The sequence below is a fragment of the Phyllobacterium trifolii genome (assembly GCF_014192095.1).
Classification (GTDB): Bacteria; Pseudomonadota; Alphaproteobacteria; order Rhizobiales; family Rhizobiaceae; genus Phyllobacterium; species Phyllobacterium trifolii.
The window spans coordinates 45,944-103,614 of record NZ_JACHXN010000005.1 but is presented as its reverse complement, the minus strand read 5'-3'; the positions used below and the strand labels follow the sequence as shown (position 1 = coordinate 103,614).

The 57,671-nt window shown below is 56.9% G+C and carries 50 protein-coding genes (1 of these 50 cut by a window edge); 31 read left to right on the top strand and 19 right to left on the bottom strand.

Annotated elements, in window-relative coordinates; translation table 11 throughout:
• The 6 genes from FHS21_RS09350 to trxA form a co-directional block, all read left to right on the top strand.
• Nucleotides 1-1,197, top strand: the end of a protein-coding gene (locus FHS21_RS09350; RefSeq protein ID WP_112524859.1) for a sensor histidine kinase. 1,335 nt of this gene lie to the left of the window's left edge; 1,197 of the gene's 2,532 nt are visible here — the last part of the coding sequence; the start codon falls outside the window, past its left edge; it ends in the stop codon at nucleotides 1,195-1,197.
• Between the two features lie 7 nt (nucleotides 1,198-1,204).
• Nucleotides 1,205-2,713: a tRNA (adenosine(37)-N6)-threonylcarbamoyltransferase complex ATPase subunit type 1 TsaE gene (tsaE, locus tag FHS21_RS09345; RefSeq protein ID WP_112524857.1), complete on the top strand. Its 1,509-nt coding sequence runs from the start codon at nucleotides 1,205-1,207 to the stop codon at nucleotides 2,711-2,713.
• 3 nt (nucleotides 2,714-2,716) lie between these two features.
• Complete coding sequence (locus tag FHS21_RS09340) at nucleotides 2,717-3,442, top strand: nucleotidyltransferase family protein (protein WP_246410960.1); 726 nt, start codon at nucleotides 2,717-2,719, stop codon at nucleotides 3,440-3,442.
• The gene (gene addB / locus FHS21_RS09335) at nucleotides 3,435-6,575 is read left to right on the top strand and encodes a double-strand break repair protein AddB (protein WP_183661748.1); all 3,141 of its coding nucleotides are present in this window, start codon (nucleotides 3,435-3,437) and stop codon (nucleotides 6,573-6,575) included. The genes FHS21_RS09340 and addB overlap by 8 nt, the downstream gene beginning before the upstream one ends.
• On the top strand, nucleotides 6,572-10,069 hold the full coding sequence (gene addA / locus FHS21_RS09330; protein WP_183661746.1) for a double-strand break repair helicase AddA: 3,498 nt from the start codon (nucleotides 6,572-6,574) through the stop codon (nucleotides 10,067-10,069). The genes addB and addA overlap by 4 nt, the downstream gene beginning before the upstream one ends.
• A gap of 195 nt (nucleotides 10,070-10,264) precedes the next feature.
• Entirely contained in the window at nucleotides 10,265-10,588 is a 324-nt protein-coding gene (trxA, locus tag FHS21_RS09325; RefSeq protein WP_112524851.1) for a thioredoxin, read from the top strand.
• Nucleotides 10,589-10,658: 70 nt separating this feature from the next.
• Here the strand turns inward: trxA and FHS21_RS09320 are convergent, their stop codons facing one another.
• The 10 genes from FHS21_RS09320 to FHS21_RS09275 form a co-directional block, all read right to left on the bottom strand.
• Nucleotides 10,659-11,987, bottom strand: coding sequence for a bifunctional folylpolyglutamate synthase/dihydrofolate synthase (locus FHS21_RS09320; RefSeq protein ID WP_112524849.1), 1,329 nt, complete (start codon nucleotides 11,985-11,987; stop codon nucleotides 10,659-10,661).
• Nucleotides 11,988-12,017: 30 nt separating this feature from the next.
• Nucleotides 12,018-12,938 carry an acetyl-CoA carboxylase, carboxyltransferase subunit beta gene (gene accD, locus FHS21_RS09315; protein ID WP_112524847.1) on the bottom strand — a complete coding sequence of 307 codons (921 nt, stop codon included), beginning with the start codon at nucleotides 12,936-12,938 and terminating at the stop codon, nucleotides 12,018-12,020.
• Between the two features lie 41 nt (nucleotides 12,939-12,979).
• Nucleotides 12,980-13,819: a tryptophan synthase subunit alpha gene (trpA, locus tag FHS21_RS09310; protein WP_112524845.1), complete on the bottom strand. Its 840-nt coding sequence runs from the start codon at nucleotides 13,817-13,819 to the stop codon at nucleotides 12,980-12,982.
• A gap of 2 nt (nucleotides 13,820-13,821) precedes the next feature.
• Nucleotides 13,822-15,072, bottom strand: coding sequence for a tryptophan synthase subunit beta (gene trpB / locus FHS21_RS09305; protein ID WP_112524843.1), 1,251 nt, complete (start codon nucleotides 15,070-15,072; stop codon nucleotides 13,822-13,824).
• Nucleotides 15,073-15,127: 55 nt separating this feature from the next.
• Nucleotides 15,128-15,787: a phosphoribosylanthranilate isomerase gene (locus FHS21_RS09300; RefSeq protein WP_112524841.1), complete on the bottom strand. Its 660-nt coding sequence runs from the start codon at nucleotides 15,785-15,787 to the stop codon at nucleotides 15,128-15,130.
• 58 nt (nucleotides 15,788-15,845) lie between these two features.
• The gene (locus FHS21_RS09295) at nucleotides 15,846-16,490 is read right to left on the bottom strand and encodes a YdcF family protein (protein ID WP_183661744.1); all 645 of its coding nucleotides are present in this window, start codon (nucleotides 16,488-16,490) and stop codon (nucleotides 15,846-15,848) included.
• Complete coding sequence (locus FHS21_RS09290) at nucleotides 16,490-17,248, bottom strand: M48 family metallopeptidase (RefSeq protein WP_112524837.1); 759 nt, start codon at nucleotides 17,246-17,248, stop codon at nucleotides 16,490-16,492. The genes FHS21_RS09295 and FHS21_RS09290 overlap by 1 nt, the downstream gene beginning before the upstream one ends.
• A gap of 105 nt (nucleotides 17,249-17,353) precedes the next feature.
• A complete protein-coding gene (locus FHS21_RS09285; protein ID WP_112524835.1) occupies nucleotides 17,354-17,803 on the bottom strand; it encodes a DUF2852 domain-containing protein in 450 nt (149 codons plus the stop codon).
• A gap of 107 nt (nucleotides 17,804-17,910) precedes the next feature.
• Nucleotides 17,911-19,065 carry a benzoate/H(+) symporter BenE family transporter gene (locus FHS21_RS09280; protein WP_183661742.1) on the bottom strand — a complete coding sequence of 385 codons (1,155 nt, stop codon included), beginning with the start codon at nucleotides 19,063-19,065 and terminating at the stop codon, nucleotides 17,911-17,913.
• Nucleotides 19,066-19,078: 13 nt separating this feature from the next.
• The gene (locus FHS21_RS09275; RefSeq protein ID WP_183661739.1) at nucleotides 19,079-19,870 is read right to left on the bottom strand and encodes an alpha/beta hydrolase; all 792 of its coding nucleotides are present in this window, start codon (nucleotides 19,868-19,870) and stop codon (nucleotides 19,079-19,081) included.
• Nucleotides 19,871-20,084: 214 nt separating this feature from the next.
• On the opposite strand from FHS21_RS09275, the gene infC reads away from it, so the two are divergent.
• The 6 genes from infC (at nucleotide 20,085) to pheT (ending at nucleotide 25,931) form a co-directional block, all read left to right on the top strand.
• Nucleotides 20,085-20,621, top strand: coding sequence for a translation initiation factor IF-3 (gene infC / locus FHS21_RS09270; protein WP_112524829.1), 537 nt, complete (start codon nucleotides 20,085-20,087; stop codon nucleotides 20,619-20,621).
• A gap of 82 nt (nucleotides 20,622-20,703) precedes the next feature.
• Complete coding sequence (locus tag FHS21_RS09265; protein WP_112525198.1) at nucleotides 20,704-21,321, top strand: methyltransferase family protein; 618 nt, start codon at nucleotides 20,704-20,706, stop codon at nucleotides 21,319-21,321.
• Nucleotides 21,322-21,559: 238 nt separating this feature from the next.
• Nucleotides 21,560-21,760, top strand: a complete 201-nt coding sequence (gene rpmI, locus FHS21_RS09260) for a 50S ribosomal protein L35 (RefSeq protein WP_106713409.1) — start codon at nucleotides 21,560-21,562, stop codon at nucleotides 21,758-21,760.
• 39 nt (nucleotides 21,761-21,799) lie between these two features.
• Nucleotides 21,800-22,201: a 50S ribosomal protein L20 gene (gene rplT / locus FHS21_RS09255; RefSeq protein ID WP_112524827.1), complete on the top strand. Its 402-nt coding sequence runs from the start codon at nucleotides 21,800-21,802 to the stop codon at nucleotides 22,199-22,201.
• Between the two features lie 154 nt (nucleotides 22,202-22,355).
• A complete protein-coding gene (gene pheS / locus FHS21_RS09250; protein ID WP_112524825.1) occupies nucleotides 22,356-23,438 on the top strand; it encodes a phenylalanine--tRNA ligase subunit alpha in 1,083 nt (360 codons plus the stop codon).
• Between the two features lie 78 nt (nucleotides 23,439-23,516).
• A complete protein-coding gene (pheT, locus tag FHS21_RS09245; protein WP_183661737.1) occupies nucleotides 23,517-25,931 on the top strand; it encodes a phenylalanine--tRNA ligase subunit beta in 2,415 nt (804 codons plus the stop codon).
• A 66-nt stretch (nucleotides 25,932-25,997) separates the two neighbouring features.
• Here the strand turns inward: pheT and FHS21_RS09240 are convergent, their stop codons facing one another.
• Together FHS21_RS09240 and FHS21_RS09235 are read right to left on the bottom strand one after the other, a co-directional pair.
• Nucleotides 25,998-26,810: an aspartyl/asparaginyl beta-hydroxylase domain-containing protein gene (locus FHS21_RS09240; RefSeq protein WP_183661735.1), complete on the bottom strand. Its 813-nt coding sequence runs from the start codon at nucleotides 26,808-26,810 to the stop codon at nucleotides 25,998-26,000.
• 206 nt (nucleotides 26,811-27,016) lie between these two features.
• Nucleotides 27,017-28,012: an aldo/keto reductase gene (locus FHS21_RS09235; RefSeq protein ID WP_183661733.1), complete on the bottom strand. Its 996-nt coding sequence runs from the start codon at nucleotides 28,010-28,012 to the stop codon at nucleotides 27,017-27,019.
• 98 nt (nucleotides 28,013-28,110) lie between these two features.
• Between FHS21_RS09235 and FHS21_RS09230 the strand changes: the two genes are divergently transcribed.
• Together FHS21_RS09230 and FHS21_RS09225 are read left to right on the top strand one after the other, a co-directional pair.
• Entirely contained in the window at nucleotides 28,111-29,001 is an 891-nt protein-coding gene (locus FHS21_RS09230; protein ID WP_183661731.1) for a LysR family transcriptional regulator, read from the top strand.
• A gap of 30 nt (nucleotides 29,002-29,031) precedes the next feature.
• A complete protein-coding gene (locus FHS21_RS09225; protein WP_112524813.1) occupies nucleotides 29,032-30,018 on the top strand; it encodes a Gfo/Idh/MocA family protein in 987 nt (328 codons plus the stop codon).
• A gap of 10 nt (nucleotides 30,019-30,028) precedes the next feature.
• On the opposite strand, the gene FHS21_RS09220 is transcribed toward FHS21_RS09225, so the two are convergent.
• Nucleotides 30,029-31,201 (bottom strand): zinc metalloprotease HtpX, encoded by a 1,173-nt coding sequence (locus FHS21_RS09220; protein ID WP_246410959.1) that lies wholly within the window; start codon nucleotides 31,199-31,201, stop codon nucleotides 30,029-30,031.
• Nucleotides 31,202-31,396: 195 nt separating this feature from the next.
• Here FHS21_RS09220 and dnaK point away from each other — a divergent pair, with 195 nt between their 5' ends.
• The 9 genes from dnaK (at nucleotide 31,397) to FHS21_RS09175 (ending at nucleotide 40,276) form a co-directional block, all read left to right on the top strand.
• A complete protein-coding gene (dnaK, locus tag FHS21_RS09215; protein ID WP_112524809.1) occupies nucleotides 31,397-33,322 on the top strand; it encodes a molecular chaperone DnaK in 1,926 nt (641 codons plus the stop codon).
• 209 nt (nucleotides 33,323-33,531) lie between these two features.
• Entirely contained in the window at nucleotides 33,532-34,047 is a 516-nt protein-coding gene (locus FHS21_RS09210) for a hypothetical protein (protein ID WP_112524807.1), read from the top strand.
• 187 nt (nucleotides 34,048-34,234) lie between these two features.
• Nucleotides 34,235-35,362, top strand: a complete 1,128-nt coding sequence (gene dnaJ, locus FHS21_RS09205) for a molecular chaperone DnaJ (RefSeq protein ID WP_112524805.1) — start codon at nucleotides 34,235-34,237, stop codon at nucleotides 35,360-35,362.
• 87 nt (nucleotides 35,363-35,449) lie between these two features.
• Nucleotides 35,450-36,046 (top strand): phospholipid N-methyltransferase PmtA, encoded by a 597-nt coding sequence (gene pmtA, locus FHS21_RS09200; protein ID WP_112524803.1) that lies wholly within the window; start codon nucleotides 35,450-35,452, stop codon nucleotides 36,044-36,046.
• Between the two features lie 48 nt (nucleotides 36,047-36,094).
• Nucleotides 36,095-36,679, top strand: a complete 585-nt coding sequence (locus FHS21_RS09195) for an NADPH-dependent FMN reductase (protein ID WP_112524801.1) — start codon at nucleotides 36,095-36,097, stop codon at nucleotides 36,677-36,679.
• Between the two features lie 78 nt (nucleotides 36,680-36,757).
• Nucleotides 36,758-37,456, top strand: coding sequence for an orotidine-5'-phosphate decarboxylase (pyrF, locus tag FHS21_RS09190; RefSeq protein WP_112551780.1), 699 nt, complete (start codon nucleotides 36,758-36,760; stop codon nucleotides 37,454-37,456).
• A gap of 130 nt (nucleotides 37,457-37,586) precedes the next feature.
• The gene (locus tag FHS21_RS09185; protein WP_183661726.1) at nucleotides 37,587-37,874 is read left to right on the top strand and encodes a DUF1330 domain-containing protein; all 288 of its coding nucleotides are present in this window, start codon (nucleotides 37,587-37,589) and stop codon (nucleotides 37,872-37,874) included.
• A 178-nt stretch (nucleotides 37,875-38,052) separates the two neighbouring features.
• Nucleotides 38,053-39,324, top strand: coding sequence for a polyhydroxyalkanoate depolymerase (locus tag FHS21_RS09180; protein WP_183661724.1), 1,272 nt, complete (start codon nucleotides 38,053-38,055; stop codon nucleotides 39,322-39,324).
• Between the two features lie 340 nt (nucleotides 39,325-39,664).
• Nucleotides 39,665-40,276, top strand: a complete 612-nt coding sequence (locus tag FHS21_RS09175) for a transglutaminase-like cysteine peptidase (RefSeq protein WP_112524792.1) — start codon at nucleotides 39,665-39,667, stop codon at nucleotides 40,274-40,276.
• 100 nt (nucleotides 40,277-40,376) lie between these two features.
• On the opposite strand, the gene FHS21_RS09170 is transcribed toward FHS21_RS09175, so the two are convergent.
• The 5 genes from FHS21_RS09170 to FHS21_RS09150 form a co-directional block, all read right to left on the bottom strand.
• Entirely contained in the window at nucleotides 40,377-41,906 is a 1,530-nt protein-coding gene (locus tag FHS21_RS09170) for a YifB family Mg chelatase-like AAA ATPase (protein WP_112524789.1), read from the bottom strand.
• A 116-nt stretch (nucleotides 41,907-42,022) separates the two neighbouring features.
• The gene (gene gshB, locus FHS21_RS09165) at nucleotides 42,023-42,964 is read right to left on the bottom strand and encodes a glutathione synthase (protein WP_112524786.1); all 942 of its coding nucleotides are present in this window, start codon (nucleotides 42,962-42,964) and stop codon (nucleotides 42,023-42,025) included.
• Between the two features lie 94 nt (nucleotides 42,965-43,058).
• A complete protein-coding gene (locus tag FHS21_RS09160) occupies nucleotides 43,059-43,364 on the bottom strand; it encodes a septal ring lytic transglycosylase RlpA family protein (protein WP_183661873.1) in 306 nt (101 codons plus the stop codon).
• Between the two features lie 473 nt (nucleotides 43,365-43,837).
• Nucleotides 43,838-45,028, bottom strand: coding sequence for a mannonate dehydratase (gene uxuA / locus FHS21_RS09155; protein ID WP_112524780.1), 1,191 nt, complete (start codon nucleotides 45,026-45,028; stop codon nucleotides 43,838-43,840).
• Between the two features lie 34 nt (nucleotides 45,029-45,062).
• Nucleotides 45,063-45,839 (bottom strand): GntR family transcriptional regulator, encoded by a 777-nt coding sequence (locus tag FHS21_RS09150; protein WP_112524778.1) that lies wholly within the window; start codon nucleotides 45,837-45,839, stop codon nucleotides 45,063-45,065.
• 263 nt (nucleotides 45,840-46,102) lie between these two features.
• Here FHS21_RS09150 and uxaC point away from each other — a divergent pair, with 263 nt between their 5' ends.
• From uxaC to FHS21_RS09120, 6 genes are all read left to right on the top strand, one after another.
• A complete protein-coding gene (gene uxaC, locus FHS21_RS09145) occupies nucleotides 46,103-47,500 on the top strand; it encodes a glucuronate isomerase (protein ID WP_112524775.1) in 1,398 nt (465 codons plus the stop codon).
• A gap of 27 nt (nucleotides 47,501-47,527) precedes the next feature.
• Nucleotides 47,528-49,006, top strand: a complete 1,479-nt coding sequence (locus FHS21_RS09140; protein ID WP_112524772.1) for a mannitol dehydrogenase family protein — start codon at nucleotides 47,528-47,530, stop codon at nucleotides 49,004-49,006.
• Nucleotides 49,007-49,130: 124 nt separating this feature from the next.
• The gene (locus tag FHS21_RS09135) at nucleotides 49,131-50,309 is read left to right on the top strand and encodes an ABC transporter substrate-binding protein (protein ID WP_112525196.1); all 1,179 of its coding nucleotides are present in this window, start codon (nucleotides 49,131-49,133) and stop codon (nucleotides 50,307-50,309) included.
• A gap of 62 nt (nucleotides 50,310-50,371) precedes the next feature.
• Complete coding sequence (locus FHS21_RS09130; RefSeq protein WP_112524769.1) at nucleotides 50,372-51,439, top strand: ABC transporter ATP-binding protein; 1,068 nt, start codon at nucleotides 50,372-50,374, stop codon at nucleotides 51,437-51,439.
• Between the two features lie 6 nt (nucleotides 51,440-51,445).
• Nucleotides 51,446-52,351: an ABC transporter permease gene (locus tag FHS21_RS09125; RefSeq protein ID WP_183661722.1), complete on the top strand. Its 906-nt coding sequence runs from the start codon at nucleotides 51,446-51,448 to the stop codon at nucleotides 52,349-52,351.
• A 2-nt stretch (nucleotides 52,352-52,353) separates the two neighbouring features.
• Nucleotides 52,354-53,199, top strand: coding sequence for an ABC transporter permease (locus FHS21_RS09120; protein WP_112524764.1), 846 nt, complete (start codon nucleotides 52,354-52,356; stop codon nucleotides 53,197-53,199).
• A gap of 4 nt (nucleotides 53,200-53,203) precedes the next feature.
• Here FHS21_RS09120 and FHS21_RS09115 read toward each other — a convergent pair whose 3' ends face one another.
• Nucleotides 53,204-54,730, bottom strand: coding sequence for a D-arabinonate dehydratase (locus FHS21_RS09115; RefSeq protein ID WP_112524761.1), 1,527 nt, complete (start codon nucleotides 54,728-54,730; stop codon nucleotides 53,204-53,206).
• Nucleotides 54,731-55,292: 562 nt separating this feature from the next.
• On the opposite strand from FHS21_RS09115, the gene FHS21_RS09110 reads away from it, so the two are divergent.
• A complete protein-coding gene (locus FHS21_RS09110; protein ID WP_183661720.1) occupies nucleotides 55,293-56,780 on the top strand; it encodes a calcium-binding protein in 1,488 nt (495 codons plus the stop codon).
• 12 nt (nucleotides 56,781-56,792) lie between these two features.
• On the top strand, nucleotides 56,793-57,671 hold an 879-nt coding region (locus tag FHS21_RS09105), incomplete at its 3' end, for a calcium-binding protein (protein WP_312879858.1).

Sequence of the window (57,671 nt, the reverse complement as noted above, 5' to 3'; positions counted from 1 at the left end):
GTGATCGTCAATCCGCAGCCAAAGGGCGGGGTAACCTGGGTCTTCGAAAACCTTACCGAGAAGCTGGAGCTGCAAAGCCGTTACAACACGTTGATCAAGGTGCAGGGTCAGACGTTGGACCATCTGGCGGAAGGCGTCGCCGTTTTCGGCTCAGACGGAAAGATTCGTCTATCGAATCCTGCTTTCGCTTCCCTCTGGTCGCTGAAGCGCGAGCAAATCTCTGAAGGTATGCACATTTCAGCCATTCGCCGCCTGTGCGAGCCGGTCTCGGATGCTGCGCATTGGGAAACCTTTGTCACCACTGTGACGGGTTTTGACGACGAGCGGCTGTCTCTCTCCGGACATCTCGAACTGAGCTCCGGCAAAATTCTCTACTATGCGACGGCGCCGCTACCAAACGGCCAGACGATGCTGACCTTCGTTGATGTGACGGACTCGGTACAAGTGGAACGGGCGCTGAAGGAGAAGAATGAAGCTTTGGAGCGGACGGATGAGCTGAAGAATGATTTCGTCCAGCATGTCTCCTATGAGTTGCGATCGCCTTTGACCAATATCATAGGCTTTACCGAGCTTCTGCAGACACCGATGACAGGGCCGCTCAATGACCGTCAACGCGATTATCTTGATCACATCGGCACGTCCTCTTCGGTGCTGCTGACGATCGTCAACGACATTCTCGATCTCGCTACTGTAGACGCCGGCATCATGGAACTTGATATCAGCGATGTGTCGGTCACCGATGCGATCGCCACTGCATCAGAGAAAGTGGCGCAACGATTCAGGGAGCATAATATCCTGCTCGACATCCGCATCGCACCAGGAACGGGTTCGTTTCGTGCCGATGCCAGCCGGGTCAAGCAGGTTCTATCCAATCTTCTCAGCAATGCTGCCAACTACGCGCCCGAAGGCAGCACGGTGACGCTCGCATGCTGGCGCGACCAGGCCGAAATGGTGTTCAGCGTCAAGGACAATGGCCCAGGCATGCCGGATTATGTTCTCGACAGCATCTTCAAGCGCTTCCAGCCCTATCCCAATGGCGGCCGCAAGCGTGGAGCCGGCCTCGGACTTTCCATTGTCAAGGGTTTCGTCGAATTGCATGGTGGTACGGTCGATATCGATAGCGGCGCCGGCAAAGGTACGCTCGTTACCTGCCGGTTCCCGGTGGAGGCGCGCACATTCAGCATCGCTGCCGAATAAACACTCCATGACATCAATCTTCATTCAGCTTGCAACACCCGAGGATACGACGAGGCTTGGCCAGGATCTGGCACTGGCATTGCGCAAGGGTGATCTCGTCACGTTGTCCGGAGATCTCGGCGCCGGCAAGTCGACGCTCGCACGGGGACTGATACGCACCATCGCCGATGACAATCTTTATGAGGTGCCGAGCCCGACCTTCACCATAGTGCAGTCCTATCCGGAGTTGCGACTGCCAGTAAGTCATGGCGATCTTTTTCGGCTGGCTTCTGCCGATGAGGTGGACGAGCTCGGTCTTGATGAAGCCCTGGAGGATGGTGTCGTTGTGGTAGAGTGGCCGGAACAGGCGAGGGGTGCATTATCAGCGTCCAGCTTGAAGGTGACGCTTGTGAATGACGGCGACGGCCGGAAGGCATTGATCGAGGGCGAACCGGCTGCATTGGCGCGGCTGCAACGCTCCCTAGCGATTCGCGAGTTTCTCGCCAAAGAAGGATTCGCCACGGCTGAGCGGCGCTATCTGCTTGGCGACGCTTCAGCCCGGGGTTACGAAACCATTGCAATGGGCCAGGGGCGTCCGTTTATCCTCATGAATTCACCCTACAATCCAGGTGGTCCGGTCCTTCGCAACGGCAAGACCTATATGCAAATCGCCCACCTTTCCCAATCCGTGACTGCGTTTGTCGCACTTGACAGGCTGCTCACATCACGCGGCTTCACGGTGCCGAAAATCGCCGCAGAGGACTTGGAGAACGGTTTTCTGATCCTCGAAAATCTTGGCAGCGATGGGATACTGGATGGCGAAGGCGCTCCAATCCTCGAACGATATGAAGCAACGGTTCGCTTGCTGGCAAGCCTGCACCAGCATTCCTGGTCCAAGGATATTAATTTAGGCGCAGGCATTTCCCATCATATCCACGATTTCGATCGCGATGCCATGATGATCGAGGTCGAGCTTCTGTCCGATTGGTATGTGCCGCGGATAAGTGGAGCAGCGCTCGGACTCGACCAAAAAGCAGAATTTGTGGCCGCATGGGACAAAGTATTCAGTCAACTAAGCAATACGGAGAAAAGCCTTCTCCTGCGCGATGTTCACTCACCCAACATCCTATGGCGCGAAAACGAAACGGGTATCAATCGTGTCGGACTTATTGACTTTCAGGACGCCATGATTGGACCGTCAGCCTATGACGTTGCATCATTGATCTTCGATGCGCGTGTCACTATTGCCCCGGACATACAGGATCATTTGCTGGGCGCCTATATCGACGAACGGCGCTCGGCTGATCCCGGTTTCGACGAAACTTTGTTTCGCAAGGCGTTCGCTATCATGGCGGCACAGCGCAATGCCAAGATACTCGGTATTTTCGTCCGGCTCGACGAGCGAGACGGCAAGTCTTTTTATCTGAAGCATCTGCCGCGTATCCGGTCCTACCTTAATCGCGTTATCGTTCATCCCGCACTGGCGCCGGTCAAGCAATGGTGCGAGAAGGCGGGAATACTTTCTTCGGAGATTTGATTGATGGCAGGTCTGCATACGGCAATGGTTCTGGCGGCCGGCCTTGGCAAGCGTATGGCTCCAATTACTGATACGACGCCAAAACCACTGGTAAAAGTAGCCGGCAAACCATTAATCGATTGGGGACTCGAAGCGCTTGAAAATGTGGGCGTTGAGCGAGCTATCGTCAACGTCCACTATCTTGCCGATCAGGTTGATGCACATCTGGCCAAGCGGAGAACTCCAGCGATTGTCATTTCGGACGAGCGCAATGAACTGCTCGATTCCGCCGGTGGTATCATCAACGCTCTTCCAAAGATCGGCTTCGATCCCTTCTATGTGGTCAACGCCGACACTTTTTGGGTGGATGGACCGAAGCCCAATCTTGTCCTGTTGGCCGAAGGATGGGATGATGCGCGCATGGATATTCTGCTGATGATTGCGGCAAAGGATCAGGCCACCGGCTATGATGGGCGCGGTGATTTCCACATGGACAACGATGGTCGCCTGCGCCGCCTCGGACTCGGCGAAACGTCGCCCAATATTTATGCCGGGGCAGCCATTATCCATCCACGGATTTTCGCAGGCGCTGTGGCGGGCAAGGCATCGCTCAATCGCTATTTTGATGCGGCGATCGCGACAGGCAGGCTTTATGGCCGGCGGATGGAGGGCTTGTGGCTGACGGTCGGAACACCTGATGCGATTGGCGAGGCGGAAGCCGCCATCGCCAGACAGACGGTCGATGGTTGAGCACGGGCATTCGCGCATATTCTCCATAGCACCGGGCATTCCGTTTCTGCCCGCTCTTGTTGATGCGCTGCGATCGGGCACGCTTGTACCAGGTTATCCGGCCGATGCGTCGGATCCCATGGCGCTGGCGCAGGCAACCATCTACGTGCCGACACGGCGCGCTGCACGCACCCTTCGCTCCTTGCTGGTCGAAACGAGCCCAGCCAGGTCTGCTATCCTTCCCGTCATCCGGCCGCTCGGTGATGTGGATGAAGATGCGGCAATGTTCGATATGGGATCGGATGCTTTTTTCGATCTCCTACCACCGATAGGCTCGACAGAACGCTTGCTGCTACTCGCGCGGCTGGTGAGGCCTTGGCGCGAACGCCTGCCCGATCACGTCCGCGCACTTTTCGGTAACGAAGAGATCGCGATCCCGGCTACGACGGCCGATGCAATCTGGCTGGCGCGCGATCTTGCAAGCTTGATGGATCAGGTTGAGACCGAAGCCATGGGCTGGTCGACGCTTTCCAACATTGTGTCGGAGGATCTGCCGAACTGGTGGCAGGTAACTCTCGACTTCCTGGGGATAGTCACCAGTCTTTGGCCCGATGTTCTTGCCAGCCGGCATCGATCCAATCCTGCCGCACATCGCAATCGGCTGATAGAACTCGAAGCCGAGCGTCTGTTGCGCAGCCCGCCCGCCGGGCCGGTTATCGCAGCCGGTTCCACCGGTTCCATACCCGCCACCGCACAGCTGCTCGCCACCATCGCTCGCCTGCCACAAGGTGCTCTGGTTCTGCCCGGCGTCGATCGTGATATGGACGCTGCAAGTTGGGAACTTCTGGCAAACACTATCGATAGTCCATCGATCTTCGGTCACCCGCAATATGGTTTGAGAAAGCTATTGAGCCAGCTCGGCGTTCTGCGTCAGGACGTCATCCAGTTGGGAGACGTCGCAGCGTCAAAACGTGCGCGCGAGGCTTTGCTGGCCGAGGCGATGCGCCCCGCAGACACGAGTGAAGCCTGGGCCGATATCGACCGTGGCGATGGCAAGTTCTTGGCTGCCATCGCACCAATTGCGCTTGTGGAAGCCGCGAATGAACGGGAAGAAGCTCTCGCAGTCGCTGTTGCTTTGCGTGATGCGATCAACCAGCCAGGCAAGACGGCAGCCTTGATCACTGCGGATCGCGATCTTGCGCGGCGTGTCTCGACTGAGCTTGCACGCTTCAATATCGCGGCCGATGATTCCGGCGGGCATGCTCTGCGTGAAACGCAACCAGCCACATTGATGCGGCTAGCACTGGAAATAGTCTTCAATCCGGGCGATCCGGGCGCACTGCTCGCGCTTCTCAAACATCCATTGACCCGGCTCGGTCTCGAACGTTCCGCTGTTAGGCAGGCTGCAGAAACCATTGAACTCGTGTCGCTTCGCGGAGGTACGGGTCGGGCTACACTGGCCGGGCTCCGGTCTTTCTTCGAAAAACGCCTTTCGGAGGCGAGCACAACACCATTTGAACCCGTTTGGCTCCGGCAAATTACCGTGGCGCACATCGAGGCCGCCCGCATAACCTGCGACGCACTCACGCAAAGTATGGAACCACTGGCGGTCTTTGCTTCCAGAGAAGCCCCGGTAGAGATCGCGGAGATTATCCACGCCACCGTCGCCAGTCTGGAAAATCTGGTACGGGACGACCAAGGAAATATCGCGGCGCTCTATTCAGGCGCCGCTGGTGAACAGTTCGCCGCCTTCCTGCGCAATTTGATATCGGCAGATGCAGGGTTGGAGTTCATGCCTTCCGAGTGGCCGTCGATGATCGAGGCGCTGGTCGCGGGAGAGGTCGTCAAGCCTAAGGCCGGTGCGCATCCCCGCCTCTTTATCTGGGGGGCACTCGAAGCTCGTTTGCAGACAGTCGATACGGTTGTCATCGGCGGTCTGAACGAAGGGTCATGGCCGGGCAAAACCCGCAATGATCCCTTCATGTCGCGGCCAATGAAATCAATCATCAATCTTGAACCACCGGAACGGCGCACCGGTCTTGCAGCCCACGATTTCCAGATGGCGATGGGAATGAACCGCGTCATTCTCACGCGGGCGCAGCGCGCCGCCAACGCTCCGACGGTTGCTTCGCGCTGGTTGCAGCGCCTCGAGACCGTCCTTGGCAAAACTGCAACCGCGGAATTGCGCATGCAGGGTACGAAATACCTGAACTGGGCGCGGGAGATCGACACTGGACCGGACGAAGATTTCGTCAAGCGGCCCGAACCCAAGCCACCTTTAGGCGCGCGGCCAAAGCATTTCTCGGTCACGGAAATTGAGACGCTCAGGCGCGACCCTTACGCGATCTTTGCCCGGCGCATCCTGCGCCTGCGCCCTATCGAACCGCTGATCCGCGATCCCGATGTCGCCGAGCGGGGATCGCTGTTCCACGATATCCTGGCAGATTTCACTGCACAGGGCGTCGATCCGCAGACCGACGATGCATCCGCACGTCTTCTGGAAATCGGACGGCGTTTTTTCGATGAAGTAGCCTTGCCGGAAGAAATCGATGCGGTGTGGTGGCCGCGATTTCAGTCGCTGGTTCCGGAATACCTCCAATGGGAACGGCAACGCGCGCACCTCATAGCGGTACGTCATCCGGAAATCACTTCAAGAAAGATCCCCGTCGAAACAACCGGCGTGACGCTCTCGGGCCGTGCTGACCGCGTTGACCTCCGGCGCGAGGGTTCGGCTGAGATTATCGACTACAAGACGGGTTCGACACCGTCCAAGCGGCAGGCGCATGTGCTTTTGTCCCCGCAGCTTGCACTCGAAGCAGCGCTTTTGGCGCGTGGTGCTTTCCACGAAGTCGGTGCTCGCGATGCTGCGGACCTCCTTTATGTAAGGCTTCGTCCCAACGGCAAGGTTGATCCGGAATCGATCCTGAAGATTGGTAGCGGCTCCAACGGCAGCGAGAAGTCCGCGCCAGAATTAGGCGAGCTTTCGTGGCGCCGCCTGACCGAGTTGCTGACCGCTTATCGCGACCCGCACAAAGGCTATCTTTCGCGGGCGCTGCCATTCAAGGAAAGCGATTTGACCGGGGATTACGATCATCTCGCACGTGTGCTGGAATGGTCGGCGGGCGGCACTGACGATAGCGGTGACGGCGAATGAAGACGCCGCGCAACATTCCGAGAGAAACAATTGCCAATCAAAACAAGGCGGCCGATCCGAAGGATTCCGTCTGGGTTTCGGCCAATGCCGGGTCGGGGAAGACGCATGTACTGACCGAACGCGTCATTCGACTACTGCTCGACGGAACCGATCCTTCCAAGATTCTCTGCTTGACCTATACCAAGGCAGCGGCGGCGGTCATGCAAAACCGCGTTTTTGCGCGATTGTCCGATTGGGCAACATTGGACGAAGGTGCGTTAGCCGAGACCATCGAGAAGATCGATGGCAGTCGCCCCGGGCCGAGACGGCTGGCGCAAGCGCGACGTCTGTTTGCACGGGCACTGGAAACGCCGGGCGGGCTCAAGATTCAGACTATCCACGCCTTTTGTGAAGCTATCCTCCATCAGTTCCCCCTCGAGGCCAATATTGCGGGCCATTTCGAATTGATGGACGACATGATGCAGGTGGCGTTGGTCGGCGAAGCGCGCCGCCAACTTTTGCAGGCAGCGCGCCTTGACCATAACACGGAGCTTGCCGCGGCTTTTGCCGATGTGCTCGATGCCGCCGGAGAGTTTGGTCTGCAGCAACTGCTCGATGAAGCAGTAAACAAACGGCATGATCTGACACAATTTATCGGCGAAGTCGGTTATGATGATCTGCGCCGCCAGGCTTTTTATTCGCACTTCGGCTTCCAAGGCGACGAGACCGAAGACAGTATTCTGTCAACGCTTTGGCCGGTGGACGAATTCGATCACCCGATGTTGTCCGGAATTCTGCAGATACAAAAGAGTGCAACGCGGGCGCAAGAATTTGCGTTGATTCTGCTTCATGCAAAGTTCAACGAACAAGTCGACCAGCGCGAGGAAGCACTGCGGGCGGCGTTCCTGAAAGCGACGGGTGATCCCAAAAGCGGTTCCTATATCGCAACCAAGGGGGTGACTGACCGTTATCCGGATTTTATCGATCGTTACGATCAAGCGGCACAACGCGTATTCCAGGGGTTGGACCGTCTTAAGCAATGGCGCATGCTTCGCCTTACCCTTTCCGCCTTGGTTCTGATTGACGATCTGATCGGCCGCTATCAGCACATGAAAAAGACGCATGGTCTGCTCGATTTCGACGATCTGATTGTGCGTACGGTGAGATTGCTGTCGCGTCAGGATGCTGGACCATGGGTACAATACAAGCTCGACAAGGGTATCGACCATATTCTGGTCGATGAGGCGCAGGATACGAGCCCCAATCAATGGCGTGTCATCCGTCTGCTCAGCGAGGAATTTTTTGCCGGCAAATCCGCCCGCGACATCCGGCGCACGCTGTTTGCCGTCGGTGACGAGAAGCAGTCCATTTATTCATTTCAGGGCGCTATTCCTGAGGATTTTGCCAAGCATGGCAGGGAGACCGAAAGGAACACCAGGCAATCTGAATTGAGTTTTGAGCGTGTCAATCTCAACTTCTCGTTTCGCTCGGCCCCCGATGTTTTGTCTGCCGTCGATAAAGTTTTTGCGCGGCCCGAGGCCAATCGTGGCTTCGGACGGGAACATGGCCCGACTGTCCATACGGCCATTCGCGATCATGATCCCGGCGAGGTCCAGATATGGGACATGATCACGCCTGAAAACGCGCCCCAGGAAGACGATTGGCGCAAGCCCGTGGACAGCCTGCCTGCTCCACCTGTCCGGCTCGCTGAGCAGATCGCCAAGACGATAGATAGCTGGCTAAAGAATGGCGAAGTAATCGAGGGGCAGGGCCGGCGTCTCGAAGCGCGAGACATTATGGTACTGGTGCGCAAGCGCGATCAGTTCATGCCAGCTTTGTCGCGTGAGCTGAAGAGGCGGCAGGTCCCGGTTGCCGGCGCTGACAGGTTGAAGCTCACGGACCACATTGCCATCAAGGATCTGGTGGCGCTTGGCCGGTTCATGCTGCTGCCATCTGACGACCTGTCGCTTGCAGCACTGTTGAAGAGCCCGTTGTTCAAGTGGAATGATGAACAGCTGTTTGACCTCGCATATGGCCGGGCAGAACATGAAACACTCTATCAACGGCTGAAGGCGCGTGCCGACGATGATCTGATCGTGAGTGCAACGGCGCAGCGATTGCAGAATTGGCGCAATCGGGCCGACACCGTACCGGTGTTCGAGTTCTATGCGGAGATTTTGGGGCCAGGAGGCGCCAGACGCGATCTGTTGGCAAGACTCGGCCATGAAGCCGGCGATGTCATAGACGAGTTTCAAAACTATGCGGTTGCAACGGAAAAGACCGGCCTCCCCGGACTCCAGGCATTCCTTGAAACGCTTGACGCCGCAACTCCCGAAATCAAACGCGAACTTGATCAGAGCCGCAATGAAGTTCGCATCATGACTGTGCATGCAGCCAAGGGGCTGGAGGCGGCCATTGTTTTCCTGGTCGATTCCGGCAGTGCGGCATCGGCAGGTGGGCGAACGCCAAATTTGCTTTCTTTCAAGCTGCAGGAACAACACGGCTGGCAAGGTCCAGGTTTTCTTTTCGTCCCTGGCAAAAGCTATGCAACCGCCTTTACGGGAACAATCGTCGATAATTTGAAAATTCGCGCCGAAGAAGAGTATCGCCGGCTTCTCTATGTGGGGATGACGCGCGCCGAAGATCGCTTGATCGTCTGCGGTTATCGCGGATCACGGCAGGCATCCGAAACCTGGCATGGACTGGTCGAGGCCGCCCTAGGTGAGTTGAGCGAACCATTCCAGCATCCTGTAGAAACTGTGGTCGCCAGGCGCTATCGCGTGATGGAACGCACTCACACGCCGATCGATGAGCTTGCCACGCCTTCCGAAGCGCATGCCGAACCATTTCCTGCGGCGTATCGCTCTCCCATGCCGCGAGAAGCTGGCCTGCCAAGACCGCTTGCGCCATCGGGCGTCTCGGTCTTGATCGAACCGGATGACGAAGCGCCCGTGATGACCGGCTCGCCAGTATTGACAGCAAATGGGGGTGATCCATCTTTTGCGATCCGCCGTGGAACGGTCATCCACGCCCTGTTGCAGACCCTGCCGAACTTGCCCGCCGAACAACGGGTCCCCGCTGCGGAGCGCTACCTTTCGCGCGCCGCCTTCGACTGGCCCCGGCAAGAAATCCAAGACGCTCTGCAATCGGTCCTCGGCGTTATAGATGATCCACGCTATGCGCCTGTTTTCGCATCGGGCTCGCTAGCGGAAGTGGCGATCATGGGAACACTGCATCTGCGCGGCAAGGATCACGCCGTTTCGGGTGTGATCGACAGGCTGGCAGCCGGTGAAAAGCGGGTGCTGATCGTGGATTACAAGACAAACCGCCCACCCCCCACTAACCTCGCCAAGGTTCCGGAGGCGTATGTCGCGCAGCTAGCCCTTTACCGCCAATTGCTGGAACCGCTTTATCCCGGGAAGACTGTGGAAGCTGCATTGCTCTTCACCGAAGGTCCGCACCTGATCGAGATCCCGGCGGACGCAATGCGCGACGCGCTCGTTCGGATGGTGTGAGCAAAGGTATGGATTGGAAAATGAAATAACGTGTTAAGGCTTGATTATTGATTGCTGCGGGCGGCAGGCAATGAAGCGGGACTACAGGTGCTTCTAAACTGTTTGCACTGAATCGTGACAACACCGAGCTTGACGATTGCGAGCCGACTCACCACATGATGTGCAACACATTCACAAACACACAAGGAAAAGCCCATGGCTACCGTCAAGATCGACACCAGCAATTTCCAGTCCGACGTTATTCAGGCGGGACAGCCTGTCGTCGTTGATTTTTGGGCGGAATGGTGCGGCCCGTGCAAGATGATCGCCCCTGCTCTTGAAGAGATTGCCTCCGAGATGGAAGGCAAGATCACGATTGCCAAGGTCAACATCGATGAAAATCCGGAACTGGCTGCCCAGTTCGGTGTACGTTCGATCCCGACTTTGCTGATGTTCAAGGATGGTGAACTTGCTGCCAATCTGGTCGGCGCTGCTCCGAAGAGCAAATTGTCCGACTGGATCAGGAATTCGGCTGCTTGATTGTTCAAGTCATTCGAACGAAAAAAAGCCCGGTTTACTGCCGGGCTTTTTGTTGCGCAGAAACAAAGCTCTAGCGAGGCGGCGTGCCATTATCCGAAAGAACGTCGCCAGCGAGATACAGCGATCCGCCGATAAGAATTCGTGGTGCCGGCTCGGATGGGTCCCAGCTATGCGCCAGAATCTTCAGGGCATTTTCGACTGAATGCACAGGTTCAGCTGAAAGCCCGGCTTCATTGGCAGCCAGTGCGAGCTCGTCATGTGGAATCCCGGCGCCGCTGGAACGTATCGGCACCGTATAGACGTGCCGCGCCATGCCGGTAAAAGCCTGGAAATAGCCAACAGGATCCTTGGTATTGATCATGCCGGTGATCAGAAACAGCGGCCGTTGGTTGCGATCTTCCAAGGTGGCAATAGCCTCGGCGATCACCAGCCCCGCGCCGGGGTTATGTCCGCCATCGAGCCAGATTTCCGAGCCCGGGACCGCCATCTCCACCAGCTTGCCCTTGATGAGCCGCTGCATTCGGGCAGGCCACTCGACATTTGCCATCGCCCGTTCGACGGCCTGCTCCGGCACCTTGAAGCCGGCAGTTCTGACCGCCTGGATTGCTGCAGCAGCGTTCGCCAGCTGGTGGCGGCCGAGCAGCGCCGGCAAAGGAAGATCCATCAATCCCTTATTGTCCTGATAGACCATGCGCCCGCGTTCTTCGAAGCTGAGGAAGTCCTGGCCATACACTGTATAGGGGCAATCGCGTCGTTCGGCGGTCTCGATCAGCACCATGCGGACGGCTTCCTCCTCCTGGGCGCCGATGACAACAGGGCAACGCGGCTTGATGATGCCAGCCTTTTCCGCCGCAATCAGTTCTACACGGTCGCCGAGATAGGGCTGGTGATCGAGCGAAATGGGCATGATGACACTGACGGCCGGCTCGGGAATGACATTGGTCGCATCGAACCGCCCGCCAAGACCAACTTCGAGGATGACAGCATCCGCCGGGTGTTCCGAAAACAAAACGAAAGTGACGGCGGTAAGAATCTCGAAGACGGTGATTGCCTGGCCGGCATTGGCCTCGGCAACCCGCTTGACCGCATCCGCCAGCACATCGTCCTCGACGATCTTACCCCCGCCGGACGCGCCAATCCGATAGCGTTCATGCCAGCGTACGAGATGTGGCGAGGTGTGGACGTGCACCGTGTAGCCCGCGGCTTCAAGCAGCGCCCGCGAGAAAGCGACGGCAGAGCCCTTGCCATTGGTGCCTGCGACATGGATTACCGGCGGTATCCGCAGCTGCGGATTGCCCAGCGTGTCCAATAGGCGCGTTATACGGCCGAGAGACAGATCGAAGCCCTTGGGGTGGAGCCCGAGGAGCCGGTCGATCTCTTGTTCAGCACGCGATGGCATTGCACAGCCAATTCAAAAAGCAGGTCGGCATCAAGCTTCGGTTTCGACCGGTACCGGCACCACGGCCTGTTCGTTGGGATGTTCCTCAGCAATTTCCGTGGCCGCTTCACCCATCAGCATTTTCAACAGCCGGGCAATCGTTGCTTTCAATTCTGGCCGCGGCACGACCATATCCACCATCCCATGCGTCTTCAGATATTCGGCGCGTTGGAACCCTTCGGGCAATTTTTCGCGGATGGTCTGTTCAATGACGCGCTGTCCGGCAAAGCCGATCAATGCACCGGGTTCGGCGATGTGGATATCACCAAGCATTGCGTAAGAGGCGGAGACGCCGCCTGTCGTCGGGTTCGTGAGGACGACGATATAAGGCAGACCAGCTTCCTTCAGCATTTCGACGGCAACTGTCGTGCGCGGCAACTGCATCAGGGAAAGAATTCCCTCCTGCATGCGAGCACCGCCGGACGCAGCGAAAAGCACCAGCGGTTTCTTTTGGGCGATCGCGGTTTCGAAACCCTTGATGATCGCCTCACCCGCCGCCATGCCGAGCGAACCGCCCATGAAACTGAAGTCATGGATGGTCACGACGATCGGCAGTCCCTCGATCATGCCAAGCGCGTTGATAATCGCATCATCCTGGCCGGTTTTGGTGCGATGTTCCTTCAACCGGTCGACGTAACGCTTTTCATCGCGGAATTTCAACGGATCTGTCGCAACTTTCGGCTGTTCCAGCACGTCAAAGACGCCGTCATCGAAAAAGAACTTCAACCGGTCCTTTGCGGGGATACGCATATGGTGCCCGGAAGTTGGTACGACCCACTGGTTCTTTTCCAGATCCGTATGGAAAACCATTTCGCCGGATTCTGGATCCTTGATCCAGAGATTCTCTGGCATTTCACGGCGACCAAGCATCGAATTGATCTTGGGCCGGACATAATTCGTGATCCAGTTCATGATCGGTCCTGTTCTTCTAGCAAACGGTTGATTTAGGAGCTTTACTCGGCCGCCGCAAGACTTGACGCCCGCACACCGCTGGAAAGGCCTTTGACCATCGTGGCAACGGCTTCGGCGGGATCGGCCACCAAGGAACCGTCGGGATTGATCGTGTTGGCAACAGCATTGACGATCGCTGTGCCGACGACAACGCCGTCTGCGGCGGAGCCGATTACCTTGGCCTGCTCAGCGGTCTTGACGCCGAAGCCGACGACGACCGGCAAGTCCGTATGCTTCTTGATCCGCTCGACAGCGGCCGCAACCCGGCTCGTATCGGGCAATGCCGATCCGGTAATGCCGTTCATCGATACATAGTACACAAAGCCCGATGTGTTCTGCAGGACCTTCGGCAGACGCTTGTCGTCAGTCGTCGGTGTTGCCAAACGAATGAAATTGATCCCGGCCTTGATCGCAGGAATGCAGAGCTCTTCGTCCATTTCCGGCGGTAGGTCGACAATGATCAGGCCGTCGATACCAGAGGCAACGGCATCCACAAGGAAACGGTCGACGCCGTAAATGTAAATCGGGTTGTAATATCCCATCAGCACGATCGGGGTCGTATCGTCGGTTTGCCGAAAGCGCGCGGCGAGATCGAGCGTCTTCGTCAGCGACATGCCCTTTTTCAGGGCACGCAATCCGGCGGCCTGAATAGCAGGTCCATCCGCCATGGGGTCGGAGAATGGCACACCGAGCTCAATGATGTCGGAACCTGCGCCGGGCAGACCTTTCATAATCTTCAGCGACGTGTCGAAGTCGGGATCGCCACCCATGAAATAGGTTACGAGTGCCGGACGGCCTTCGGCTTTGAGCGCTGCGAATTTTCTGTCGATACGCGTCGTCATGATCAGATGTCCATCCCTAGAAGCTGCCCGACCGTGTGCACATCCTTGTCGCCACGCCCGGAAAGATTGACGATCATAATCTTGTCCTGTGCCATCTTAGGCGCGATTTTCACCGCATGGGCGATAGCATGGGCGGATTCCAGTGCCGGAATTATGCCTTCGGTGCGGGTTGTCAGGGTGAAAGCTTCGAGCGCTTCATCGTCGAGTATCGGTACATAGGAAACGCGGCCCGTATCGCGCAACCATGAATGCTCCGGACCGACGCCCGGATAATCGAGACCGGCCGAAACAGAGTGACCGTCGAGGATCTGACCGTCCTTGTTCTGCAAAAGGTACGTGCGGTTGCCGTGCAAGACGCCGGGGCGTCCCGCGCTCATCGAAGCGCAATGTTCTTCGCCATCGAGCCCACGGCCGCCGGCTTCGATGCCGATGATCTCGACACTCTTGTCGTCAAGGAAGGGATGGAACAGACCAATTGCGTTGGACCCGCCGCCAACGGCAGCAATGATGGTGTCCGGCAGGCGTCCCTCGCGCTCGAGGATCTGCTCGCGGGCTTCCGTACCGATCACCGACTGGAAATCCCTCACCATCTCCGGATAGGGATGCGGGCCAGCGGCGGTACCGATCAGGTAATAGGTATCCTCGACATTAGAGACCCAGTCACGCAGGGCCTCGTTCATCGCGTCCTTCAGCGTGCCATGGCCAGACGATACGGGCTTGACCTCGGCGCCGAGCAATTTCATGCGAAACACATTGGGCTTCTGCCGCTCGACGTCGGTTGCGCCCATATAGACCACGCATGGCAGGCCGAAACGCGCCGAAACGGTGGCAGAGGCTACACCATGCTGGCCTGCGCCCGTCTCCGCGATGATGCGGGTCTTGCCCATACGCTTGGCCAGCAGGATCTGGCCAAGGCAATTGTTGATCTTGTGGCTGCCAGTATGGTTCAGGTCTTCGCGCTTGAAATAGATCTTGGCGCCGCCATCGAGGCCCTGATCCTTGGCCAGCTGGCGCACATGTTTTGTCAGGCCTTCGGCGTAATAGAGCTTGGATGGCCGTCCGGCGTAATGCGTCGACAGGGCCTGAAGCTCTGCTTTGAACGACGGATCGTTCTTCGCGTCTTCATAGGCCTGCTGCAGTTCAAGGATCAGCGGCATCAGGGTTTCGGCAACAAAACGTCCGCCGAAAATGCCGAACATGCCCTCCTCGTCAGGGCCTGTCTTGAATGAATTGGGTTCAACCACCGTGTTCACTGCATCACTCCGTTCTTAGGCCCTGTCGCTTTGTTGAAGCGACCGCCTCTTATATTCAGGCCGCATCAGCGCTTTTGGCAGCGCGCACAGCCCGGAAAAAATCTCTGATCAGGCCAACATCCTTCACGCCCGGTGCAGACTCGACGCCGGAAGAAATGTCGATGCCTTGTGCATTCGTTGCCCGCAGCGCGTCGCCGATATTACTCGCGTTGAGACCACCGGAAAGCATGTAATCGATAGAGGCGTCAAGCTCACTCAGCACCTGCCAGTCAAAAGAAACACCGTTTCCGCCAGGAAGCTCCGATCCCTTTGGTGGTTTGGCGTCAAAAAGGAAGCAGTCGGCCACGCCGATATACGGCTTGATCTGTTCGAGATCGCCGCGTTCGCGCAAGGCAAGTGCCTTCATGACCGGCAAGCCATAACGGGCCTTGATTTCCGCAACCCGGTTGACGCTCTCATTGCCGTGCAATTGGAGCATGTCCGGCTGCATCGCAGCAACAATAGCGTCGAGCGTGACGTCATCCGGATCGACAGTCACAGCGACTGCTATCGCGCGCCCCTTGGCAGCCTGACGCAGACGGCCAGCCTCGCCTGGATCGACATAGCGAGGGCTTTTCGGAAAGAAAATGAAGCCGATATGAGATGCGCCGCCGTCCAGCGCCGCAGCCACTGCTTCGGCGGTTTTCAACCCGCATATCTTGATATCAATGCCCATAAGCCGCCACTCGCACGAAAATGCGTCAAAGTCGAGGATTTTGCGCATCGATCAATGGTTAGAGATGGTGGTGATAGCCTTCTTTAACAAGGAAATCGAACGCATCCGCGACAGATGCAGGGATGGATTGCGCTATCTGGAAGCCTTTGGACGGATAGTCGCGTATTCGCTGCACGTCGCCGACCATTTCGTGGACGAACATTTCAAACGGATAGGCTTCGATCGGTTGTTCTTCGAAGGGCGTCATCGGTGCAGTGACAAGTGCCGATACTTCGGGCCATTGTGCCCGGACCGTCGCATAGGCGCGGCGCTGGGTCTGGGGCTTGGTGACAATGATGATGCGAGCCACCTGGTCGTTCGCCATCATTGCACGTGAAAAGCGGATGTTCTCCCCAATATTGGTGGCTTTTGGTTCGATCAGGATCGCGTCCGCAGGAACACCCCGTTCCCAGGCACGCTTGGCAAACGCTTCAGCTTCACTGCCATCGAATTGATTGTTGGTCCAATTGCCGGATTTGCCGGTAAAGAGAATTTTTTTGGCCAGGCGCTGGTGAAACAGCTCAGCGCAACGATCGGCGACGCGCAAGTCGTAGCTGCCGAGACCAATGATCACATCGACCTCAGACAGTTCGTCATAGATGAGATGAAAATTCCACAGCGTTCTTGCCGCCTGCAAAACGGCACGTGAAGAAGCGCGTTCCATCAGCTGAAATCGATAGCCTGCAAGGCGCTGCCATTGCGTTTCAGCCAGGCTCTGCAGCGCTCCGTGTCGGGGCAAAGCTCGCCGCACAATTTCCAGAATTTCGGACCGTGGTTCATCTCTTTCAAATGGGCCACTTCATGTGCGACGAGATAGTCGATAACCGGTGGCGGCGCCATCATGATGCGCCAGGAAAAAGACAACGTACCGTCCGATGTGCATGAGCCCCAGCGGCTTTTTGTATCTTTCAGGCGGACAGCCTTTGCGCGCCGCCCAACGGTGGCTGTGTGACGGGCGACGAGCATTTCCAGGTCGCGTCGCGCCTCACGTTTCAAGAAGTCGCCAACGCGCCTGGCGAGATGCGGACGATCGCCATAGACGATCAGCCTCGGCCCTTCGGCTCCATTTTCCTGCCGTACCGTTCCACGCTTTGCCGGTTCATGTACGATGAGGTGTGGCACGCCACGCACGGGGACCTTAACGCCCGGGCGTACGCTCGGTTGATCGGGCATCTTCGCAATGCGTGTCTCGATCCAGCCTTCGTGACGGACGAGAAATTTTTCGACTTCCCGCGCGGGTATGCCCGGCGGCACGGTCATGCGTAGACCCTTGCCCCCTGCGTCGATACGCAGTGTCAACCGCGTCGCCCGCGGATTTTCCATTACCAGCAGCGGCAGGACACGGCCCGCGACCTCATAACTCCGCTCGGCTTTAAGCGTCGCGGATTTTTTCGGCGGGCTGCGGAACAAGGACAGGATCATAGAGCTACTTTAATTGATTCGAGCAAAACCGGTGAGACAAAACAGAGGCGGCGCCACAAGGCGCCGCCGTAACAATCGGATTTCCAGGGAACCGACCTTAAGTTGCTATTTCTGGTCGTCATTCACACCTGGAACAGAACCCGAAGGTTTCTTTGGCGCAGCATTCCGCTCCGCCATGAAACGATCAAACTCTTCCCGGTCCTTGGCGCGCCGGAGCTCGCGAGCATAGTCTTCGAATTCGGTTCGCATCTCTTCGAGCTTGCGGCGCTCTTCGTCGAGCCGCTGCAGTTCTTTCTCGCGCCACTCGTCAAAGGCAATATTGCCAGTGCCGAATGGGCCGCGGCCGAAATGCTGAGAACGGCGGCTGCGGCGGAATGCACCGCAAACATTATCGGCCGCGTTGTTCATTTCGTGCTTGAAACCGCCGAAACGATTGCCCCAGACAATGTAGGCAAGCATGGCCAAACCGAGAGGCCAGAACAACATGAACCCGATAATCATCAGAGCGATGGTCGCCGGAGACCAGCCTGGACGGATTAAAGCAGAAGTGTTCATCTAAAGCCCTTCCCTATCAAGAAAGCCCGGCCCCTATTGGCCGATTGATATCGACATGGGAAAGACTTTGCGGCTTTTCAAGAAACTGTGATTTCAAATGCTCCAAATCATTGAAATGCGAAACGTTTCTTTGCGTAGTCGATGGCTATGACGAGAAGTCCAGCCACCAGGGCCCAAAAGGCTGCGCCGATCCCCGCAATGGTAATTCCGGAGGCCATAACAGCAAAGGTAACGATCGCCGCCAGCCGCTCGTGTTCGACGTTGAGCGACAGCGACAGGGCATTGGTAAACGCCCCGATCAGCGCGAGACCCGCGACAAGGCCGATGAGCGGCGCAGGCAAGACGGCAAACAGGGCAACCAGCGATGCCCCAAAAATCGCAAAGATCAGATAGGACAGTGCATAGAACGGGCCGGTCAGCCAGCGCTTTTCCGGGTCGGGATGCGCATCCGGGCCAGTGCAGATCGCAGCAGAAATTGCCGCCATGTTGCTTGTGTGAGCGCCAAAGGGGGCCGTGACAAGAGAGACCAGACCGGTGACCTGCAACGCCGCTGCTGTCGGCGGCTCATAACCCGCTGCACGAAGGACAGCAAAGCCCGGCAGGTTCTGCGATGCCATGGTTACCAGATAAAGCGGCAGCGCCAGGCCGATCATCGCGCGCATGTCGAAGACCGGCATGATGAGTGTCAGCGTCGAAAGCTCGACACCAGGGACGCTGTCAACGCGGCCGCTGACAAAAGCATAAATCACCCCGCCGAAAAGGACGGCCAGCACCGCCATGGCCGGGTTGAACAGGCGGATGATGAAGAAGAGCGCAATAAGAGGCAGTACAAAAAACGGGTCTATGGGTATGGTTCGTGCAGCGCCGATCAGGAATGCAAACAGCACACCGGCCAGCATGCCCGACGCTATCGATGCCGGGATCCTGGAGACAAAGGCAGAAACCGGTTTGATCAACCCGGTGAGAATGATCGCTATCGCAGTGACAATGAACGCTCCCACCGCCTGTGGCATGGTAAAGCCGATCGAGCCGCCGATGAGAGCCAATCCAGGCGTTGACCAAGCGGCAATGATCGGCATCTTGTAACGCCAGCTCAGATAGCCTGTCGCGAGGAACATCGCGAGACAGCAAGCAGTCACCCAGCTTGCAGTTTCGGCCTGTGTGGCTCCGAGTGCCTGCGCTGCCGCGATGATAAGTGCAAGCGTTCCGCCAAAACCGACGACAGCAGCGACGACAGCGGAAGCGATCACGGAAAAGCGCATGGAGCCTGGGAACCTATTGGAGCGGATGAAGGAGTTTGACTCTTTCAACCATTGAAGACACGGTTCGTGTCAGAAGATCAAGGTCTTGCGGACGAGACAGGCGATGGTCGCCATCCCGCACCAGCGTAATCGTCACATCGTCGACAGGCAGGTGATCCATTAATCGCAGCGCATGGGTATAGGGCACGTCCTTGTCCTCCATACCCTGGAGGATGTGAACAGGACAATCGGTCTGGATGACACCCTTCAAAACCTGGTTGGTTTTGCCGTCTTCGAGCAAAGCCTTTGTATAGATGTACGGCACGGACGAATAATCGGACGGCTCTTCCATATAACCGCGCTGGGCGATCTGGCGGCGCTGATCATTCGTCAGTTGCGGCTCGACGAGTTCCGAGGTGAAATCCGGCGCCGGCGCAATGAACACCAGTCCTGCGACACGCCCGCCTTCGCCAGTCCTTTGCAATTCCTCGATCATTCGCAAGGCGATCCATCCGCCCATGGACGAACCGACGAGAATCTGCGGTCCGGACGAAAACTGCCGGAATATGGCAAGGCTTTGCTCCAGCCATAACGAGATCGTGCCATCGCGGAATTCGCCGCCGGATTCGCCATGGCCGGAATAGTCGTGCCGAAGGAAGGCCACGCCGCGTTCCGATGCCCACTGATCCAGCCATTGGGCTTTGCTGCCCAGCATGTCCGAGTAATAGCCCCCCAGCCACACAATGCCAGGCGTGCGACCTTCGCGGCGGCGCAGTGCAATATCGAGGCCGTTGACGGTCAGGAACTGGGGCAGGGGTGCATTCATAAAGGTAACTCCGTGTCGTGATCGGCCCTTTTGCCACGGCAAAGTTCATCGTTGAAGCCCGCAACATTGCACAAATCTGAAATAAACCTATGTTTGATTGGCGTGATTTTTCCCAAAAATAACGATATTGGCATGCGCCCGCGCACAGAAGCATTGCGGCTCCGGCCTGACGGTGCTATTTGCGGGTCCGAAATAATTCAAGGAGATTACTGCCATTCGTCGACCCTTTAGAGCCCAGGTGGTCCAGAAAGATGGACCTCGTTCCAACCGCGATATCCGCGTACCTCAGGTACAGCTCATTGATGCCGAAGGTGAAAACCACGGCATAGTCACTATTCAAGCAGCACTGGCGATGGCCGATGAGGCTGGACTCGATCTCGTCGAGATCGTGCCCAATGCCGAGCCGCCGGTCTGCAAGATCGTCGATCTCGGGAAGCTGAAATACCAGGGCCAGAAGAAAGCGGCGGAAGCGCGCAAGAAACAGAAGACCGTCGAAATCAAAGAAATCAAGATGCGCCCGAATATCGACACGCATGATTATGATGTGAAGATGAAGGCGATCAAGCGTTTCTTTGAAGAGGGCGACAAGGTCAAGGTGACATTGCGGTTCCGTGGCCGTGAAATGGCCCACCAGGAACTCGGCATGCGGCTTCTGGATCGCGTCAAGGAAGATACGGTTGAAATTTCCAAGGTCGAGGCCGAGCCAAAGCTGGAAGGCCGCCAGATGATGATGGTTCTGGCGCCGCGCTGAAGCCAACCAACTTCCATAGAAAAGCCGCCTTCGGGCGGCTTTTTCTATGCCGATCAAAATTCGAAGGGCCATCATGGCGGAACTGAACTCTCTCAAAGACATGTCCCGGTTTCAACACCGCAGACGCATTGCCGTTGCAATCGTCATCGGCTTGATCCTGGTTGCACTTCTTACGATTCGTTCCGCGTGGAGCAATGATCGCGTGCATGAGTATATCGAGGATTTCGGTATCGGCGTGATTGTCCTGACGATTCTTGGACGTATGTGGTGCACGCTCTACATTGGCGGACGTAAGAGCTCGGAGATTGTCCGTCTCGGGCCATATTCGATGAGCCGCAATCCACTCTATGTGTTCAGCACGATCGGCGCATTCGGGATCGGCATGATGACCGGCAGCCTGACGGTGTCGCTCGCCCTCGCCGTGATTTGCTACATTGCCTTCCAGTTCGTCATCACGGCCGAAGAGGGTTATCTCGAAAAGGTGTTCGGCGAGACCTACACCAGTTATAAGCGGGACGTACCGCGCTTCTTCCCCAATCCCTCACTTTACAAGGAAGCAGATGTGTTGAGCGTCAAGTCGTCCATGCTGTATAGGACGTTCACCGATGGACTGGTATTCTTCGTCTCCTATCCATTGCTCGAGTTCGTGGAATATCTGCAAGGCGAACACATTCTGCCGGTTCTGTTGCGCCTCTACTAGGCTTTTCGCCGGCTCACGCGATTCAACTGTTGCGCTTTTTCTGACTTCTGGTAATAAGCACGCGTTCAAACCGCCCGGCAGGGCATGCCGTGGCGGTTTTGTATGCTTTCAGGCTTTGGTCGGCCTGAAGTCAAAAACAAGAGGCCCGAAACTCTTTGGAGTGAAACGGGCCTCGCAAGAGGCGTGGAGTTCCGTAGGAACGACAGGGACCTCAAGAAAGAAAATCAGGAGTAGCAAAATGCCCAAGATGAAGACCAAATCTGCTGCCAAGAAACGGTTCAAGATCACCGGAACTGGCAAAATCAAAGCCGCCGCCGCTGGCAAACGCCATGGCATGATCAAACGTTCGAACAAATTCATTCGTGACGCACGCGGCACGATGGTTCTTTCCGAGCCAGATGCGAAAATCGTGAAGAAGTTCCTGCCTAACGGTCTCTGATCGGGCAAACGTTATCCATCTCAGTAAGGAGATCATATCATGGCACGTGTAAAACGGGGCGTTACGTCCCACGCCAAGCATAAAAAAGTTCTGAAGCAGGCCGAGGGTTTCCGTGGCCGCCGCAAGAATACCATCAAGACCGCCAAGGCCGCTGTCGATCGTTCGAAGCAGTACGCTTATCGCGACCGCAAGAACAAGAAGCGTACTTTCCGTGCGCTCTGGACCCAGCGCATCAATGCCGCTGTCCGCGAACATGGCCTGACATACAGCCGTTTCATCGACGGTCTGTCGAAGTCGGGTATCGAGGTTGACCGCAAGGTTCTGTCGGATCTCGCGATCCACGAGCCGGAGGCATTCGGTTCGCTCGTGGCTTCTGCCAAGAAGGCGCTTGAATATCTCAAGAATACAACTCCGAACGCTTTTGAAGGCGCTGTTCACTAAACCAGCGCTCCCAAAGCATTCCGGAAATATAGATTTGGGAAACCCGCGCTGGCTCGGCTGGCGCGGGTTTTTCGATTTTCTGCATCGACGCGTAAGAGGCGGTCATTTTCGAGGGAAATGACAGGGATCTCAAGAAACCAACAGGTGAAGAACGATGGACGACCTGGTACAACTGGAAAGCGTGCTTGCCGCGCAGATTGAGTCAGCCAATGATGAGGCGGCCATCGAGGCCGTCCGCATCGCAGCTCTCGGCAAAAAGGGCTCGATTTCGGAAAAACTGAAGTCACTCGGTTCCATGTCGCCGGAAGAGCGGCAGCTCCAGGGACCTGCCATCAATGGCTTGAAGAATCGTATTACGGAAGCACTCACCGCGCGCAGAAATGCCCTCAAGGACGCCGCCATTTCTGTGCGTCTTGAAAAGGAAAAAGTGGACGTCACGCTCCCTGTGCGCGCCGCGCCGGCAGAACGGGGACGTATCCACCCGATCAGCCAGGTCATCGATGAAATCACCGCCATTTTCGCCGATATGGGTTTTTCTATTGCCGAAGGTCCGGATATCGAGACCGACTACTACAACTTCACCGCGCTCAATTTTCCCGAGGGTCACCCGGCTCGCGAGATGCACGACACTTTTTTCTTCAATCCCGACGAGAACGGCGAGCGACGGGTGCTGCGTACCCATACGAGCCCCGTGCAGATTCGCACAATGGAAAACCAGAAGCCGCCGATCCGCATCGTTATTCCCGGCAAGACCTACCGCATGGATAGCGACGCCACCCATTCGCCTATGTTCCATCAGGTTGAAGGGCTGGTTATCGACAAGTCGGCCAATGTCGCCAACATGAAATGGGTGCTCGAAGAATTCTGCAAGGCGTTCTTCGAAGTGCCGTCGCTGAAGATGCGTTTCCGCCCTTCCTACTTCCCCTTCACCGAGCCATCACTGGAGGTCGATATCCAGTGCGACCGCTCTGGCAAGGAAGTGAAATTCGGTGAAGGCAGCGACTGGATGGAAATTCTCGGCTGCGGCATGGTGCATCCGAACGTGTTGCGCGCCGGCGGTCTCGATCCGGACGAGTATCAGGGTTTTGCCTGGGGCATGGGCATCGACCGCATTGCCATGTTGAAATATGGCATGCCGGATCTGCGCGCCTTCTTCGATGCCGACGTGCGCTGGCTTCAGCACTACGGCTTCCGGCCGCTCGACATGCCGACGCTGTTTGGAGGCCTGAGCGCGTAACGCGCCATCAGGCTTCACGGGGGACGAAGGCGCCTGCCGAAACCTCTAAACCTCGAAATTTGAAAACGAGTGAAAATCATGAAATTCACACTCTCCTGGCTTAAAGACCATCTCGAGACCGAGGCGTCACTCGAAGAGATCGTCGATTCCCTGACAAGAATCGGTCTGGAAGTCGAGCATCTCGATGACAAGTCGGCGCTCAGGCCCTTCGTCATAGCCAAGGTGCTAACAGCTTCCCGCCACCCGGACGCTGACAAGCTGCAGGTTTTGACTGTGGATACGGGCGACGGCAAGCCGCTGCAGGTGGTGTGCGGTGCGCCGAACGCCCGCGCCGGCCTGATCGGCGCATTCGCAGCTCCAGGGACCTATGTTCCGGGCATCGACCTTACGCTGTCGGTCGGCAAGATCCGTGGTGTCGAAAGCCATGGCATGATGTGCTCCGAGCGCGAATTGCAGATGTCGGATGAACACAATGGCATCATCGACTTGCCCGCAGATGCGCCTGTGGGAACCAGCTTCGCTGCCTATGCCGGCCTGAACGACCCGGTCATCGAGATCAACCTGACGCCGAACCGTCCAGATTGCACCAGCGTCTACGGTATTGCCCGCGACTTGGCTGCAGCCGGTCTCGGCAAACTCAGGAACGGGCCGATCGTGCCCGTCCAAGGCGCAGGGCCCGCGCTGGTGGACGTTCATCTTGACCTTGGCGACGATACCCATCTTTGCCCCGGCTTTGCCTGGCGTACCGTCAAGGGCGTCAAGAACGGTCACAGCCCGCAATGGCTGCAGCAGCGGTTGATCGCCATAGGCTTGCGCCCGATCAATGCGCTCGTCGACATAACCAACTATCTGACCTTCGATCGCGGCCGTCCGTTGCACGTCTTCGATGCCGACAAGGTCAGTGGCAATCTCACCGTGCGCCGCGGCCGGGAAGGCGAACAGATTCTCGGCCTCAACGGCAAGGAATATAGGCTCGGTCCGGACAATGTAGTCATCGCCGATGCTGATGGGGTCGAATCGATTGGCGGTATCATGGGCGGCGAATATTCCGGCTGTGATGAGAACACCACCAATGTCGTGATCGAGTCCGCGCTTTGGGACGCGATGAATATTGCCCGTACAGGCCGGACGCTTGGTATCATTACCGATGCGCGCTACCGTTTCGAGCGCGGCGTCGATCCTGAGTTCATGATCCCCGGTCTTGAGCTTGCCACACAGCTGGTTCTCGATTTCTGCGGCGGTACGCCATCCGAAGCGAAAGTCATCGGCTACAAGGGCCATACACCGAAGATAGTCCAGTTCCCCGCATCGGAGGTCAAGCGGCTTACCGGCATCGATGTTCCGGCTGAAACGAGCCTCGATATCCTGTCTCGCCTCGGCTTCAAGCCGCAAGGGAGCGGTGAGCTTGTTGATGTGGTGATCCCGTCATGGCGTCCAGATATAGACGGCAAGGCCGATTTGGTCGAGGAAGTCATGCGCATTCATGGCGTCGACCAGATCGATCCGCAGCCCTTGCTTAGCCATGCGGCGGTCAACGGCAAGATCTTGACAACGTTGCAGATCCGTACGCGCAATGCCCGCCGGGCACTTGCTTCGCGTGGCATGATGGAAGCGGTTACCTGGTCGTTCATTTCGGAAGCGTCAGCGAAAGCATTCGGCGGCGGTCAGAGCGAACTGAAGCTTGCTAATCCGATCGCGGCCGACATGTCCGACATGCGCCCATCGCTGTTGCCGGGCCTACTTGCTGCCGCCCAGCGCAATGCCGATCGCGGCTTCAATGATCTGGCGCTATTCGAAGTCTCCGGCACTTATGAAGGCAATACGCCCGACGCACAGCGCCGCGTTGCTGCCGGTGTTCGCCGGGGTACCGCGAAGCTCGAAGGTTCGGGTCGTCACTGGTCGGGTAATATTGGGTCAGTTGGCGTATTCGACGCAAAGGCCGACGCGCTTGCGGTGCTCGAAGCGTGCGGCGCTCCGATTGATAAGTTGCAGATCGAAAGCGGCGGTCCCGCCTGGTATCATCCCGGGCGTTCCGGCACGATCAAGCTCGGGCCAAAGGTAATCCTCGGAACCTTCGGCGAGTTCCATCCAAAAACGCTGGAAACGCTTGATGTCTCTGGAAGCCTTTGCGGCTTTGAAGTTTTCATCGATGCCATTCCGGAACCGAAGCGGAAGGCGACACGCACCAAGCCGGCGCTTAACCTTTCGGATTTCCAGATTGTGCGCCGTGACTTTGCTTTTGTGGTCGACAAGGCCGTGGAAGCAGGTGCCATTGTCCGGGCAGCGCTTGCCGGCGACAAGAAGCTGATCACCGGCGTTCAGGTCTTCGACCTTTTCGAAGGCGCATCGCTTGGCGCTGAGAAGAAGTCCGTTGCGATCGAGGTGGCCATCCAGCCCGTGGAGCGCACCTTGACCGATGAGGATCTGGAAGCGCTGACAAAACGCATCGTTGAAAGTGTCGGCAAACAGACCGGTGGCGTGCTGCGGGGATAGTTCTACCGCAACACCAACAAAAAAGGGGCGCATCGCGCCCCTTTCCTTCTGTCTGGCCAGTAACAGCTACTTCTGGATAACTTTCCAGTTCTTGTAGAAGATCGAGTTGCTGCCCTTGAGAATGACGCCCATGAACGAAACGATGGCGGCAAACAGGCCCGGCAGATAAGACGGGCGCAGGATATCGACGAACAGGCAATAGCGTGTCTGGTCGGTCTGGTTGACGGACTGGTGCATCAGCGTGTCATCGAAGATGAACAGCTTGTCGTCTTTCCAGTAGCTCGTCGTATCGCCGCACCAGATATAGGCCGTGTGATCGTTCATGTCGTTGATGTTGTAAAGCACGCGTATCGTTGCCCGGATCGGACCGAAATGCTTTGAAGTCGAATTCTTCTTGTTGAAGACAGACACACCGATCGTCTTCACGAAATTGTACTTCTCGTAGAAGGACGGCACGTTGGCGAAACTCGGCTGGTCTTTGCCGTACCATTTAAAAAAGAACATGCTGCGCGCCTGCTGTTCGGCGCGTGCCTGCAACTGCCCGACGATGTTTTCCTTCTGCGTCGCTGTAATCAGGCGCTTCACCTCGGCTTGATAATTGGCCGGAAGGTCCTGCAGCTTGTAAACGCCCTTGTTGACGTAGGGCAGTGACAGGATGTCGAGAAGAATGTTGAGCGGCGAAAGGACCCAGGTGAACATGCCATTGCCGAAGAAGTATTGCTCGACAACCTGGAGGTTGAGATTCTTGTTGCGCGACAAATCGTAAAGTCCGCAGATCAGATAAAAGATCACCAGATAAGGGACAAAATAAGCGAGGATCGCCAGAAGAACCAATCCGACAGACCAACGCCGCAGGGACTTTTTCGTTGCTTTTTCCATGGTATTCCAGGTTCGGCGCCGGGGCAAAATAGAGGATGGCGCGGCTTGTTGAGACAAAATCGATCTTGCGCGATATACAACCGCCGGCAAACTTTTAAAAGTGGTCAGCGACGGTCAGGAATAGGCCTTACGTCGATTTGCCTGTCAAGGGCGCGAAAGGGACAGCCATGGCCGCCCCCTTCTGTCACCAGTAATTTTAAGTCCGATTAGCCATTCACGAGTGCAAGCGACGCCTCCGTGTAACGGTTTCCCGCCACCCGCGCCGGTGAGAGCGCATCGCCAATCTTGGCGAGATCAGCGGCAGACAGGGAAATATCAGCCGCAGCTGCATTCTCTTCGAGATGCTTGATCTTGCGGGCGCCGGGGATCGGTACGATGAAGTCGCCCTGGTGCAGCACCCAGGCCAGCGCCAGCTGTGCCGGTGTGACGCCCTTGTCCGCAGCTAGTCCCTTGAGTGTGGCGATCAGGACTGCATTGGCATCCATGTTCTCGGCCTGAAAGCGCGGCAAGGTCTTGCGCCAGTCATCGGTGCCGAGTTCATCCGGCCTGTTGATCGTGCCGGTGAGGAGACCGCGTCCAAGCGGGCTATACGGCACGAAGCCGATGCCAAGCTCGCGGCAGACGGCAAGAACATCGTTCTCCGGCTCGCGGCTCCACAGCGAATATTCGCTCTGCACCGCAGCGATCGGATGCACCTTGTGGGCACGGCGGATTGTGGCGGCACTGGCTTCGGAGAGGCCAAGGGCTTTCACCTTGCCCTGTTTGACGAGGTCGGCCATGGCTCCGACCGTATCTTCGATCGGAACGTTCGGATCGACGCGGTGCTGGTAGAAAAGGTCGATCTGCTCAATACCGAGGCGTCCAAGGGATGCTTCGGCAACGGCCTTCAGATGTTCCGGCCGGCTGTCGACGCCGACCATGCGCGATATGCCCTCGCCTTCGTGGGCGATCTTGAAGCCGAATTTGGTGGCGATCACAACCTTGTCGCGACGGCCTTTCATTGCCTTGCCCACGAGAATCTCATTGTCGAACGGCCCATAGACTTCCGCCGTATCGAAAAAGGTGACGCCTATATCCACTGCGCGATGCAGTGTGCGGATTGCATCGGCTTCATCTTGTCCGCCATAGGCGAAGGTCATGCCCATGCAGCCGAGGCCCACTGCCGAGACGCTGAGTTCTGTTCCGAGTTTGCGTTTTTCCATCACTGATCTCCTTGTGGTGTGGTTATTGAAAGGTAAGTGCGGCAACCTTGTTCGATAATTCGCTTAAATTTGTACAGCTTGTTCTATATGGTAGATCAATGGATCGATCCCGGCTTCCCCAACTGGCTATCTTCGCGACGGTCGCGGCGAGTGGCGGTTTTCGCGGCGCGGCCAAGGAACTCGGCATCGCGCCGTCGGCCGTTAGTCACGCGATTTCCAGTCTCGAACAGAGTTTGGGTGTAAGGCTTCTCGCCCGGACGACGCGCAGCGTCGCGGTCACCGAGGAAGGCGCGCTGCTACTCAAACGCCTTCGCCCGGCCCTTGGTGAAATCGACCTGGCACTGGATGCGGTCAAGGAGGCGAACAACCGCGTTGCCGGCAATCTGCGTCTGAGTGTTCCGCCTTTCGCCGCCCACTGGCTGCTCGCCCCCCGCCTTGCTGCCTTCAGCGAAGCATATCCGGGCGTGACGCTCGAGCTGCGTGTCGAGGAACCGTTCAACGATATTGTCGCAACGGGTGTCGATGCCGGCATGCGGCTTGGGGAAAGCCTGGAGCCGGACATGATTGCCGTGCGCATGAGCGATGTGATCACAGCGAGCATCGTCGCCACGCCGGGCTATTTCGAAAACCATGCCGTGCCGCGGCACCCGCACGACCTTCTCGACCATCTCTGTATCCGCCGCCGTTTCTCCAGTGGTCAGGTCTATCGTTGGGAGTTCGAGAAAGATGGTGAGGAGATCGTCCTTGATGTAAACGGGCCGCTTATTCTTGGCGATGACCGGCTTGTTGTCGAAGCGGCTCTCGGCGGTGCTGGCGTCGCGTTCCTGCTGCAAGACATGGCGCCGGAAGCCATAGCTCAAGGCAAACTCCGCCGCGTGCTTGAGGATTGGTGCGCACCGTTTCCCGGCGTCTACTTGTATTACCCGAGCCGCCGGCAGATGCGTCCGGCACTGCGCGCCTTCATTGATTTCTTCAAGTTTACGACCTAGGTTGCGCGCCGACGAGAAGGAGATGTCATCATGTTTCGCTGGGGTATTCTGTCGACGGCAAAAATCGGGGTAACGGCGGTCATTCCCGCCATATGCAATGCGGAGAATTCGGTCCTGTCGGCCGTTGCCAGCCGCGACCTTTCGAAAGCCCGCGCCGTGGCTGACCGCTTTGGGGCGCCGCACGCCGTTGGTTCCTACGATGACATGCTGGCTTCGAGCGATATTGACGGCGTCTATATTCCGCTCCCGACATCACAGCATGTGGAATGGTGCCTGAAGGCCGCCGAGGCCGGCAAGCACGTCCTGTGCGAAAAGCCGATCTCGTTGCATGCCAGCGAGATCGCAGCGCTGCAGCGCGCCCGCGACACCAATGGCGTGCTGATATCGGAAGCCTTCATGGTGACGTATCACCCACAATGGCTGAAGGTTCGCGAATTGATAGCGACCGGCGCCATTGGCCGCCTGCGCCAGGTGCAGGCAGCGTTCACCTATTTCAACAAGGACGCGAGCAATATGCGCAACCAGCTGTCGCTGGGCGGCGGCGCCTTGCCCGATATCGGTGTCTATCCGACAGTGGCCACACGCTTCGTCACCGGCAAGGAACCCGTTCGCGCCATGGCGACCATCGAGCGCGATCCGGATTTCGGTACCGATCGCTATGCGAGCGTTCGCGCTGACTTCGAGGATTTCGAATTGACCTTCTATGTCGCAACACAGCTCGCCGCGCGCCAGTCGATCGCGTTCCATGGCGACAAGGGTTACATCGAGGTCCTCGCGCCGTTCAACACCGGCAAATACGACCACGCCAAGATCACGCTGCATGACGCCAACCATGGAACCGCGACCGAATACAACTTCGGCAATGTGGACCATTATTGCCTTGAGGTGGAAGCCTTTGCCCGTGCCGCACAGGGCGAGGATGTCGAAGTGTTCACCCTGGAAAACTCCGTCCTCAATCAAAAGTTGATCGACGCCGTTTATCGTGCAGGCGAGAGCGGTAACTGGGAAACGGTTTAACCCGGAGAACTCACCAGTACACGCCGCCGCGCGCCACGTGCACGCGCGGCTTGCCATCCGGCGTATAAAGGCTCTGGGCGCAGGCCTCGCATTCCGCTTCGCTGCCCTGCACGATCGGGTGCGTTGCCTGCGTGTTGATCAGCGACAGGATTTCCAGATTGTTGGAGTTCCAGCGTCCATATTGCTGACCGATCTGCGGGACAGATCTGGGGCGCGTGCGGATATGGTCCTCCGGCTTCAGCTCCAGCTCCGTCAATATATCGCCACGAGCCGCCATATCGCATGCTTCTTTTAACGCGTGCAGCCGCGCCACGCGGGCTTCCGTCAGCGGGTGCGTACGGAGAATCGAGGGATCGGGAATGCGTCCGCCGGGAAGGATGAGGTTTTCCCAGATCCTGCCCTGTGCCTTCTCCAGTTTCGTCAGCGCATTGGCGAGACCATCGGGATCGCCGGTCAGCATTGCGGCACCGAGGTCCGCATCGAATTCCCGGGTGCGCGACAGCGCCATCTGCAGCAATCCGCCGATGGTCGGCGCAAACAAGAGCACGATCACGCCGAGCCACGGCACTTGCGCCGCCGATCCGCTGGCCATCCAGGTGATGTTGAACAGGAGGGAAACGATACCGACAGTGGACATCAGCGAGGTAAAGCGCGAGACCGTATCGGCCAGAGCCATCACCTTGAGGTCCTCGTTATGAATATGGCTGATTTCATGCGCAAGAACGCCAGTGAGCTCGCGCGCTGTCAGTGCCCGAATGAGCTGATCGGTAACCGCGACGACGGAATTGTCTCTTCGCCCCACAGCAAAGGCGTTCATCATGCGCGAGGGAATGACGTGCAGTTTCGGCGACTTTGGCAGGCTGGCGCGGCGCGCAAGCTCCTCGACGATCGCCAGTCCTTGCGGGAATTCGGCGCGCGTCACAGGCCTTGCCTTATACATCGTCAGCACCATTTGAGGACTTATGCGCCTGATGGCATAAAGGCTGATGCCGCCAAACACGAAGGCGTATATGATGCCGGCTGGCCCCGCCAGGGTCCACGCGCAAACGATGAGCAACAGCAGGCTTCCCGCCAGCAGCAGCCAGGTGTGCAGCCTGTTGATAAGCCGGCTCCGGCGATGTCCAGGCAAGGGGAGATGGAGTGCATTGTCGGTCATAGGCGATATATGGGGCGAAAAAAGCATTTTGCCGAGTCTTTTAGGGTGATTAAGCATGCAAATGCAGCCTCTTCTGACTTGCATGGTAATTTTCCGCTTCTTATATAGCCCTCAACACGCTAGAACCGCCCATCCCGGCGACTCTGGACTGTGAAACCCCTAGAGGCTGCCGTATGGAATGCTCGGCAGAGGTCCCGGCAGCCTGCTGAATGGAGAAGAGTAATGGCTAAAGTTATCGGTATTGATCTAGGTACCACCAATTCCTGCGTCGCTGTCATGGATGGCAAAAACGCGAAGGTTATTGAAAATGCAGAAGGTGCACGCACAACGCCTTCGATCATCGCTTTTACGGATAGCGATGAGCGCCTCGCTGGCCAGCCGGCCAAGCGCCAGGCTGTCACCAATCCGGAAGGCACGGTTTTTGCGGTCAAGCGCCTCATTGGCCGGCGTTATGAAGACCCGACCGTCGAGAAGGACAAGAAGCTTGTTCCTTACAACATTGTCAAAGGCGACAATGGCGATGCATGGGTAGAAGTTCACAAAAAGAAATATTCGCCATCGCAGATCTCGGCGATGATCCTGCAGAAGATGAAGGAAACGGCGGAAGCCTATCTTGGCGAAAAGGTCGAGAAGGCTGTCATTACTGTTCCAGCATATTTCAACGACGCCCAGCGTCAGGCAACCAAGGATGCCGGCAAGATCGCTGGCCTTGAAGTCTTGCGCATCATCAACGAGCCGACTGCGGCTGCCCTTGCCTATGGCCTCGACAAGAAGGAAGGCAAGACCATTGCCGTCTACGATCTTGGCGGCGGTACGTTCGACGTTTCGATCCTCGAGATCGGCGACGGCGTTTTTGAAGTCAAATCCACCAATGGCGATACGTTCCTTGGCGGTGAAGATTTCGATATGCGTCTGGTCGAATATTTCGCAGCCGAGTTCAAGAAGGAACAGGGCATCGACCTGAAGAACGACAAGCTCGCTCTGCAGCGCCTCAAGGAAGCTGCCGAAAAGGCCAAGATCGAGCTCTCGTCCGCGCAGCAGACGGAAATCAACCTGCCCTTCATCACCGCTGATGCTACCGGTCCAAAGCACCTGACGATGAAACTGTCGCGTGCCAAGTTCGAGAGCTTGGTCGATGATCTGGTTCAGCGCACTGTCGAGCCTTGCAAGTCGGCTCTCAAGGATGCCGGCCTCAAGGCTGGCGAGATCGATGAAGTGGTTCTCGTCGGCGGCATGACCCGCATGCCGAAGATTCAGGAAATCGTGAAGGCCTTCTTCGGCAAGGAACCCCACAAGGGCGTGAATCCTGACGAAGTTGTTGCCATGGGTGCTGCCATTCAGGCCGGCGTTCTGCAGGGCGACGTCAAGGACGTACTTCTGCTCGACGTTACCCCGCTTTCGCTCGGCATCGAAACACTCGGCGGTGTCTTCACCCGTCTGATCGAGCGCAACACGACGATCCCGACAAAGAAGTCGCAGACCTTCTCCACGGCCGAGGACAGCCAGTCCGCCGTGACGATCCGCGTCTTCCAGGGCGAGCGTGAAATGGCTGCCGACAACAAGTCTCTCGGCCAGTTCGACCTCGTTGGCATTCCGCCCGCACCGCGCGGCGTTCCGCAGATCGAGGTGACGTTCGACATCGACGCCAATGGTATCGTCAACGTCTCGGCCAAGGATAAGGGCACGGGCAAGGAGCATCAGATCCGTATTCAGGCATCCGGTGGTCTTTCCGATGCCGACATCGAAAAGATGGTCAAGGACGCCGAGGCCAACGCCGAAAGCGACAAGAAGCGCCGCGAGGCTGTCGAGTCGAAGAACCAGGCTGAAGCTTTGGTCCATTCGACCGAGAAGTCGCTCAAGGATTATGGCGACAAGGTCTCGGCCGAGGACAAGGCGTCGATCGAGACGGCTCTTGCCGAATTGAAGACGGCGGTCGAAGGCGATGATGCCGAGGTGATCAAGGCAAAGACCCAGACGCTTGCCGAAGTTTCGATGAAGCTTGGTCAGGCCATGTATGAAGCCTCACAGGCTGCCGAGGCCGCTGCTGCCGAAGGTGGCGAAGCCGATGCAACCGCCAAGGCGGATGACGATGTCGTCGATGCCGATTTCGAAGAAATCGACGAAGACGGCAAGAAGAAGTCCGCTTAACTGACTTCACTGCGTTCTAATGAAAAGCCCGGCCATCGTGCCGGGCTTTTTTTGTTTGTGGGCAGGTCCGCTATAGGACTTTTGGATAATTGATATTCTCTTGCGATGGAACATAATAAGAACATACGTAATTACAGCGTGATCGAATTTCGTGACGTGATCTTTTTGTAAACGATCCAAATAGCTTTAAACATTTGAAAGGACCACATATGAGCATGGAGTACTGGGTACATCTGAATGAGATATCGGACGATATAATTCCTGATATGATCAGTGAACTTAACAAATTTGAAATGACCTGCGAGATTTACCCAGGCTTCAGTTTCTCCAAACATTCGGGATTTCTCCCTTTCAAGTTCCGCTTGTCCAACCCGAAGCTTGATATCCTGAAAAACAAGGATCTGGTGAGCGGATTCGAACTCTACGTCGAGGATTTTGAACCCGAAGACGCCGATTGGTTTAGCCCGGAAGATCTGGCCCGGCTATCGGAATTCAAAAAGACGGTGTCGATCAGATTTGCTGCTTCCGACAGCTTTCAACTGCGATTTGCCGACCTGACAAGCGCAGTGATAGCAAAGCTTACCGGCGGGCCCCGATCTTTTGATGAGGATGTCGACTATGACACTTCGACAATCGCCGACAAAAGCTGGGAGGACCTTAAGCACTGGGAAAATTCGATCGCCGATGACGATTGGCGCTATTACGAGTTCCAAGGTTGGCACTGAACAAGCTAAACATATGTCTCAGATTCGTGGAGCGCCTGCCACACAAACGCAATAATCAGCAAATATGCGCCATTTCGGGCGAATCAATATAAGTTGGCTATGGCATTCGCGGGCGCGAACACCTAAATACCGCCTTTAAATGCGCTTCTGAAGAAGCGTTTGCGAATTTCTGGGAATGAGTGTCTGGATGAAGGCTGACTATTACGAAACCCTCGGCGTAGCGAAAAGCGCTGATGAGAAAGAGCTGAAGAGCGCTTTCCGTAAACTGGCAATGCAATTTCACCCAGACAAGAATCCGGGCGACGCCGATGCCGAGCACCGCTTCAAGGAAATCGGCGAGGCCTATGAAACCCTGAAGGACCCGCAGAAACGTGCTGCCTATGACCGGTTCGGTCATGCCGCCTTCGAAAACGGCGGGATGAATGGCGGCGGCGGGTTTGGTGGCGCCGGTGGCTTTGCCGATATTTTCGAAGACATTTTCGGCGAGATGATGGGCGGTGGACGCCAGCGCCGGTCAGGCGGGCGCGAGCGCGGCGCCGACCTGCGTTACAATATGGAAATAACGCTCGAAGAAGCCTATGCGGGCAAGACGGCGCAGATCAGGGTTCCAACTTCGATCACCTGCGACGAATGTTCAGGCAGTGGCGCCAAGCCAGGTACGCAGCCGGTTACCTGCAGCCTCTGTAGCGGATCCGGGCGCGTTCGGGCGGCGCAGGGTTTCTTCTCGATCGAACGCACCTGCCCGACCTGCCATGGCCGTGGCCAGATCATCAAGGATCCTTGCCCGAAATGCAGTGGACAGGGACGTATGACCGAAGAGCGCGCTCTTTCGGTCAATATTCCGGCCGGCATCGAAGATGGCACACGTATCCGGCTTACGGGCGAGGGCGAAGCGGGCCTGCGTGGCGGACCCGCCGGCGATCTCTATATTTTCCTCTCGTTGAAGCCGCATGAATTCTTCCAGCGCGATGGTGCCGATCTTTATTGCAAAGTGCCCATCTCGATGACGACCGCGGCGCTTGGCGGCCAGTTCGAGGTAGCGACGCTCGACGGCACGCAGACACGTGTCAAGATTCCGGACGGTACGCAGAACGCCAAGCAATTCCGCCTGAAGGGCAAAGGCATGCCGGTGCTGCGCCAGCCGGCCATGGGTGACCTCTATATTCAGATCGCTATCGAGACGCCGCAAAACCTCAACAAACGGCAGCGCGAGTTGCTGGAAGAGTTCGACCGCATCTCGTCGCAGGACAACAGCCCGCAATCGTCCGGCTTCTTTGCGCGGATGAAAGAGTTCTTCGAGGGCCTAAGCGAATAATTTTATTGGAACTTTTCCGGGTGTCGGTCTTGCTTCCGCCATGTGTTGCGTCATAAACTTGTCTAACTGCGACGGAGGATAAGCGGGATGTCACGACCCTTGGGAAAGAAACTGGCCGAAAAGTTCGGCGAGGAAATCCGGTTCTTCAAGGGATGGATGCATGGCCCCAAGGCTGTGGGCTCGATCCTGCCGACAAGCTCCATAACAGCCCGCCGCATGGCCAGCGTCGTCAACCCGCACTCAGGCCTTCCCGTGCTTGAGCTGGGGCCGGGCACAGGCGTTATTACCCGCGCAATCCTTGATCGCGGCGTTGCTCCAACCAAGCTCTACAGCGTCGAGTATTCATCGGATTTTGCTCAGCATTTGCGCGAGGATTTTCCCGGCGTGAATATCATCGAGGGCGATGCCTTCAATCTGGACGTGACCCTCGGCGACAAGCGCGAGCAGAAGTTCGATTCGGTCGTTTCTGCCGTACCGCTTTTGAATTTCCCCGTCGGCGACCGCGTCAAGATCATCGAAGATTTGCTGCGCCGCATTCCGCATGGCCGGCCGATTGTGCAGATCACCTATGGGCCGATGTCGCCGGTTCCGGCCGGGCGTGGCAATTACAAGATCGAACATCTCGATTTCATTATCCGTAATGTGCCGCCTGCGCGTTTGTGGGTCTACCGCCGGGTCGATTGACCTCCTATAGTCTTCGCGTGGTCTGGTAAATTCCTCAGAGGGAACTCAATGCTGCCGAAAATTCTTGTTTTCGCGGGATCGAATCGTACGGGTGCTTATAGCGGCCAGGTTGCAAATGTTGCGGTCAGGACGTTGGTGGAACTCGGCGCCGATGTCACACGGATTGCGCTGATCGACTATCCGCTGCCGCTCATGGATCAGGATCTGGAAAAGGAAAAAGGCGTTCCGGAAAATGCCATGAAACTTGGCCGGCTGTTCGCGGCGCATGACGGCATTTTGATCGCGTCGCCGGAATATAACTCGTCGATCCCGCCGCTTGTGAAGAATACCATTGATTGGGTCAGCCGCATCTCGAAGGACGGCGACAAGCCGCTCAAGCCCTATGCCGGAAAGGTCGTGGCGCTGTGCTCGTCCTCGGACGGCAATTTCGGAGGTGCTCGCGGCCTCTATCACCTGCGCTCCGTCATGATGAATGTTGGCACCCAGATCATTACGGAACAATGTTCGGTGCCGCGCGCCCAGGACGCATTCGCCGAGGATGGTTCGTTCAAGGACGAGCGGACTGCCAAATCGATGCAGCGCGCGTGCCAATCCTTGATCGACCACACGAGATTCGCCATTTCTCGTCGATAGACAAAACTTGCGCTAGCATATTTCCTATCCGGTTTATCTGTGCGATTGAGGTTCGATCAACAAAAAGGGTGATTTGTCATGATTGATGCGGCCTTGCGCGAGCGCCTGATCGTCGGACTTGATGTGCCGACATTGAAAGCAGCGGAACAGGCCGTCAGCGAACTTGGCGACACGGTGTCGTTCTACAAGATCGGCTACCAGCTGGCATTTGCCGGCGGGCTTGGCTTTGCCAGCGAACTCGTCAGCTCGGGTAAAAAAGTCTTCCTCGATATGAAACTTCTCGACATCGACAATACCGTTGCCAAGGGTGTCGAGAACATTGTCAGGATGGGCGTCTCCATGCTCACATTGCACGCCTACCCCAAGGCGATGAGGGCGGCAGTAGAGGCAGCCAAGGGATCGGACCTTTGCCTTCTCGGTGTAACGGTGCTGACTTCGATGGACGAGCAGGACCTGGCCGATGCAGGCTACGAGCATGATCCCCATACGCTGGTCCTCATCCGCGCCGAGCAAGCGCTTCAGGCGGGGATGGGCGGGATTGTCTGCGCGGCGACGGAAGCTGCCGCCGTCCGCAAGATCGTCGGACCGGAACTAGCCATTGTCACACCCGGAATCCGTCCGGCCGGTGCTGACGTGGGCGATCAGAAACGAGTGATGACGCCCGCCGATGCGCTGCGGTCCGGTGCAAGTCATCTGGTGGTCGGCCGGCCGATCGTCGGCGCTTCAGACCGGAAAGCGGCCGCAGCAGCTATTCTTGCGGAAATGTCCAACGCCTGAAGCAGCATATGAAGCAGGAACTTTCAGCAAAACCTACGCAAGAATCATTGAATCTCACACAACAATCGGCTGAAATGGCGCAAGATTTTCAACTCTGTCGAGTAATTTGGTTGTGAAAGGTAGAATATAGATGGCCAAGGGATATTGGATTGCACGCATCGATGTCAGGGATGCAGAACGCTACAAGGACTATATCTCAACGGCAAAGCCGGCTTTTGAAAAATACGGTGCCAATTTTCTGGCTCGTGGCGGCCAGTACCATGTGCTTGAAGGTCAGGCTCGCGGCCGCAACGTCGTCATCGAATTTCCTTCCGTTCAAGCGGCCCTCGATTGCTATAATTCTCAGGAATATCAAGCAGCTAAGGCAATTCGCATTACTGTTGCCGATGGAGAGATGCTGGTCGTCGAAGGCGCTTGATCGCTGGCGGACCGTGGTTTCCAACGCGTGAAGTTGTGAACATCTATACCCGACCTTATCCCATTGTTGCATTGCAATATTGGGGAAACCCGCTACGGTCACTGACCAGTCAAGAAATCTTTCATATTTAAGGGAGAGATTCTTGGAACTGACGTTGCGTTGATCGATCGGAAATTGGATGTTTTATCAGCTCTATGAACTGAACCATGCCGCACTCCAACCCTACCGCGCACTCGCCGACGCCACCAAGTTATTCTATGATAACCCTTTGAATCCATTGTCGCAAACCGTCGTCGGGCGCTCGGTTACTGCGATGTGTGAGTTGTTCGAACGCACGACGCGATGCTACGGCAAACCTTCCTTCGGCTTGCCGACAACGATCGTTGACGGTGTCGAAACAGACATAAAAGAAAAAATCGTCTGGTCGAAACCGTTCTGTAACGTCATCCATTTCAAACGTGCATTGAATGCCAAACGTCCTGCCGACCCGAAGATTCTGGTGGTGGCGCCGATGTCGGGTCACTATGCAACTTTGCTCCGTGGCACGGTGGAAGCGTTGCTGCCGTATGCCGAGGTCTACATCACCGATTGGGTTGATGCCCGTAGCGTCCCGCTGAGCGACGGTAAATTCGACCTCGATGATTACATCGATTATGTTATTGAAATGCTTCATGCATTGGGCGAAGATACCCATGTCGTGGCCGTCTGTCAGCCATCCGTTCCGGTGCTTGCCGCCGTCTCCATCATGGAGACCAATGGGGATAGATTCGCACCTTCCAGCATGACGCTTATGGGCGGGCCGATCGACACCCGCAAGAATCCGACTGCCGTCAACAAGCTGGCGGAAGAAAAGGGGATCAACTGGTTCCGCGATAATGTGATCATGTCGGTTCCGTGGCCACATGGCGGGTTCATGCGTGATGTCTATCCGGGATTCCTGCAGTTGTCCGGCTTCATGAGCATGAATCTCGACCGCCACATCACTGCCCACAAGGAATTCTTCATGCATCTGGTGCACGAAGATGGCGATTCCGCCGACAAGCATCGTGAATTCTATGATGAATACCTCGCGGTCATGGATTTGACCGCAGAATTCTATTTGCAGACTGTGGACACAGTATTCGTTCGCCAGGCATTGCCGAAAGGCGAAATGACTCACCGGGGCCTCCCGGTCAATCCCTCCGCTATTCGCAATGTTGCGCTACTCACAGTCGAAGGGGAGAACGACGATATCTCCGGCGTCGGCCAGACCAAGGCTGCCCAGACACTGTGCGTCAATATTCCGGACGAGATGCGTATGCATTACCTGCAACGGAAGGTTGGCCATTATGGCGTATTCAATGGCTCGCGGTTTCGTGCAGAGATTGCGCCACGCATTGTCCAGTTTGTTAATGATCACGCACAAATGAACCGCAAGACCAACGTGACGCCGATCGCAAAGCGCGCCTGATATCTAATCCGTCGGATGTATTGGTGAAACGCCGAGCCGTATCAAAGCGATTGGTAGTCTTGCTTATCGCGGTCCCTCTCGTTTTGACAATAAACCATTTGAAATCAATAGGCTATCGTATGGTTCCCAGTGGCCAAAATCTTGTGCCGGCCCGAATTTCGAGTAGCCGACGCAATTTCTGACGCATCGCTGGAGCCCTCATGAATATTGGGGGAATGCGAAATTTCAAATTTTAACCATATATTAACAATGGCTGGATCGTGGCGCCATTGTGATTGACTCGTGTCCCCTCCCGCCATTAACGTTTTGTTAACGATAGCGATCGGGTCTGGAGTAAAGCATGTTCGGGGTAGAAGGGGTTGTAAAGACCATAGTCGCCATGGCGCTCTTCGCGGGTACGCTTGGCGCAAACGTCGCTTTTGCCTCCGAAGCATTCATGACCACCGGAGGGCTGACATCACAGCCAATCGGCCATTATGAATTCTGCAAGCGGCTCCCGGAAGAATGCTCCATCCGCAGCCGGAATGTCATGCCCGAAAAGATGAACCATGATTTTTGGCAGTTGATCGTCAACGTCAACAGCAATGACAACCATAAGATCAAGCCATTGACCGATATGGAAATCTACGGCGTTGAAGAGTATTGGGCCTATCCCGACAAGGTTGGCGATTGCGAGGATTATGTCCTTTTGAAGCGACGCGACCTGATGCAGTCGGGCATTTCTCCGGCAAATCTATTGATTACCGTGGTGCGCAAGCCCGATGGTGAAGGTCACGCTGTGCTGACCGTCCGCACTGACAAGGGCGACTTCGTCCTTGATAACCTTGTTGACGGCGTAAAGAACTGGTCAGAAACCCCATATACCTACCTTAAACGTCAGGCGACCAACAATTCGGGTCGCTGGGTCAGCATTGAGGCTCCCACGAATATTCTGGTTGGTTCGGTCCAATAATCGGGCGAAGTCGACCTCAACCTATTTCGAAAACTGCCAGATCAGAAGGTCTGGCAGTTTTTATGTGTGTTAACGGAATCGCGTCATGAGGTAGCTCTGCTCAAGCTGTCGACATCGAATCCGCACCCATCCGGTACGAGATGGCTTCGGCAAGATGAATGCGCCCGACGATTTCTTGTCCGTCGAGGTCTGCAAGGGTCCGCGCAACTTTTAACACCCGATGATAGGCCCGGGCGGAGAAGCGCATTTGCTCGCTCGCCTGCTGCAGCAACGAAACACCGGGTCCATCCGGTTGTGCCACCTGTTCGATAAGCGCAACGGAGCACTGAGAATTTGTGGTGATGGTTGGAAAACCCAATTCCTCATAACGCCTTTTTTGGATTGTCCGCGCTCGCGCGACCCGTTCAGCGACGGATGCGCTGCTTTCCGAAGAGTGCGGGCGTATGAGATCGGTAGCACTCACGGACGGGACGTCAATCCTGATGTCGATACGGTCCAGAAGAGGCCCAGAAATCCTTGCCTGGTAATCCTGCCGGCACCGTGGCCCCCTCGCACATTGATGGCCGGGTTCCCCCGCCATGCCGCAGCGGCACGGGTTCATCGCCGCAACAAGCTGGATCTGCGCCGGATAGGAGATACGGTGATTGGCGCGCGCGATCATGCATTCGCCAGTCTCCAGTGGCTGGCGCAATGAATCCAGGACCTGCGGTGTAAACTCGGGAAATTCATCGAGAAACAGCACGCCGCGATGGGCCAGCGAGACTTCCCCCGGCCTTGCCCGGATACCACCTCCAACCATAGCCGCCATGGATGCCGAGTGATGCGGCGCGCGAAATGGTCGTCTGTCCGTCAACTTGCCGCCCATGAGTTCGCCGGCGATCGAGGCGATCATCGAGACATCGAGCAACTCACGCGGCAGCAATGGCGGAAGGACGGAGGGCAGACGCTGCGCCAGCATGGATTTGCCGGATCCTGGCGGGCCCATCATCAAGAGGTTGTGCCCACCCGCTGCCGCGACCTCCAGCGCGCGCCGCGCACTTTCCTGGCCCCTTATGTCTGCAAGATCTGGCAGTCCCATCGCGCTCGTATGCATGACGGGCTCAGGACGTGACAGGACCTGTGTACCGCGAAAATGATTGGCCAGCTGGATCAAACTGCGCGGCGCAAGGATATCGATGTCGGAGCCGGCCCATGCGGCTTCCGGGCCACAGGATGCCGGGCATATCAGCCCCTTCTCTTGTCGGTTGGCAGCAATTGCTGCGGGCAGCACACCCGCGACATGGGTGATGGTTCCATCAAGCGACAGTTCACCGAGCACTACATAGTTCTGAAGTGCGTCGGCAGGCATGGCGCCAAGCCCTGCCATCAATCCCACGGCGATCGGCAGATCGTAATGGCTTCCTTCCTTGGGCAAATCGGCAGGCGCGAGATTCACTGTCACCTTCTTGACGGGCATTGAAAGCCCGGAGGCATGTAGTGCCGCCTGGACCCGCTCCCGGCTTTCGGCGACTGCCTTGTCCGGAAGACCAACGATATGCATTCCCATTTTGCCGGGGGCAATCATCACCTGCACATCGACAGGCTGAGCTTCAATACCCTGGAAGGCAACCGTACGAACGCGGGTAACCATGAAATCTTTCTTGAAAAATGCAGACGTTTGAAAATGAAGAATGCTAAAGAACGTACATCAGCACACTTCAATCTGCATGACAAGAACAATAAGAGAACAGATCGGAGGGATGAGAATTACTGACGTTTGGCTTCCACCGCATCCCAAAACAGCGCCGAAATATCTGCACCACCGAAACGCTTGACCTCGCGAACGCCCGTCGGAGAAGTGACATTGATCTCGGTCATATAGTCACCGATCACGTCAATACCCACCAGAATGAAACCGCGCTCGCGCAAGGACGGTCCAATACGCGCGCAGATTTCGCGTTCTCGATCCGTGAGTTCGGTCTTCTCGGCACGACCGCCCACATGCATGTTGGAACGCGAATCGGTTTCAGATGGCACTCGGTTGATGGCGCCAACAGGCTCGCCATCGATCAGGATGATACGTTTGTCACCCGAGCGCACATCTTTCAAATAACGCTGCGCAATGAATGGTTCGCGGAACATCTGGCCGAACATTTCCAGCAATGACGTCAAGTTGCGGTCGCCATCGGCGAGGTGAAACACACCTGCGCCGCCATTGCCATAAAGCGGTTTCAGAATGATATCGCCGAATTCCTTGCGGAATGCCGCGATTTCCAATGGATCCTTGGTGATCAGCGTTTCCGGCATTAGATCGGGGAACTCGGTGACGAAAATCTTCTCGGGGCTGTTGCGCACCCAAGCAGGATCGTTGACGACAAGCGTCTTCGGATGGATCCGCTCCAGCATGTGCGTGGTCGTGATGTAATGCATGTCGAAGGGCGGGTCCTGGCGTAGCAGAACCACGTCCATTTCCGACAGATCGCGCGAAATCGGTTCTCCCAGCGTATAATAATCGCCTTCGATATCGCGGACGCTGAGTTCTTCCACGCGTGCAGAAACCACGCCATCGCGCATGCTGAGCCTGTCGGGGGTATAGTGGTAGAGTATGTGACCGCGTTTTTGCGCCTCGAGGCAAAGCGCAAAGGTTGTATCGCCAGCGATCCGGATCGAATTGATATGGTCCATCTGGACCGCGACTTTGAGTGCCATGGAACGTCCCCCGACAGGATTAGGAGTGTTCACATGGCGATGTCACGTTCAATGGTCAAGGTCAATGCCGAGACGGCATCAACATCCTGCGAGGTTACAAGCGGGCCATGCAGATATTGGTGTGGCCAGCGCCGATAAAGCCAAGGCGGCTAGCTGCACCTTTCGAGAGATCCAGCATGCGGCCCCTGACAAACGGCCCCCGATCGTTGATGCGCACCACGACCGTCTTGCCATTGCGCTGGTTGGTTACTTTGACGCGCGAGCCGAGCGGCAAGGTGCGATGAGCTGCGGTGAGAGCGGAGGGATTCATCCGTTCACCGGAAGCGGTTCTAGAATGAAGAGCGTACCAGGAAGCACCGCCACAGGCCGAACCGGCACTGGCGGATACAGCGCCCAACATTAGAAAAAGGATGGATGAAATAAGTACCGTGCGGATACTTGCGAAGGAGATCATGTGAAATTCACACTTGTGGTAGCCCGCGGCAAAACTGCCGGACTGAAGACACACGCGTAGAGATTGACCCCCGGGCAAGTAGATCGTGGCGTGAGCGAGTAGCTCCCTCTATTTTGGAGAAATGTGGCCTTGGGGTGACCCGTTTCCGAAACTTTGTCGAGACCAATCCGAAATATGATCTAAGTTACTCAAAAAACTCGTCTTAATATGATTCAAAAAGTGATGACCGATGCTTGCAGTTAAATGCGGTATGACTGCAAACGGTCGACAATATGGCCACAATGTGATGAATTATAATAGAATTATTTAGCGTCGATTGCATATTGGCTAATACGTAAAAAAATCGGTGTACCTTTGGATGTAGAAAAGCCCCGGTTCGCGAAAAACCAGGGCTTTAAAAACTAAAAGATCGATCCGGATTATGCCAGCGCGGAGGCATCCAGTGCATGTATAATTCCGCGCAGTTCGGCAAGGCCGCGCAGGCGACCAATCGCCGGATAACCTGGCGTCACGTCCTTGTTCAGATCGTCGAGCATGCGGTGTCCATGATCGGAGCGGAAAATGATACTGTTTGCCTTGTCGCGCTTGCGGTCTTCGGTGAGAAGCTCGCGCAACACCGCCACCATATCCACGTCGCCTTCAAGGTGAGCCGCTTCGTGAAAGCTGCGGCCATCACCTTCGCGGGTCGTCGCCCGCAGGTGGGTGAAGTGGATGCGTGAAGCAAAGTGCCTGGCGATCTTGGGCAGGTCATTGTCAGTCCGCACACCAAGACTGCCAGTACAAAGGCACATGCCATTTGCAGGGGAGGGTACTGCATCGAACAGCGCCGCATAGTCTGCTTCAGTCGAAGCAATACGCGGCAGGCCGAAGAGCGAACGGGGCGGATCATCCGGATGCAAGGTCAGCTTTACGCCGAGTTCATCGGCAACCGGTGTCACAACCTCCAGGAATTCAATCAGATGCTGACGCAGGCGGTTCGCATCGATGCCGGAATAGGTTTCGAGCCTATCGCGGAACGCCGGTATGGTCAGCGGTTCGGTGGTCGAGCCAGGGAGCGCGCTGGCGATATTGCGCGTAAGCTCAGCGATTTCCTGGGCACCCATGGCATTATAAAGGTCGCCGGCAATCTCGCGGTCAGCCTTTGAGTAATCATTTTCGGCACCGTCTCGCTGCAGGATGTGCAAATCGAACACAGCGAACACGTTGTGGTCGAAGCGCATGGCCGTCGAACCGGTAGGCGTGACATAGTCGAGATCGGTGCGGCACCAGTCGACCACGGGCATGAAGTTGTAGCAGATGACCTTGATGTCATTGGCCGCAAGTGCTTCCATGCTAGCGATCCAGGCGGCAATCTCATGTTTGGCAGCACCGCCGAGGCGCTTCACCGCATCAGGAATCGGAATGCTCTCGACCACCGACCAGGTCAGCGGTGTCCGCCCGGCAGGTGTCGATTCGATCAATGATTTACGCTCGTGCACCTGCGCTATTGTCCATGCTTCACCAATTGGAACCTCGTGGAGCGCCGAAACGATATCGGTCGCGCCGGCCTGCCGCACGTTATCGAGTGAGACACCGGCTTTTGGGCCAAACCATCGCCATGCCTGACGCATTCATTCCTCCGTCAAATTATATCGCCGATCCCATTCAAACAAATGATCCTGGGTGGCTCTTTCTCAAGGTTTCAATATCGGGGATGACGGCATTCAGATGCTGTTTCATCGCCGCACAGGCGGCCGGCACGTCATGGGCTTCGATGGCATTACGAATGATCTGGTGCTCGGAAAGAACATGCTCCATGCGGCCCAAACCCGGCAACGTCATACGCCGCGCCCGATCGATCTGCACCTTCACTGGCTTGAGATAGTGCCAGATGCCCGGATGGCCGGAAATTCCGGCAATCGCTTCGTGGAAAGCCTCGTCGGCCTCGTGAAACGCGCTCGTGTTCTGACGATCGGCAAAAAAGCGCTGGCGGGCAAGGATTTCATCGAGCCATTCGACATCCTTGGCCGTTGCGACGGCCGCCGCACGCTCCACGGTTGCTCCCTCGAGCGCCTGGCGGATCACCACAGCCTCGGGGATCAGGGCAACAGGAATGCGGGCGACAAATGTTCCCGATTGCGGAAAGACATCGACAAGTCCGTCTTCAACCAAGCGGATCAACGCTTCGCGCACCGGCGTGCGACTGACGCCAAAGCGTTCGGTCAGGACCTTCTCATTGAGGGCAGTTCCCGGTGTCATCTCCATCGCTACGATGGCTGCGTGCAGCTCGCGGTAAATTGCGGTGGCAGTGGTCATCCGCCCGGCCGGTGCCCCGCGAGGTCCGGGGCTTGTCGCGCGCGCACCGCGATTGACACCTGAAGTTCGCACCTCGGACGGCGTTGCAATGGCTAAGCCTTTGTCTCCCTGGTTCTCTGCTGTCATTGCAGTGCTCCATTTCCATCTTCACGGATCATCCGATCTATTGAATGATGGAATTCTATTTGAATTCATAGTCCGAGACCGGCGTTATGCGATGATATCAAATGCATTCAGTTTCGGTTGACATACTAATATATTATTATTTACTGTTCGCCAAGATCATCGTTACCAATGTTCACAAATGGCGCAACCTGCCATCATAAACGGAGCATTAACGGCTTCGCATCCAGGTCGGTGCAGGCACGATGTGGTAGCAAGGACGCATAATGGCACTTCATCCTGATCGACTTTTCCCAATCGAACCCGATGCACGGGGGATTGCCCGCCGTCTGTTCAGCGCGGTCGAGAGGCTGCCGATTATCGCGCCACATGGTCACACCGATCCGCTTTGGTACGCCAATGACGAAGCCTTTCCGGACCCGGCGAGCCTGTTCGTCAAGCCAGATCATTATATTTTTCGCATGCTCTATTCACAGGGTGTGAGGTTGGAAGATCTTGGCGTGCCGCGTCAGGATGGAGGCCCGGTTGAGGCTGACGGCCGCAAGATATGGCGGCTGTTTGCGAAGAACTTCTATCTGTTTAGGGGCACACCCTCCCGCCTGTGGTTCGAGCATGCACTGGAAACGGTTTTCGGCATTGAGGAGCGGCTTGGCGAGAAGAATGCAGATGCGCTTTATGATCGGATTGCAGAGCGCCTGACAGAACCATCCATGCGTCCGCGGGCGCTCTACAAACAGTTTGGCATTGAAGTCATCTCGACGACCGATGCGGCGACCGATCAACTCGCAGCGCACGATGCGATCTTGAAGTCAGGTTGGGATGGCCGCGTCATTCCTGCCTACCGCCCCGATGCGGTCGTAGATGCGTCTCGTACGGACTTTATCACCAACGTAGAGGATTTCGTTGCGCTTGCAGGCACCAAGCTCGACTATGAGGGATATCTCGAAGCGCATCGGGTGCGCCGTGCCTATTTCAAACGGCGTGGCGCCACGTCGAGCGATCACGGTCATCCGAACGCGCGTACCGCTGATCTTCCTGTCTCTGCGGCGTCAGCGTTATTCGAACGCGTGCTAAAAGGTGCTTCGCCTGAAGATGCTGACCTCTTCCGCGCACAGATGCTGACGGAAATGGCACGAATGAGTATCGAGGATGGTCTGGTCATGCAGATTCATCCCGGCTCCTACCGAAATCACAATCCCGCTCTGTTCGAACGGTTTGGAACGGACAAGGGCGCCGATATTCCGCGCTCGACCGGCTACGTCGAGGAACTGAAACCTCTGCTTGACGCGTTTGGCAACGATCCTCGCTTGACGCTTGTCCTCTTCACCCTCGATGAGACCAGCTACAGCCGGGAACTCGCGCCTCTCGCGGGCCATTATCCAGCTCTGCGCCTTGGCCCCGCATGGTGGTTCCATGATAGTCCGGAAGGTATGCGCCGCTTCCGTGAACTGACCACGGAGACCGCTGGCTTCTACAATACGGTTGGCTTTAACGACGATACGCGTGCCTATATGTCCATTCCCGCGCGCCATGACATGGCGCGTCGTGTCGACTGCGCGTATCTGGCTCGGCTCGTTGCCGATCACAGGTTGGAGGAGGACGAGGCGGTGGAAATCGCGCATGATCTTGCCTACCGCCTGGCGAAACAGACTTACAAGCTTTGAAATAGAAACCACAATTGCAGGCACAGAATGACTGAAATGCTCCGCCTCTCCGACTCGACGCTGCATCATCTGGCATCGAATGTGAAGCAACCCGGCTATGATCGAAGCCCGGCTCGAATTGGTATCGTGCATCTCGGCATCGGTGCATTCCACAGAGCACATCAGGCCGTCTATACGGACAGCGTACTCGCCAGTGGCGACAATCGCTGGGGCATACTGGGCGTTTCGTTGCGCAGTGGCGATACGAAAGAGGCAATCGAACCGCAAGACGGACTTTACACTGTCGCATCCCGCGATGGCGGCGGCGATAGCTTCCGTGTGATCGGCAGTGTCGCAAAAGTTCTGGTCGCACCCGAAAATCCGGAATCAGTGCTCGCTGCGATGGCAGATCCCGGCGTCAGGATCGTTTCCCTGACCGTGACGGAAAAAGGATATTGCTATTCGCCCGCCACCGCCTCGCTCGACGAATCTCACGCCGATATCGTTCATGACCTTGCTGAACCTGCTGCACCGCGCTCAGCTATTGGTTTTATCGTTGAAGCGCTGGCCCGGCGCCGCGCGAATGGTACCGCGCCTTTCACGCTGTTGTCGTGCGATAACCTTCCCTCCAATGGCGAAACGCTAAAGCGGGTGGTCACACGTTTCGCCGAACTGCGCGACGCTGGGCTTGGGCGGTATATTGGCGAAAGTATCGCCTTTCCCTCGACCATGGTTGACCGGATTGTCCCGGCTACAACCGATGCTGATCGCGCCACGACGGCACGGGCTACGGGACTATTCGATGCATGGCCGATCATGACCGAGCCTTTCACACAGTGGGTGGTGGAGGATCATTTTCCTTCCGGCCGCCCGGCATGGGAGAAATTCGGCGCAACATTCGTCGATAATGTCGATGCATTCGAACTGATGAAACTTCGGCTCTTGAATGGCAGCCACTCAACCCTGGCTTATCTCGGTTATCTCGCGGGTCACGAGACGGTCTCCGATGTGATGAAGGCGGAGGGCTTCAGCGCATTCATTGAAACCATGATGGACGAAGAGATCACGTCGACACTTCCACCGCTTCCAGGATTTGATCTGAACGCCTACAAAGCTCAGCTACGCGAACGCTTTCGCAACCCGGCGCTGCGCCATCGCACGTGGCAGATCGCCATGGACGGCTCGCAGAAATTGCCGCAACGCTTGTTGAACACGATCCGGCAGCGTTTGGAACAGAAGAAACCTTTCGACCGTCTCGCTCTCGGCGTCGCCGGCTGGATGCGCTACGCTACGGGAGTGGACGAAAACGGCAAGCCAATCGATGTGCGCGATCCGTTTGCCGATCAATTTAAGCAGCGCACAACCGGGAAAACCTCTGACGACCTTATGAATGCCTATCTCGGTCTTGACCAGATCTTCGGCAAAGATCTTCCCGGAAACCAGGAATTTCGCCAAACCGTCGGCCACGCTCTGGAAAAGCTTCTAGAGGATGGCGCGGCACGAACCGTTGCCGGGATGACGTCATAAGGCGCAAAAGCCCTTGCTATCTCGATCTGATAGATTAATATATCAAATCTCGACTGCGGCCGGATACTGGGAACCCCGGCCATGCCTGAAAACGGGGCGTTGAGCCAACAGGGAGGAAACCATGATCCGCATCACACGCAGACAAGCCATTGGCGGTCTGGCAGCAGTCGCCACGTTGCCTGCAACGCGACTATTTGCTCAGTCCAAACTTGCGCTGCCAACCTCACCCGTAGCACTGAATATCGCCGACGTAGCGGGCAATCTAGCGCTGACGCAGACAGCCATCGAGAATTACGCCAAGGCCAAGCCGGAACTTGTATCGAAGATCACCTTCACCAAGGCGCCAGCTCCGGAACTTCCGGGCAAGATCAAGGCTCAGCAGGCGGCAAACAGGCTGGATATCGATCTCGTTCTGACAGGTACCGATGCCCTCTCTGCAGGTATCGCTCAGGACCTGTGGATCAAGCTTTTGCCGGATCACTCCGCCTCTCTGCCCGATCTGGCGGCAATCTATCTTGAACCTGCCCATCGCATGCTAGCGCTCGGTAAAGACGTCGGTGTGGTGGTCACCTATTACCCATCCGGCCCGCTGCTCGAATATATGCCCGATCGCGTCAAGAAGGTACCAACCACAGCGGAAGAGCTTCTGGCCTGGGCCAAGGAAAACCCCAACAAGTTTCTCTATGCACGCCCTGCAAATTCCGGCCCCGGCCGCACTTTCCTGATGGGCCTGCCTTACCTCCTCGGCGACACTGATCCGCGTGATCCGGTAAAAGGCTGGGACAAAACTTGGACCTACCTCAAGGAGCTGCATAAATATATCGAGTACTATCCGACCGGCACTGGCGCTTTGATGAAGGAACTCGGTGAAGGCACGCGCGACATGACTGTCTCCACCACCGGCTGGGATATCAATCCGCGTGTGCTTGGGGTCGTTCCGAAGGAAGCGGCAGTCGCGACCCTCAAAGGTTTTCACTGGGTCGCCGATGCTCATTACATGTGCGTTCCGAAAGGCATTGCGGACGACAAGCTTGCGGTCCTTCTCGATATGATGAGCTTCCTGCTGACACCTGAACAACAGGCTTTCACCTATGATCAGGGTTATTTCTATCCGGGTCCGGCGGTGAAGGATGTGCCGATCACCATGGCTCCGCAAGAAAGCCAGGATGCGATCGCAGAGTTCGGCCGCAAGGAATACGCAGATTGGATTGCCAATAATCCCGTCGAAATTCCGCTGGAGCCATCTTCGATGGTCGTTGCATTCCGCCGTTGGGATGAAGAAGTCGCGGGCAAGAAGTCCTGAAATTACCGATCATCGCATCATCCGGAGGCTGTCCGGGTGATGTCCGTTTATAAGGGTACCCGATGCTGCTTGCGTCATCGCCATTCAGTGAGATCCGGCTTGACCGGATGAGCCGCGCTTTTGGAACGCACAACGCGTTGAAGGATGTATCGCTATCGATCCGCAAGGGTGAATTCATCGCATTGCTCGGGCCGTCCGGTTGCGGCAAGTCAACGGCGCTCAACTGCATTGCCGGACTGTTATCGACGACGGGTGGAGGCATTTTCATCGACGACAAGCGCATCGATACACTAAAGCCGGAGGATCGCGGCTTCGGCATGGTCTTCCAGAATTATGCGCTGTTTCCCCACATGACGGTGCGCCAAAATATCGGATTCGGCCTCAAGATGCGCAAGGTTGCCAAGGCGGAGATGGAAAAGCGTGTTGAAGAGGCGCTGAATCTAGTCCGCCTGCAAGGACAGGGCCATAAATTGCCGGGGCAATTGTCGGGCGGCCAGCAACAGCGCGTTGCGATTGCACGGGCGATTGTCATTGAGCCGCCGCTGGTATTGATGGACGAGCCGCTATCCAACCTTGATGCCAAGTTGCGCCTTGAGATGCGTGCCGAAATTCGCCGCATCCACAATCAGCTTGGCGCCACCACTGTCTACGTCACCCATGATCAGGACGAGGCCTTGTCTTTGGCGGATCGCGTCGTCGTGCTGCGTGATGGTGAAATACGTCAGGTGGGCGCACCAAGCGATCTTTACGAACGACCCGATCATTTGGACGTCGCCGAGTTCATGGGCTACCGCAATCGCCTGACCGGCAAGGTCGTCGGCACGGATGGTGATCGCACCAGCGTTGTCGTTGGCAAAGCCATGTTGACGGGGACTGCACGGGATAATTTGAAAGTCGGTGATAGCGCTGTTATCGCGGCCCGGGCCGACGACGTCGTTGCCGGCCAAAAGTCTGATAAAACCGTCGAGGCTGTTGTCGAGACCATCGAATATCGCGGGCGCGAATTCGTTGGAACGGCGCGTACGGCGGAGGGTCTGGAGCTCGTCTTTCATGCGCCGCAAACGGCCGAGCTTGGCAGTTCGATCTGGCTCTCCATAGATCCGGCGCGCGCGCTGGCTTTTGCGGCGTAACGGCAAATGGCGAGCATTATCTCAACCCCCTTCGACAATCGCATGTCGCTGCGGCGCCGACTGGCGCTGCGGGGCATTGATGGTGTTACTCTCCTTGTCCTGCCAGCGGTACTCTTTCTCCTGGCTGTATTCATTTATCCCTTTATCTACGGGTTGATTTTGTCATTCACCCCGGCCGAGGGAGGCGCCTTTGCCAACTATAGAAAATTCTTCTCCGATCCGTTTTTGTATGACACCATCCTGACCACGCTGTGGCTGGCTGTGCCGGTGACGATCATCAGCATAGCCATCGCGCTACCGGTGGCTTTCCGTGTGCGGCTGATGACGCATCAGAGGCTTCTCACGACCATCCTGGTTTTGCCAGTGACGCTTGGCACGGTGCTTGTTGCAGAAGGCCTGTTGAACTATCTCGGCCCACAGGGTTGGTTCAGCCGGACATTGATGCTTCTTGGCGCAATCGATCGGCCACTCAAATTGACCAACAATTATTGGGGCGTTTTCGCTTCCCTGATCATCACAGGCTTTCCGTTCACGTTTCTGCTTACCCTGTCCTATGTCTCGGGCATCGATCCGGCTCTGGAGCAGGCGGCAGCCACGCACGGCGCCAGGAGCTGGCAGCGCTTCCGTTATGTCATGCTGCCCTTGCTGATTCCCGGTCTTGCCATCTCCTTCTGTCTGTCGTTTGTCCAGGCCTTCGCCGTGTTCCCCTCGGCCATCCTGCTTGGTGCGCCAGCGGGACCGACGCGCGTCATCTCCATCGCCGCCTATCAGGCAGCCTTCGAGCAGTATGACTATTCCATGGCTTCAGCCGTCGCGATGATCATGGCGGTGGTACAACTGCTCATCGTCGTGGCGATCCTTGGTATCCGCAATATGTTCTATCGCGGCTCGACCGCGGGCGGAAAGGGCTGACAATGATCCGCGACACAACCATCGGTGCCAAAATCTGGATCACTGCTGTCTGGGCAGTCGTCGTCTTTTTTATCATCAATCTGGTGGCGATGATCGCCACCGTTATCATTTCTTCGTTCGGCACACGCTGGCTTGGCACATGGCTACCCGCTGGCTGGACAACGAAGTGGTACTTCACTGCGTGGTCGGAGTTCCAGCTGAGTGACGTGCTCATTGTCACCTTCCAGATTGTCTTTACCGTTGTCGCTTTGTCTGGCCTCCTCGGTGTGACCGCCGCCTACGCACTGGCACGGCGCGATTTTCCTGGCAAAAAACTGGTCATGCTGCTGTTCCTGCTGCCGCTGCTGGTGCCGCCGATCACCTTCGGCATCCCGCTCGCCACGGTGCTGTATCAGGCTGGCGTCGGTGGCACTTTTTGGGGCGTTGTTCTTGCCAATCTCGTGCCGACGGTTCCCTTCGTGATCCTCGTCATGATCCCGTTCATCGAACAGATCGATCCAAAGATTGAGGCGGCGGCGCGCGTGTTCGGCGCCGGAACATTCCAGCTGTTCAGACATGTGCTACTGCCCATGCTGCTGCCGGGTATTCTGGCGGCCCTGCTGCTGGTTCTGGTGCGTACTGTAGCGATGTTCGAGCTGACATTCCTTACGGCGGGCCCGACCAGCCAAACGCTTGTCGTCGCGCTTTACTATTCGGTCTTTGCTTCAGGCGTCCGTGCTGTGCAATCGATCGATGCGATGGCTGTGGTCTATATGGCCACGACGCTGGTCTGGTTGTTGGTCGCGCTGCGTTTTGTCAATCCAACGCAGATCGTAGCCCGCGCCAAACAGCAGCAGACCACCGCATAGAGCATTACATCGTGGCGCCGATCTGCCAGGGGACGAATTCTGCATCGCCATAGCCGAGTTCTTCGGATTTGCTGCGCTGGCCTGAAGCGATCTTCAGAATATGCTCGAAAATCTCTCTGCCCTTGTCCTCGATTGACACGCCATCGAGCACATCGCCGCAATTGATGTCCATGTCCTCGATCATCTGGGTATACATGGGCGTATTGGTGGCAAGCTTGATCGATGGCGTCGGCTTGCAACCATAGGCCGAACCACGCCCTGTGGTGAAGGCGAGGATGTTGGCACCGCCCGCGACCTGTCCCGTTGCTGAAACTGGATCATAGCCGGGCGTGTCCATGAAAACGAGACCATGCGCGGTGACAGGCTCGGCATAACCATAAACCGCTTCAAGCGGTGTCGTGCCGGATTTGGCCACGGCCCCGAGGGACTTTTCCAGAATTGTGGTCAAGCCGCCAGCCTTGTTTCCGGGCGAGGGATTATTGTTCATTTCCATCTTGTTGCGGGCCGTATAATCCTCCCACCAGGCGATGATCGATTGCAGGCGCTCGACAGCTTCCGGGTTGGAAGCGCGCTCGATGAGCAGATGCTCGGCTCCGTAAATTTCCGGTGTTTCCGAAAGGATCGCAGTGCCGCCCTGCTGCACCAGAAGGTCGACGGCGGCGCCGAGAGCCGGGTTGGCGGTGATGCCGGAATAGCCGTCGGAACCGCCACACTGCAAAGCAAGCATAAGTTCTGATGCCGGAATGGTCTCCCGCTTCACATTGGCGGCGGTCGGCAGCATGTCGCGCACGGCAGCAATGCCCGCCTCCATGGTCTTGCGCGTGCCACCGACTTCCTGGATCGTCAGGCTGCGGAACGTGTCACTTTCGACGATATTATAGGCTTCTTTCCAACGGCCGATCTGGAAACCTTCGCAACCCAGACCAACCATCAGCACAGCGGCAATGTTCGGATTGGACGCATAGCCCCACTGGGTACGCTTCAGGACTTCGTAACCTTCGCCTTTGACGTCGAGCGCACAACCGCCGCCATGCACCAGCGGAATAATGCCGTCGATCATCGGATAGTCGTCGAGTAGTCCTGACTTCTGCACCGCCTCTGCGATGAAGCGCGCGACGGAAGCGGAACAGTTCACTGAGGTCAGAACGCCGATATAGTTGCGTGTCCCGGCGCGGCCGTTGGCTCGGCGGAAACCTTCGAACGTTGCGCGCTGCTCTACGGGCAAAATGCCATTTGCAGGAACCAAGTGCGTTGCATCCGGTTCGCGAACAAAATTGCTGTAGTCGAGATTGTGTTCGTGCACCCATTCGCCGGCTTCGATCCGCTTGGAGGCGGAGCCGATGATCTGGCCGAATTTGCGCACAGGTTCACCCGCTGCAATCAAGCGAGAAGCCAGCTTGTGCCCTCGTGGAACGCGGCTTGCCACGGTCACTGCCTCGATTTTTTGGCCCACCTGAAACGTATCGACAGCAACAATAACATTGTCACTGGCGTGAAGGCGCAAGTGCCGGGGAGCGGTAAGCGTGTCCATCGAATTCTCCAACTGGTCAATTAATATATTAATTAGATCCGACGTCAGTTGCAATGTGGCAAGATGGACCTATTACAACCCGTTGCAAGGCTGGTGAGTCGCAATCATTCGATCTCAGGTGTTCTCAACGCCATCGGAAGACCCCAGCGGACGAAAGATCAATCGCTTGCAACCAAATTACACGCGCCGGCTGAAATTCTTGCGCCGTTTTCGTACATTCTTGCATTAGAATCGCTGAGTCTTGTCCCATTTTCTGGCTTTCTTGCGCAAAACATGGATGCGATTCGAGCCCCTGCGTTTGAAAAATTTTCATCGGGAATTTGTAGTCCGTAATTATCGGTGTCGCGTGGAATTTTTTGCCGGTGCGAGCCGTAACGTCTGGTACGGCGGCCCCAAAACAATAATAATTCGAAGCATAAATTAATTCAAAATTTGAAGTACATTTCCATTATATTCTGCGATACTTCGTTATGAAAAATTCATTTGCATGAAATACCAAATTTAGTTCTATATCCAAATATAGCTCAATAAATTCCTTCCTAACTGTCTCAAAATGGGGGCCATGATGGCGCTGAACAATTCCTTGCTCGACCTCCTCAATATTCACCCGGAAAACGGCCTGGACCAGATACTCACCGGTGGCGACGGACCCGACGTCTTGTTCGGGGGCAGCGGCAATGACTTTATCCAGGGCAAGGCCGGCAGCGATCTGCTCTTCGGTTATGAAGGCATCGATACGCTGGCCTATGTCGGTTCATCCGAAGGTGTGATGGTCCACCTTGGCGGCCTCGATGGATCCGGTGCGCTCGGCACATGGGGCGGCGATGCCGAAGGCGACCGGCTAGCCGTCGGTTTCGAGAATCTCGTGGGTTCCGCCTTTGACGACAAGCTCTCAGGCGATGCCGGCGACAATGTGCTCGTCGGCCTGGATGGCAATGACGGTCTTTCCGGTGGTGAAGGCAATGATACGCTCGTTGGTGGCGCAGGCACCGACTGGCTCGATGGCGGAACTGGCGACGACAAGCTCCTCGGCGGTGACGGCGAGGACTATCTCTATGGCCGGGACGGCAATGATACGCTCAATGGCGGTGCGGGCGAGGATCGCCTCGATGGCGGCAATGGCGATGATCACCTTCTTGGCGGTGCCGGCACGGACTGGCTCGATGGCGGAAACGGAGCCGATTATCTCGATGGCGGCGAAGGCAACGATTTGCTCGATGGCGGTCGCGGCAACGATACGCTCATTGGCGGCGCCGGCGACGACGCATTGAACGGTGGCTCCGGCGATGACCGCCTGAACGGCGGTACGGGTAACGACTACATCGCAGGTGGCCAAGGCAGCGACTGGATGGACGGCGGAGCTGGCGACGACCGGCTGGAAGGCGGATCGGGACAGGACTGGCTCTATGGCGGCGATGGCAATGATACGCTCGATGGCGGCATGGGCGAGGACCGGCTGAACGGCGGGGCTGGCGATGACACGCTTGTCGGCGGTTCAGGCCCGGACTGGCTGGATGGCGGCGCGGGCGCCGATCATCTTCTTGGTGGTTCCGGCGATGATTTCCTGCGCGGCGGCGACAACAACGATACGCTCGATGGCGGCGCCGGCAACGATACGCTGAACGGTGGCGCCGGTGATGATCAGCTCATAGGCGGCCCGGGATCCGATATCCTTGCGGGCGGGACCGGTGCGGACACGTTCATATTCGGTCAGGGCGAAACCGGTTTCCAGACCCAGGGCGGACACAGCGCCGTGACCTCGATCGTCGATTTCAACGCCAGCGAAGGCGACAGGATCGATCTCAGCCGGGTCGATGCCGACACGAGCACGTCGGGCAATCAGGATTTCCATTTCATCGGCGAAAGCGACTTCTCCGGCGTCGCTGGCGAATTGCGGGTTTTCCACGCTCCACAGGACCCCTCGGGTGGCACGGCCATCGACCATTGGCTGGTCGAGGGCGACATGAACGGCGATGGTATCGCCGACCTGATCGCCGAGGTCTCGGGGCATGTCGAGGATGGGTTGTCGGTCCATGACTTCGTGATGTGAGGAGTGCACGCGGTGGCGGAAGAGGAACGTCTCCACCAGCAGTTTGGCTACAGCTGGCACACCGCCGTGGTGCGGATTGATGCCTTGGACACAGAGGGAACCTATATCCCTGGTACGTCTGACCGTGACATATTGCATGGAGGTCCGCTTGCCGACTTTATCTCCGGCTATGCTGGCGATGATCGCCTGACCGGAGAGTCAGGCGAAGACCGATTGAATGGCGGCGAAGGCAACGATCATCTCTTCGGCGGCGACGGTGCGGATTTCATCATCGGCGGCAGTGGCAGCGATTGGCTCGACGGTGGAAATGGCGACGATCACATAAGCGGCGGCGAAGGTTCAGACTGGCTTTACGGCCGCGACGGCAACGACGTCATAGCGGGCAACGAAGCAGAGAACCGGCTGAGTGGCGGTAGCGGCAATGACACCATTTCGGCCGGTTCTAAGACGGCGAGCGATACCTTCTATGGCCGCAACTGGGTCGATGGGGGCGCCGGCGCAGACCGGATCGTAACCGGTCTTGGCGATGATTGGGTCCGTGGCGGCGATGGCAATGACCGGATCAGCGGCGGCGGGGGTTCAGACCGCTTGAACGGAGGTGCGGGCAACGATATTCTCGAGGGCGGCGAAGGCAATGATTACCTTGCCGACGGTGAGGGAAACGATTTCATCAGCGGCGGCAAAGGCGATGACGTCATGGCTGGCGGTGCTGGGGATGATCTTTTCATCGGTGGCGTCGGGTCAGGTAATCGTATCGACGGTGGTGATGGCATCGATACCGTGGACTACACGCTCGGCGATGACGTCATGGCTGGCGGTGCTGGGGATGATCTTTTCATCGGTGGCGTCGGGTCAGGTAATCGTATCGACGGTGGTGATGGCATCGATACC

Coding starts and splice junctions, on each gene's coding strand:
- FHS21_RS09235 (WP_183661733.1), bottom strand. CDS start 28,012: ATGGAAAAACGCAAACTCGGAACAGAACTCAGCGTCTCGGCAGTGGGC.
- FHS21_RS09280 (WP_183661742.1), bottom strand. CDS start 19,065: ATGCGCTTTTCCGTGATCGCTTCCGCTGTCGTCGCTGCTGTCGTCGGT.
- FHS21_RS09275 (WP_183661739.1), bottom strand. CDS start 19,870: ATGAATGCACCCCTGCCCCAGTTCCTGACCGTCAACGGCCTCGATATT.
- trpA (WP_112524845.1), bottom strand. CDS start 13,819: ATGACGACGCGTATCGACAGAAAATTCGCAGCGCTCAAAGCCGAAGGC.
- pmtA (WP_112524803.1), top strand. CDS start 35,450: ATGTCACGACCCTTGGGAAAGAAACTGGCCGAAAAGTTCGGCGAGGAA.
- FHS21_RS09285 (WP_112524835.1), bottom strand. CDS start 17,803: ATGAACACTTCTGCTTTAATCCGTCCAGGCTGGTCTCCGGCGACCATC.
- FHS21_RS09230 (WP_183661731.1), top strand. CDS start 28,111: ATGGATCGATCCCGGCTTCCCCAACTGGCTATCTTCGCGACGGTCGCG.
- addB (WP_183661748.1), top strand. CDS start 3,435: ATGGTTGAGCACGGGCATTCGCGCATATTCTCCATAGCACCGGGCATT.
- FHS21_RS09185 (WP_183661726.1), top strand. CDS start 37,587: ATGGCCAAGGGATATTGGATTGCACGCATCGATGTCAGGGATGCAGAA.
- dnaJ (WP_112524805.1), top strand. CDS start 34,235: ATGAAGGCTGACTATTACGAAACCCTCGGCGTAGCGAAAAGCGCTGAT.
- gshB (WP_112524786.1), bottom strand. CDS start 42,964: ATGGCACTCAAAGTCGCGGTCCAGATGGACCATATCAATTCGATCCGG.
- FHS21_RS09180 (WP_183661724.1), top strand. CDS start 38,053: ATGTTTTATCAGCTCTATGAACTGAACCATGCCGCACTCCAACCCTAC.
- FHS21_RS09110 (WP_183661720.1), top strand. CDS start 55,293: ATGATGGCGCTGAACAATTCCTTGCTCGACCTCCTCAATATTCACCCG.
- FHS21_RS09160 (WP_183661873.1), bottom strand. CDS start 43,364: ATGTTGGGCGCTGTATCCGCCAGTGCCGGTTCGGCCTGTGGCGGTGCT.
- trxA (WP_112524851.1), top strand. CDS start 10,265: ATGGCTACCGTCAAGATCGACACCAGCAATTTCCAGTCCGACGTTATT.
- FHS21_RS09295 (WP_183661744.1), bottom strand. CDS start 16,490: ATGGAACGCGCTTCTTCACGTGCCGTTTTGCAGGCGGCAAGAACGCTG.
- FHS21_RS09175 (WP_112524792.1), top strand. CDS start 39,665: ATGTTCGGGGTAGAAGGGGTTGTAAAGACCATAGTCGCCATGGCGCTC.
- uxuA (WP_112524780.1), bottom strand. CDS start 45,028: ATGCGTCAGGCATGGCGATGGTTTGGCCCAAAAGCCGGTGTCTCACTC.
- FHS21_RS09210 (WP_112524807.1), top strand. CDS start 33,532: ATGAGCATGGAGTACTGGGTACATCTGAATGAGATATCGGACGATATA.
- FHS21_RS09220 (WP_246410959.1), bottom strand. CDS start 31,201: ATGCTTTTTTCGCCCCATATATCGCCTATGACCGACAATGCACTCCAT.
- pheT (WP_183661737.1), top strand. CDS start 23,517: ATGAAATTCACACTCTCCTGGCTTAAAGACCATCTCGAGACCGAGGCG.
- FHS21_RS09140 (WP_112524772.1), top strand. CDS start 47,528: ATGACTGAAATGCTCCGCCTCTCCGACTCGACGCTGCATCATCTGGCA.
- pheS (WP_112524825.1), top strand. CDS start 22,356: ATGGACGACCTGGTACAACTGGAAAGCGTGCTTGCCGCGCAGATTGAG.
- addA (WP_183661746.1), top strand. CDS start 6,572: ATGAAGACGCCGCGCAACATTCCGAGAGAAACAATTGCCAATCAAAAC.
- FHS21_RS09125 (WP_183661722.1), top strand. CDS start 51,446: ATGGCGAGCATTATCTCAACCCCCTTCGACAATCGCATGTCGCTGCGG.
- tsaE (WP_112524857.1), top strand. CDS start 1,205: ATGACATCAATCTTCATTCAGCTTGCAACACCCGAGGATACGACGAGG.
- pyrF (WP_112551780.1), top strand. CDS start 36,758: ATGATTGATGCGGCCTTGCGCGAGCGCCTGATCGTCGGACTTGATGTG.
- FHS21_RS09115 (WP_112524761.1), bottom strand. CDS start 54,730: ATGGACACGCTTACCGCTCCCCGGCACTTGCGCCTTCACGCCAGTGAC.
- rplT (WP_112524827.1), top strand. CDS start 21,800: ATGGCACGTGTAAAACGGGGCGTTACGTCCCACGCCAAGCATAAAAAA.
- FHS21_RS09320 (WP_112524849.1), bottom strand. CDS start 11,987: ATGCCATCGCGTGCTGAACAAGAGATCGACCGGCTCCTCGGGCTCCAC.
- FHS21_RS09120 (WP_112524764.1), top strand. CDS start 52,354: ATGATCCGCGACACAACCATCGGTGCCAAAATCTGGATCACTGCTGTC.
- FHS21_RS09290 (WP_112524837.1), bottom strand. CDS start 17,248: ATGATCCTGTCCTTGTTCCGCAGCCCGCCGAAAAAATCCGCGACGCTT.
- FHS21_RS09240 (WP_183661735.1), bottom strand. CDS start 26,810: ATGGAAAAAGCAACGAAAAAGTCCCTGCGGCGTTGGTCTGTCGGATTG.
- FHS21_RS09150 (WP_112524778.1), bottom strand. CDS start 45,839: ATGACAGCAGAGAACCAGGGAGACAAAGGCTTAGCCATTGCAACGCCG.
- FHS21_RS09195 (WP_112524801.1), top strand. CDS start 36,095: ATGCTGCCGAAAATTCTTGTTTTCGCGGGATCGAATCGTACGGGTGCT.
- FHS21_RS09225 (WP_112524813.1), top strand. CDS start 29,032: ATGTTTCGCTGGGGTATTCTGTCGACGGCAAAAATCGGGGTAACGGCG.
- uxaC (WP_112524775.1), top strand. CDS start 46,103: ATGGCACTTCATCCTGATCGACTTTTCCCAATCGAACCCGATGCACGG.
- accD (WP_112524847.1), bottom strand. CDS start 12,938: ATGAACTGGATCACGAATTATGTCCGGCCCAAGATCAATTCGATGCTT.
- FHS21_RS09340 (WP_246410960.1), top strand. CDS start 2,717: ATGGCAGGTCTGCATACGGCAATGGTTCTGGCGGCCGGCCTTGGCAAG.
- FHS21_RS09300 (WP_112524841.1), bottom strand. CDS start 15,787: ATGGGCATTGATATCAAGATATGCGGGTTGAAAACCGCCGAAGCAGTG.
- FHS21_RS09170 (WP_112524789.1), bottom strand. CDS start 41,906: ATGGTTACCCGCGTTCGTACGGTTGCCTTCCAGGGTATTGAAGCTCAG.
- FHS21_RS09130 (WP_112524769.1), top strand. CDS start 50,372: ATGCTGCTTGCGTCATCGCCATTCAGTGAGATCCGGCTTGACCGGATG.
- rpmI (WP_106713409.1), top strand. CDS start 21,560: ATGCCCAAGATGAAGACCAAATCTGCTGCCAAGAAACGGTTCAAGATC.
- dnaK (WP_112524809.1), top strand. CDS start 31,397: ATGGCTAAAGTTATCGGTATTGATCTAGGTACCACCAATTCCTGCGTC.